The sequence below is a fragment of the Halolamina salifodinae genome (assembly GCF_017874235.1).
Taxonomy (GTDB): Archaea; Halobacteriota; Halobacteria; order Halobacteriales; family Haloferacaceae; genus Halolamina; species Halolamina salifodinae.
In genome coordinates this window covers 55839-112385 of record NZ_JAGGLC010000002.1, presented here as the reverse complement: position 1 = coordinate 112385, position 56547 = coordinate 55839, and the positions used below count along the sequence as shown (strand labels likewise).

The 56547-nt window shown below is 67.6% G+C and carries 53 protein-coding genes and 1 pseudogene (2 of these 54 running past the window's edge); 24 read left to right on the top strand and 30 right to left on the bottom strand.

Annotated features, from left to right (window positions below):
* Both J2753_RS05165 and J2753_RS05160 read right to left on the bottom strand, forming a co-directional pair.
* Positions 1-174, bottom strand: the 5' portion of a protein-coding gene (locus J2753_RS05165) for a tetratricopeptide repeat protein (RefSeq protein WP_209490863.1). The gene continues 3348 nt to the left of window position 1, outside the view; 174 of the gene's 3522 nt are visible here — the first part of the coding sequence; its start codon is at positions 172-174; the stop codon falls past the left edge of the window.
* 42 nt (positions 175-216) lie between these two features.
* Positions 217-1092, bottom strand: coding sequence for an IS5 family transposase (locus tag J2753_RS05160; RefSeq protein WP_209490862.1), 876 nt, complete (start codon positions 1090-1092; stop codon positions 217-219).
* A 188-nt stretch (positions 1093-1280) separates the two neighbouring features.
* Here J2753_RS05160 and J2753_RS05155 point away from each other — a divergent pair, with 188 nt between their 5' ends.
* Genes J2753_RS05155 through J2753_RS05145 form a run of 3 tightly spaced genes read left to right on the top strand, consistent with a single transcriptional unit; the run spans position 1281 to position 5407 of the window.
* Positions 1281-3542 (top strand): hypothetical protein, encoded by a 2262-nt coding sequence (locus J2753_RS05155; RefSeq protein ID WP_209490861.1) that lies wholly within the window; start codon positions 1281-1283, stop codon positions 3540-3542.
* Between the two features lie 6 nt (positions 3543-3548).
* Positions 3549-4688 carry an HNH endonuclease signature motif containing protein gene (locus J2753_RS05150; protein ID WP_209490860.1) on the top strand — a complete coding sequence of 380 codons (1140 nt, stop codon included), beginning with the start codon at positions 3549-3551 and terminating at the stop codon, positions 4686-4688.
* The gene (locus J2753_RS05145) at positions 4685-5407 is read left to right on the top strand and encodes a DnaJ domain-containing protein (protein ID WP_209490859.1); all 723 of its coding nucleotides are present in this window, start codon (positions 4685-4687) and stop codon (positions 5405-5407) included. Before J2753_RS05150 ends, J2753_RS05145 begins: the two co-directional genes overlap by 4 nt.
* Before the next feature lie 67 nt (positions 5408-5474).
* Here the strand turns inward: J2753_RS05145 and J2753_RS05140 are convergent.
* From J2753_RS05140 to J2753_RS05120, 5 genes and pseudogenes are all read right to left on the bottom strand, one after another.
* Positions 5475-5854, bottom strand: a pseudogene (locus tag J2753_RS05140) (VOC family protein).
* 110 nt (positions 5855-5964) lie between these two features.
* Positions 5965-6747 (bottom strand): ABC transporter permease, encoded by a 783-nt coding sequence (locus J2753_RS05135; protein WP_209490857.1) that lies wholly within the window; start codon positions 6745-6747, stop codon positions 5965-5967.
* Positions 6744-7688 (bottom strand): ABC transporter ATP-binding protein, encoded by a 945-nt coding sequence (locus J2753_RS05130; RefSeq protein WP_209490856.1) that lies wholly within the window; start codon positions 7686-7688, stop codon positions 6744-6746. Before J2753_RS05130 ends, J2753_RS05135 begins: the two co-directional genes overlap by 4 nt.
* 99 nt (positions 7689-7787) lie before the next feature.
* Positions 7788-8135 (bottom strand): hypothetical protein, encoded by a 348-nt coding sequence (locus J2753_RS05125; RefSeq protein WP_209490855.1) that lies wholly within the window; start codon positions 8133-8135, stop codon positions 7788-7790.
* A gap of 66 nt (positions 8136-8201) precedes the next feature.
* Entirely contained in the window at positions 8202-9122 is a 921-nt protein-coding gene (locus J2753_RS05120) for a sodium:calcium antiporter (protein WP_209490854.1), read from the bottom strand.
* Positions 9123-9237: 115 nt separating this feature from the next.
* Here J2753_RS05120 and J2753_RS05115 point away from each other — a divergent pair, with 115 nt between their 5' ends.
* From J2753_RS05115 to J2753_RS14725, 3 genes are all read left to right on the top strand, one after another.
* The gene (locus J2753_RS05115) at positions 9238-9825 is read left to right on the top strand and encodes an NAD(P)/FAD-dependent oxidoreductase (protein ID WP_209490853.1); all 588 of its coding nucleotides are present in this window, start codon (positions 9238-9240) and stop codon (positions 9823-9825) included.
* A gap of 264 nt (positions 9826-10089) precedes the next feature.
* The gene (locus J2753_RS05110) at positions 10090-10479 is read left to right on the top strand and encodes a cyanase (protein WP_209490852.1); all 390 of its coding nucleotides are present in this window, start codon (positions 10090-10092) and stop codon (positions 10477-10479) included.
* A gap of 7 nt (positions 10480-10486) precedes the next feature.
* A complete protein-coding gene (locus J2753_RS14725; RefSeq protein WP_209490851.1) occupies positions 10487-10594 on the top strand; it encodes a cyanase in 108 nt (35 codons plus the stop codon).
* Positions 10595-11166: 572 nt separating this feature from the next.
* On the opposite strand, the gene J2753_RS05100 is transcribed toward J2753_RS14725, so the two are convergent.
* Both J2753_RS05100 and J2753_RS05095 read right to left on the bottom strand, forming a co-directional pair.
* Positions 11167-11508 carry a hypothetical protein gene (locus J2753_RS05100; RefSeq protein WP_209490850.1) on the bottom strand — a complete coding sequence of 114 codons (342 nt, stop codon included), beginning with the start codon at positions 11506-11508 and terminating at the stop codon, positions 11167-11169.
* A complete protein-coding gene (locus J2753_RS05095) occupies positions 11505-12380 on the bottom strand; it encodes a type II CAAX endopeptidase family protein (protein WP_245334484.1) in 876 nt (291 codons plus the stop codon). Before J2753_RS05095 ends, J2753_RS05100 begins: the two co-directional genes overlap by 4 nt.
* Positions 12381-12486: 106 nt before the next feature.
* On the opposite strand from J2753_RS05095, the gene J2753_RS14365 reads away from it, so the two are divergent.
* Together J2753_RS14365 and J2753_RS05085 are read left to right on the top strand one after the other, a co-directional pair.
* The gene (locus tag J2753_RS14365; protein WP_321168781.1) at positions 12487-12828 is read left to right on the top strand and encodes an ArsR/SmtB family transcription factor; all 342 of its coding nucleotides are present in this window, start codon (positions 12487-12489) and stop codon (positions 12826-12828) included.
* On the top strand, positions 12828-13130 hold the full coding sequence (locus J2753_RS05085; RefSeq protein ID WP_209490847.1) for a DUF7521 family protein: 303 nt from the start codon (positions 12828-12830) through the stop codon (positions 13128-13130). Before J2753_RS14365 ends, J2753_RS05085 begins: the two co-directional genes overlap by 1 nt.
* A 7-nt stretch (positions 13131-13137) precedes the next feature.
* Here J2753_RS05085 and J2753_RS05080 read toward each other — a convergent pair whose 3' ends face one another.
* Positions 13138-13929 carry an SDR family oxidoreductase gene (locus J2753_RS05080; protein WP_209490846.1) on the bottom strand — a complete coding sequence of 264 codons (792 nt, stop codon included), beginning with the start codon at positions 13927-13929 and terminating at the stop codon, positions 13138-13140.
* A gap of 111 nt (positions 13930-14040) precedes the next feature.
* Here J2753_RS05080 and J2753_RS05075 point away from each other — a divergent pair, with 111 nt between their 5' ends.
* Entirely contained in the window at positions 14041-14742 is a 702-nt protein-coding gene (locus J2753_RS05075; protein ID WP_209490845.1) for a dolichyl-phosphate hexose transferase, read from the top strand.
* A 56-nt stretch (positions 14743-14798) separates the two neighbouring features.
* Here J2753_RS05075 and J2753_RS05070 read toward each other — a convergent pair whose 3' ends face one another.
* From J2753_RS05070 to J2753_RS05040, 7 genes are all read right to left on the bottom strand, one after another.
* Positions 14799-15002: an HVO_0649 family zinc finger protein gene (locus J2753_RS05070; RefSeq protein WP_209490844.1), complete on the bottom strand. Its 204-nt coding sequence runs from the start codon at positions 15000-15002 to the stop codon at positions 14799-14801.
* A gap of 71 nt (positions 15003-15073) precedes the next feature.
* Complete coding sequence (locus J2753_RS05065; protein WP_209490843.1) at positions 15074-17248, bottom strand: DUF7846 domain-containing protein; 2175 nt, start codon at positions 17246-17248, stop codon at positions 15074-15076.
* Positions 17249-18514, bottom strand: a complete 1266-nt coding sequence (locus J2753_RS05060; RefSeq protein ID WP_209490842.1) for an ABC transporter ATP-binding protein — start codon at positions 18512-18514, stop codon at positions 17249-17251. It lies immediately after the preceding gene.
* Positions 18511-20178: an ABC transporter permease gene (locus J2753_RS05055; RefSeq protein WP_209490841.1), complete on the bottom strand. Its 1668-nt coding sequence runs from the start codon at positions 20176-20178 to the stop codon at positions 18511-18513. The genes J2753_RS05060 and J2753_RS05055 overlap by 4 nt, the downstream gene beginning before the upstream one ends.
* Positions 20178-21365 (bottom strand): extracellular solute-binding protein, encoded by a 1188-nt coding sequence (locus J2753_RS05050; protein WP_209490840.1) that lies wholly within the window; start codon positions 21363-21365, stop codon positions 20178-20180. The genes J2753_RS05055 and J2753_RS05050 overlap by 1 nt, the downstream gene beginning before the upstream one ends.
* Positions 21358-22521, bottom strand: a complete 1164-nt coding sequence (locus J2753_RS05045) for an alpha-1 4-glucan-protein synthase (protein WP_209490839.1) — start codon at positions 22519-22521, stop codon at positions 21358-21360. The genes J2753_RS05050 and J2753_RS05045 overlap by 8 nt, the downstream gene beginning before the upstream one ends.
* A gap of 125 nt (positions 22522-22646) precedes the next feature.
* Complete coding sequence (locus J2753_RS05040; protein ID WP_209490838.1) at positions 22647-23804, bottom strand: cobalamin-independent methionine synthase II family protein; 1158 nt, start codon at positions 23802-23804, stop codon at positions 22647-22649.
* A 101-nt stretch (positions 23805-23905) separates the two neighbouring features.
* On the opposite strand from J2753_RS05040, the gene J2753_RS05035 reads away from it, so the two are divergent.
* Positions 23906-25156: an MFS transporter gene (locus J2753_RS05035; protein ID WP_245334483.1), complete on the top strand. Its 1251-nt coding sequence runs from the start codon at positions 23906-23908 to the stop codon at positions 25154-25156.
* A gap of 417 nt (positions 25157-25573) precedes the next feature.
* Here the strand turns inward: J2753_RS05035 and J2753_RS05030 are convergent, their stop codons facing one another.
* Entirely contained in the window at positions 25574-26542 is a 969-nt protein-coding gene (locus tag J2753_RS05030) for a Gfo/Idh/MocA family protein (protein WP_209490837.1), read from the bottom strand.
* A 182-nt stretch (positions 26543-26724) separates the two neighbouring features.
* Between J2753_RS05030 and J2753_RS05025 the strand changes: the two genes are divergently transcribed.
* On the top strand, positions 26725-26940 hold the full coding sequence (locus tag J2753_RS05025) for a hypothetical protein (protein WP_209490836.1): 216 nt from the start codon (positions 26725-26727) through the stop codon (positions 26938-26940).
* On the opposite strand, the gene J2753_RS05020 is transcribed toward J2753_RS05025, so the two are convergent.
* The gene (locus J2753_RS05020) at positions 26937-27326 is read right to left on the bottom strand and encodes a zinc ribbon domain-containing protein (RefSeq protein ID WP_209490835.1); all 390 of its coding nucleotides are present in this window, start codon (positions 27324-27326) and stop codon (positions 26937-26939) included. The genes J2753_RS05025 and J2753_RS05020 overlap by 4 nt on opposite strands.
* Positions 27327-27411: 85 nt before the next feature.
* Between J2753_RS05020 and J2753_RS05015 the strand changes: the two genes are divergently transcribed.
* From J2753_RS05015 to J2753_RS14665, 4 genes are all read left to right on the top strand, one after another.
* Positions 27412-28608, top strand: coding sequence for an MFS transporter (locus tag J2753_RS05015; RefSeq protein WP_245334482.1), 1197 nt, complete (start codon positions 27412-27414; stop codon positions 28606-28608).
* Between the two features lie 165 nt (positions 28609-28773).
* Positions 28774-30228, top strand: a complete 1455-nt coding sequence (locus J2753_RS05010) for an MATE family efflux transporter (protein ID WP_321168780.1) — start codon at positions 28774-28776, stop codon at positions 30226-30228.
* A 42-nt stretch (positions 30229-30270) separates the two neighbouring features.
* Positions 30271-30915, top strand: coding sequence for a cyclase family protein (locus tag J2753_RS05005; RefSeq protein ID WP_209490833.1), 645 nt, complete (start codon positions 30271-30273; stop codon positions 30913-30915).
* A gap of 161 nt (positions 30916-31076) precedes the next feature.
* Positions 31077-31403, top strand: a complete 327-nt coding sequence (locus tag J2753_RS14665) for a helix-turn-helix transcriptional regulator (protein ID WP_345777178.1) — start codon at positions 31077-31079, stop codon at positions 31401-31403.
* A gap of 1 nt (position 31404) precedes the next feature.
* Here the strand turns inward: J2753_RS14665 and J2753_RS04995 are convergent, their stop codons facing one another.
* From J2753_RS04995 to J2753_RS04970, 6 genes are read right to left on the bottom strand one after another with little or no spacing between them, the layout of a single operon-like run.
* Positions 31405-31905, bottom strand: a complete 501-nt coding sequence (locus J2753_RS04995; protein ID WP_209490832.1) for a DUF7529 family protein — start codon at positions 31903-31905, stop codon at positions 31405-31407.
* A 35-nt stretch (positions 31906-31940) separates the two neighbouring features.
* On the bottom strand, positions 31941-32417 hold the full coding sequence (locus tag J2753_RS04990) for a DUF7555 family protein (protein ID WP_209490831.1): 477 nt from the start codon (positions 32415-32417) through the stop codon (positions 31941-31943).
* Positions 32417-33769 carry an ABC transporter ATP-binding protein gene (locus J2753_RS04985; protein ID WP_209490830.1) on the bottom strand — a complete coding sequence of 451 codons (1353 nt, stop codon included), beginning with the start codon at positions 33767-33769 and terminating at the stop codon, positions 32417-32419. Before J2753_RS04985 ends, J2753_RS04990 begins: the two co-directional genes overlap by 1 nt.
* On the bottom strand, positions 33766-34929 hold the full coding sequence (locus J2753_RS04980) for an ABC transporter ATP-binding protein (protein WP_209490829.1): 1164 nt from the start codon (positions 34927-34929) through the stop codon (positions 33766-33768). Before J2753_RS04980 ends, J2753_RS04985 begins: the two co-directional genes overlap by 4 nt.
* Positions 34929-36404 carry an ABC transporter permease gene (locus J2753_RS04975; protein ID WP_321168778.1) on the bottom strand — a complete coding sequence of 492 codons (1476 nt, stop codon included), beginning with the start codon at positions 36402-36404 and terminating at the stop codon, positions 34929-34931. The genes J2753_RS04980 and J2753_RS04975 overlap by 1 nt, the downstream gene beginning before the upstream one ends.
* A complete protein-coding gene (locus tag J2753_RS04970) occupies positions 36401-37417 on the bottom strand; it encodes an ABC transporter permease (protein ID WP_209490828.1) in 1017 nt (338 codons plus the stop codon). Before J2753_RS04970 ends, J2753_RS04975 begins: the two co-directional genes overlap by 4 nt.
* A 140-nt stretch (positions 37418-37557) precedes the next feature.
* Between J2753_RS04970 and J2753_RS04965 the strand changes: the two genes are divergently transcribed.
* The 3 genes from J2753_RS04965 (at position 37558) to J2753_RS04955 (ending at position 40924) form a co-directional block, all read left to right on the top strand.
* A complete protein-coding gene (locus J2753_RS04965; protein WP_209490827.1) occupies positions 37558-39411 on the top strand; it encodes an ABC transporter substrate-binding protein in 1854 nt (617 codons plus the stop codon).
* A gap of 91 nt (positions 39412-39502) precedes the next feature.
* Complete coding sequence (locus J2753_RS04960) at positions 39503-39904, top strand: DUF2267 domain-containing protein (protein WP_245334481.1); 402 nt, start codon at positions 39503-39505, stop codon at positions 39902-39904.
* Positions 39905-39955: 51 nt separating this feature from the next.
* Positions 39956-40924 (top strand): TIGR03557 family F420-dependent LLM class oxidoreductase, encoded by a 969-nt coding sequence (locus J2753_RS04955; RefSeq protein ID WP_209490826.1) that lies wholly within the window; start codon positions 39956-39958, stop codon positions 40922-40924.
* Here the strand turns inward: J2753_RS04955 and J2753_RS04950 are convergent, their stop codons facing one another.
* Together J2753_RS04950 and J2753_RS04945 are read right to left on the bottom strand one after the other, a co-directional pair.
* Positions 40925-41275, bottom strand: a complete 351-nt coding sequence (locus J2753_RS04950) for a hypothetical protein (RefSeq protein WP_209490825.1) — start codon at positions 41273-41275, stop codon at positions 40925-40927. It abuts the gene before it with no gap.
* The gene (locus J2753_RS04945) at positions 41268-42080 is read right to left on the bottom strand and encodes a ParA family protein (protein ID WP_209490824.1); all 813 of its coding nucleotides are present in this window, start codon (positions 42078-42080) and stop codon (positions 41268-41270) included. The genes J2753_RS04950 and J2753_RS04945 overlap by 8 nt, the downstream gene beginning before the upstream one ends.
* 395 nt (positions 42081-42475) lie before the next feature.
* On the opposite strand from J2753_RS04945, the gene J2753_RS04940 reads away from it, so the two are divergent.
* From J2753_RS04940 to J2753_RS04925, 4 genes are all read left to right on the top strand, one after another.
* Positions 42476-43789, top strand: a complete 1314-nt coding sequence (locus tag J2753_RS04940; RefSeq protein WP_209490823.1) for a sodium:calcium antiporter — start codon at positions 42476-42478, stop codon at positions 43787-43789.
* Between the two features lie 60 nt (positions 43790-43849).
* Positions 43850-45925, top strand: coding sequence for a S9 family peptidase (locus tag J2753_RS04935; protein ID WP_209490822.1), 2076 nt, complete (start codon positions 43850-43852; stop codon positions 45923-45925).
* Between the two features lie 105 nt (positions 45926-46030).
* Positions 46031-46678 (top strand): PH domain-containing protein, encoded by a 648-nt coding sequence (locus J2753_RS04930; protein WP_209490821.1) that lies wholly within the window; start codon positions 46031-46033, stop codon positions 46676-46678.
* Positions 46675-48201, top strand: coding sequence for a PH domain-containing protein (locus J2753_RS04925; protein WP_209490820.1), 1527 nt, complete (start codon positions 46675-46677; stop codon positions 48199-48201). Before J2753_RS04930 ends, J2753_RS04925 begins: the two co-directional genes overlap by 4 nt.
* 74 nt (positions 48202-48275) lie before the next feature.
* On the opposite strand, the gene J2753_RS04920 is transcribed toward J2753_RS04925, so the two are convergent.
* Positions 48276-49202, bottom strand: a complete 927-nt coding sequence (locus tag J2753_RS04920) for an alpha/beta hydrolase (RefSeq protein WP_209490819.1) — start codon at positions 49200-49202, stop codon at positions 48276-48278.
* 91 nt (positions 49203-49293) lie between these two features.
* Here J2753_RS04920 and J2753_RS04915 point away from each other — a divergent pair, with 91 nt between their 5' ends.
* Positions 49294-49539: a DUF7120 family protein gene (locus J2753_RS04915; protein ID WP_209490818.1), complete on the top strand. Its 246-nt coding sequence runs from the start codon at positions 49294-49296 to the stop codon at positions 49537-49539.
* 454 nt (positions 49540-49993) lie between these two features.
* Here the strand turns inward: J2753_RS04915 and J2753_RS04910 are convergent, their stop codons facing one another.
* On the bottom strand, positions 49994-52153 hold the full coding sequence (locus J2753_RS04910) for a bacterio-opsin activator domain-containing protein (RefSeq protein ID WP_209490817.1): 2160 nt from the start codon (positions 52151-52153) through the stop codon (positions 49994-49996).
* A gap of 167 nt (positions 52154-52320) precedes the next feature.
* Entirely contained in the window at positions 52321-54726 is a 2406-nt protein-coding gene (locus tag J2753_RS04905) for a GAF domain-containing protein (protein WP_209490816.1), read from the bottom strand.
* 362 nt (positions 54727-55088) lie between these two features.
* Here J2753_RS04905 and katG point away from each other — a divergent pair, with 362 nt between their 5' ends.
* Positions 55089-56547: the 5' portion of a catalase/peroxidase HPI gene (gene katG, locus J2753_RS04900; protein WP_209490815.1), read on the top strand. Its footprint extends 698 nt past the window's final position; only the first 1459 of its 2157 coding nucleotides appear in the window; the start codon lies at positions 55089-55091; the stop codon falls past the right edge of the window.

The window sequence follows — 56547 nt, the reverse complement described above, 5'->3', positions numbered from 1 at the left end:
ATCCACAGGCTTGACCAGCCGAGCCTCCTCCAAGTCCCGAATTGCTCGGTTGACAGTCGCACGGGAGTAACCGAGGACATCCACCATCTCTCGTTTCTCGAGCGGACGCCGAGACAGTTCTGCAATGAAGTCGGCTCGCTTGGTGAGGACGGACAGAGTTGCTGGCTCGTCCATAGAATGTATGACTGAAGGAAACAGAACAGAGTATAAAAATGTTCATATTGGAACAATCGGCTCTGGTGAATCGCCAGATGGCGTTTGATTCCACTGTTTCACGGCTCGATTGATGTTGTAAACCGTACACATCAGAACGATCTCACGAAATTCGCGGTACCACACTCGGGCACTCACCGCGTGGCCGAGCGTTCGCTTGATCGTCGAGAAGACGGTCTCAGACAGTGCTTTTTGGCCATATAGAGACCCATCGATGCGCGCGTTATGCGCGCAGTCGATGGGCCGGAACTCACGGTGCTTGATCAACGGTCTCACACCTTCTTCGCGCAATTTCTCGCGTAATCGCATCCAATCATAGCCTTTGTCGGCGGCGAGGCTGGCAATCTCGCCCGCGTTGCGGCGGGCGAGTTGCCAGCCGATCTGTGTGTCGTGACGTTTCTCAGTCGTACAGTGAACGTCGAGCACAGCTTGCGTTTTTGTATCGACGAGCGCGGTCGTTTTTACCGTTTGAACGCGGTAGTTCGTCCGGCGACAGTAGTGCTTGCTGGCGGTTTCACGGTCGAAAAAGGTCGTGTCCATCGCGGCGTGATCAGCGGTGTCGTGTAGCTGCGCCGAGAGGCGCAGCAGCACTCGCCAGATCTTCATCTGCAACCTATCAAACGCCTTTACTAGCGTCGAGTGATGCGGGAGATCGCCGTCTTCGAGGCCGATATCGGCTAAAATATGCGGCATCTCGCTCAGGAGATCAAGCGCTTCACGATATGGTTTCGCCAAGTAAATCCGGAGACAGTGGAGCGAAACGACGGCGTAGTCGGCGAATCCCCCACCCCCTTCGGGGGCGGCGGCTTCGCCTCGGCCACCAACAGCATTTTTAGCTAACGACACCGCTTTGCTCGTGAAGCGGGAGATTTTCGACATAGGCATCGACGATTTCCCGCTTCACTTCCTTTGATTTGGCGACCTACTCTACCGCCTTACAGCGATTCACCAGAGCCGAACAATTATGTTTCCAAATCGTACAACGGAGGATATCTGAAGCTTCTCAGGGGGTGAGAAGGCAAATCGGTGGATGAGTAAACCAACCCCCCGCCCATACGCCCGGTGGAATGAACGACGACACGTCCCGCCGGCGGTTCATTCAAATCGCCGGGGTGGGTGCAGCAGGCGGACTTGCTGGGTGCAGTGAGAGCTCGGAGAGCGCGAGTGGGGAGTCTCCGGACGGAACCGCTACGGGAACGGCGGTGCCGACGACGACCGGGACCGACACCGCGACCGATTCTGCGACCGACCAAGAGGCGGCTAGTTCGATAACTATCTCCGGAAAGCTGACGACCACCTCCGGGAGTGCCGTCTCTTCGGGACAGGTCGCAGTTCTCACGAAGGGTGGAGAACCAACCACGACGACGCCCGACGAAGACGGGTCGTTCTCCCTGTCAGTCGCTGCCGGTGCTGAACACGTGATTCAGTACCATCAGGGAACTGAGCAATTCCCCGACGACGACGTTCCGGACCTCTACGCGATAGAATCCGTCTCTTCGGAATCAGACGTGGGCCTCGGGACCATCCAACTATCGAAGGGGCACGAACTGGAAGTCGTTGCGGAAGGACCGGATGGAACGACGGTGACAGAGGACGCCGAGGTGTTCCTGACCCACAGGAAAGGCGAGGGCGTGCCGATGTACGAACTACGCAAGAATCCGGTCGAGGTTACGGGGGAAATCACGATTCGTGCGGAGTACGATGGAGCGACGAAGCGAAAGACGGTGAACGTCACGAGTCCCCGGACGGTGACGTTCTCCTTCTCGTCCACCGAATCTTCGAGAAGCGTCTCCGTCAGCGGTTCGCTCGTGAGAGCAGGTGGAGAACCAGTATCTGTCGGGCGGGTTGTTGCGATTGGCGGCAGTACGTCGGGCCAGGCTCCCGTTGCGGATGTGGGGAGCGAAGGTGGCTTCGAACTGGAAGTTGCCGCTGGAACGGAGTACACATTCCAGTACACGCAGGCGAAAGCAGAGTACCCGGACGATGCGATTCCGGATATCTACACATTCGGGGCGTTCTCCCCCTCGTCGGAGACCGATATCGGGACTGTCGAGCTTCCGAAAGCGTACCACGTGACCATCTCGGTCGCCGACGCAAGCGGGGATGGCGTGACAGACGAGGCTGACATCCACATTACCCCGTTGAACGACGGTGCTGGGTTCCCGAACAAGCTCCCGGCGAACCCAATCGAACTGGGCGGTGACGTTGCTGTTCAGGCTTCGTACGAGAACTCGACGACTCGCAAGACGGTCTCCGTCACGAGCGAACGGACTGTCGAACTCGACCTCGGTGGCGAGTCGGGTTCGGCGGCATCGGTCAGTGGGAACCTCCAGGGTACAGACGGGAGCCCCATCACTACCGGCGAAGTGCTCGCACTCGGCGGATCAGATAATCTTCCCAGCAGTTCCATGGGGAGTGACGGAAGCTTCTCCCTGGAGTTGGCGTCGGGCACCGAGTACACGCTGCAGTACGTTCAGGGTGCTGCAGGCTACCCCGACGACGATATCCCCGACCTGTACACCATCGACGCCGTCACGCCAGATGGGGACACTGACCTGGGCGAGATTATCGTCGGAACGGGCTACGAGATCACCATCGTCGCCGAGGGCGCCGACGGGAGCGACATCACCGACGACGCGAATATTCGCGTCAGCCACACGAACAACGGCACGAGTAGCGGGTTCGGTATCCTGAAAAACCCCATCGAACTGACCGGGGACGTGACAATCGTCGCGGAACACGACGACATCCGCACTCGGAAGTCACTCACCGTCGATAGCGCCCAAACCGTGACACTGACGCTCGACACGACCGCGACGGGAACAGAGTCCAGTTCGAACCCGGTGCTCTCCGGTCGAATCTTGGACTCGACGGGGTCGCCAGTCACGAATGGCGAGGTGCTCGCGATAGGTGGCGAGTTCTCGTCCGCGCTCCTCTCCAGCGACGGCACGTTCTCACTGGAGTTGAGTTCCGGCGAGCCCTATACGCTCCAGTTCGTTCAGGGAGGGCGTCCAGACGACGATGTTCCCGACCTGTTTACAATCGGGCGTGAGGAAATCGGGTCGGATACCGACCTCGGAGGCATCCAGTTGGGGAAGGGGTACGACGTTACTGTCCGCGTCGAGGACTCGTCCGGTAACGATGTTACCGACGACGCCACGGTATCCGTGTCCCACATGCGGAACGATGCCGGGAGCGGGTTCGAACTGTTGAACGACACGCTCGAACTTACCGGTGACATCACTCTCAGCGGCGAGTACGAGGGAGAGAGCACCGAAAAGCAACTGACTGTCACCAGCGCTCAGACTGTCGTCCTCAGCTTCGGGTGAGAACGGATGGCTGGCAACTCTACAGCGGACGGACGTGAGCAGGCGAAGCGGTTAGCGCTGCTCGCCGAAACCGATCCAGCGAGTGCAGTGAACCATTTGCCCGACCTTCCGCCGCTCCTGGTCGCCGATGATGCGGAAACAAGGGTAGAGGCGACGCGCGTGCTCGTCCCGCTCAGCGTGCACTTTCCCGAACAGCTACGCAGCATCAGCGACGCGATACTCGCGCGTCTCGACGACGAGCACACGGTTGCGAGGCAAAACATCCTCCTCACGATTGCGAACCTTGCCACGTGGTTCCCGCAGGATTTCGGAGATGGGACAGATCTGATGGTCGAGTTGCTCAACGCTGACGAGTTCGAGGAACGGGTTGCCGCGGGTTCGGCGCTCTCCAAGATAGCGTACTACCGCCCCAATCTGGTTACGCCTCGGGAGGAAGCTCTAGAGACTCTCAAAGCACGAATAGCGGTCGAAAACATCGACCAGGTCGAGATGTCCCACGGCGACGAAGATATCTTCGACGGCGCGATACAGGCGCTTGAAGGGGGCGATATGCCCAGCCGTGTGCTCGAGGACGACCTCGCGTCGACGGGACTGAGGACAAAAATCAGCAAGCCCACTCGTGCCGCGATTACCGGCCTCCTGTGGGTCCCGCTCGCAATAGCGTCGGTGTTCTTCTGGAGCTACCGCGCTCTCAAGTACTTCCGATCGCTCGGGGTGAACAAATACACCTCCGTTGGCAAGCTTATCGAGCTAACCCTACGGACTACCTACGGCCATCTGAAGCACGTAACGCTGCTCTATCCGTTCTCGCGGGCACAACTGTACGTTCGTCGGTCGCCGATTGCGACACCGACCGGTGTGCTTCCCTGGTTCGTTGGAACGACTCCGACGAAGGTAGATCGGACGAAACGAACGCCGCCGTTGCCGGATAACTGGGGTGCCATTGCCCGGTCAGTTCGCCAGCGCGACGGCTACGAGTGCCGCAATTGCGGAGCGCTCGGCGGACCTCGGGGTGGCTCGAGCGAACTGCACGTCGACCACGCAATGCCTCGGAGCAAGGGCGGTGCGGACCACCCGAAGAACCTCCGAACCCTCTGTCGTGGGTGTCACGAGGCGAGACACGGACGAAAATTCTCAAACGAATGACGACCAACTACTACGACCGACTCGGGGTAGCCGAGACGGCGACACAGGAGGAGATTGAGGAGGCGTGGAAACGCGCCGTGATGGAGAAACACCCCGACCAGAACGACGACCCTGACGCCCAACAGCAGTTCATTCGACTGAAAGAGGCGTACGACACGCTCTCGGACCCCGATATGCGCGAGCGATACGACGAAGTTGGTCACGAGGCGTTCATCGGTGGGAGTGGCCACGAGTCATCCTCTGAAACGAAGGAAGCTTATCAGCGCGACCGGTCGTCCGCTAGTGAAGACTCCCGTTCTCGGAGCGATGGCTCCAGCGTCAACTGGCGGGCAAACACTCGCGGACACGAGGCTGCAGAGCACGTGTGGGAGCCGGGGTCCGGTCCGACGGCAGATACTGCCCCTCCACACGACACCTCCGACGAGGAAACGTCAGAGCGTGTTGCCGCGTACGGGCTGTCTTTCGGCGTCCCGGCGCTTCTGGCGTACGTCCTCTTCTTCGGGCTGGAGGGGAGTATCGGGCAGTTTCTGACGGGATTTGGGGTGACAAGCGACCTCTTACTGGTCGTGGTGCTCCCGCTCACGCTTCTCGCCGTGATTTTCGCCGAATGGCTGCTCGACACAGAGCGTCGTCTCTGGGAAAGTATCTCCGAGTTCGCTACCAGATCTGCACGGCGGGCCCGAAGCGGGTGGTCAACGGTGAGAAAAACCCTGCAGTGATGTGTGAGTAGAGTCAGACCTACTGGAACACCGATTGCTTCCTACCTGCCAACTGCACAATATTCCCTTATACAGGGGGTGTACCGTGGAGAAACGACTGATTCCTACAGTACGTCCGTCAGGATCATCAGCGAAAAATTGGTATATTCAATACTGTTCGTTCTCATGGGGTTTCTCACGGGCAGCCTCACCGAGTCAGTGATGTAACTCATCAACTTCCTCGGTCGTATCATAGACGAACGTCAGAATCCCCTCGGTTTCCGTTTCCTCGGCGTCGCAGAAGCCAAAACGGAAGTTCTCGAACGCGAGGATCGTACAGCCCGGCTGTTCCAGCCACGTCTCGGCGCCGACGACCTCGCGGTACCAGTCGACGACCGAGTCGCGGTCAGCAGTTCTGAAGAAGACGATTCCCCCGGTTCCCTCGGGCGGATCTGTGGTTTCTGGCATACTCAGGCTGGGTCCGGCCGGGTGTTAAAGCTCGGGCGATAGCGGGGGCGCGCCCCGCTCGGGAGGCTCGCAACGCCGGCGGCGACGCCATCGAGTCGGGGAGGGTCGGCCTACTCCCGATAGGGTACCGCATAGGCGCCGACGACGAAGAACGCCGTCGCCAGCACGGCGAGGATGGCGAGCTGAGGTAGCGCCGCCGCCGTCGGGTCGGCGCCGCCGGGCGTCGCCCCCTCGTAGGTCAGGGCACGCACGCCGCGGGCGAAGTACGTCAGCGGCGAGAGGTTCGTGATCGGCTGGAACCACGCCGGCAGCAGGTCGGGCGTGACGAACGTCTCCGAGAGGAACAGCAGCGGCAGCGCCACGGAGTTGCTGGCGGCGACGACGCCGTCCTGGGAGTCCGCGAGGCGGCCGAGGATGGCGCCGAGACCGCAGAACAGCGCGACACCGAGCACCACGAACGGCACCAGCAGGAGCAGGTGCGCGCCGACGGCGATCTCGGCGTCGACCAGCGCGACCACGAGGCCGAAGATCAGCAGCGAGGCGGCGCCGATGACGAGGACGTTCACCAGCGTGTGCGCGAGCAGCCACTCCCAGCGCCGCAGCGGCGTGGTGGCGAGCTTTTCGAACCGGCCGCCCTCTCGGTGGCGCGCGAACTCGCTGCCGACACGCGAAAGCGGCGTGAACAGCACGACGACGGCGAGATAGCCCGGGAGGTAGTAGCCCGGCGGTTCCGCGAACAGGCCGCCGCCGGTGGGTTGGGTACCCACGAGCACGCCGAAGATGAGCACGATGATCACCGGGAAGAAGAACGTGAAGAAGACGGCCGTGCGGCGGCGCAGGAACGCCTTCGCGCCGGCCCGGCACTCGCTTGCGATCCGGCCGGGACGGCTCATCGCTCCACCTCCGAGGCCTCGGCCGGTGCCTCCGATGGCGCGGCCGTCCCGGCGCCCCGGAACGACTCACCGGTGAGTTCGAGGTAGACGTCCTCCAGCGTCGGTTCGGTCCAAGTGAACGACTCGTAGGCGATACCGGCGGCCGCCAGCGCGTCGACGGCGTCGTCGATGTCGGCGGCGTCGATGTCGTGGAGGGTGAGCCGGCCCGCCGAGGCGTCGACCTCGAAGCCGGCATCGGTTAGTAGCTTGGCGCTAGCCTCCGTCCGGACCACGAGCCGTGAGTCGCCGCCGTGCTTGGCGATCAGGGCGCCCGGGGTTCCGGTGGCGACGACCTCGCCGTCGGCCAGCAGCGCCACCTCGTCGGCGAGGCGTTCGACCTCGTCCATCGAGTGGCTGGTGAGAAACACCGTCACCCCCGCGGCCGCGAGGTCCTCGATCAGCATCCAGAGGTCCCGGCGGCCCACGGGGTCGATCCCGGTGGTCGGTTCGTCGAGAAAGAGCACGTCGGGGTCGTTGACCAGCGTGATCCCCACGCAGGCCCGGCGCTGCTGGCCGCCGGATAGCTCCTCGTACCACGTGTCCGCCGCGTTGTCGAGGCCCACCTCCGAGATGACCGCCTCGGGGTCCCGAGCCCCGTCGTAGAGGTCGGCGTAGTAGCCCAGTAGCTCTCGGACGGTCAGGCGCTCTGGCGGGGAAAACGACTGCGGGAGGAGGCCGATCCGGGAGCGCTCGACCGATTCCGGCGGCGTGCCGAGCAGCGACACCTCGCCATCGTACTCGGTCGTGCCGGTGAGCGCGCGAACGAGCGACGTCTTGCCGGCGCCGTTCGGGCCGATGAGGCCGAAGACGGTCCCGGCCGGCACCGACAGCGAGACGCCGTCGACGGCGATGAGGTCGCCGTAGCGTTTGGTCACGTCGTCAGCGACGACTGCCGCGTCCATACGCGGAGTCGGCGACGAATCGGGGTAAAGCGTTCGCTCTGGGCGAAGAGAGTCGGAGAGTCAGGAGTCAGGGAATCGGACGGTGAGCAAGTCAGAACGTCAGGCCGGCACCGCGCTGGCGCCCGTCGAAACGGAGAGGCTGTACGGCGCCGGGGTGGGGTAGTCGGCCATCGGACTCATCGCGGCCGCCGCCTCCAGCGATTCGGCGAGCCACGACCGGGTCAGCGTCAGGGTGCCCTGCCGCCAGCGACGGAGCAGTAGCGCGGCCGAGAGGCCGCCGCGACCCCAGACGTACACGCCGCTGACGGCCGCTGCGGGGACGTTCCCCACGCCGAACGCCGAAAGCAGTTCGACGGCGCCGATCCACGACGGCACCAAGGTGACGACCGAGATGACCAACAGCAGGTCACCGGTCACAGATGCGCCCGAACGATAGCCACCGAGCATTCACTCGAGACGAGGGTAGAGTTCCCCATAAATGTTTTGTGGCGAATATCGGCACTGAGAACGCACTCAGCCCAGAAACAGCGTCGGCACGTACAGCGCGAGACAGGCGGCGCCCGCCCAACGACCCACCTCCTCGCGGCGGTAGAACACCACGACGACAGTGGCCGAGACCAGCAGCATGTAGCCGATCGAGAGGAGTGTGGCGTCGACGTTCTCGACGGCCAGCGGCGCGACGGCGGCGCCGACGCCCAGCGAGAACAGCGGGTCGGTGATGTTCGAGCCGAACAGCGTCCCGACGGCGATCCCGCCCTCCTCGCGCCGGACAGCGAGCGCAGCGACGACGATTTCGGGGGTGGTCGTCCCCAGACCGGTGAGCAGCCCCAGCAGATACGTCGGCGCGCCCAGCGCGTCGGCGACGCCGCGGGCGCCAGTCACGAGCAGATGGCCGCCGACGATCACCAGCACGAGGCCGGCGACCGCCCAGAGCACCGGGTGCGAGAGCGTCTCGTCGGTCGACACTCGTGAGCCGACGACATCGGTGTCGTCGGTGAGTTCGTAGCGCGCCGCGATGAAGCCGAGGTAGGCCAGCGCCATCAGAACGCCCTGAAGACGGCCCACGCGGCCCGAGGAGACGACCAGCAGCATCGTCGCCATCGCGACCACCATCCCGACGCCGTAGGTCAGCACCTCACTCCGCGCGGCCGGGAGCGGCGCGAGGATCGCGACGAGGCCGATCCCGAGCGTGATCTGAGAGGTGGCTGAGCCGACGATGTGGCCGATCACCAGCGGCCCCTGCCCGTAGGCGGCACCGTAGGCCGAGGTGGCGACTTCCGGCAGCGAACTGCCGACGGCGACGAGGGTGACGCCGACGAAGAAGGCCGAGACGCCGCGATCCCGGGCGATCATCGACGCCCCCTTCACGGTCCGGTCACTGCCGGCGACGAGGGTGACCAGGCCGGCGAGGAGGCTGAGCGCATGGAGTAACACGTCAGACGGTCGGCCCAATGCCGCCCGGAAGGAAGGGAGTAGCGGTCGACGGCGTGTTACTCAATCGCGTTCCGCCGTGCAAAGAATTACGGGAGAAGCGGTCGAACGTTCATTCATGGCAGACGTACTCGTCGTCGGCGGCGGTCCCGCCGGCCTGAGCGCAGCACTGTTCGCCGAGAAGAACGGTCTCGAGACCACGGTGTTCGACACCGACGGAACGTGGATGCACAAGGCTCACCTGTTCAACTACCCCGGGGTCGGCTCCCGGGACGGGAGCGTGTTCCTCGACACCCTCCGAAACCAGGTCGACAACTTCGGCGTCGAGCGAAAGCAGGGCGAGGAAGTGACCGACGTGGCCGAGAGCGGCGACGGCTTCACCGTCACGACGGAGGCAGGCGAGTACGAGGCGCCCTACGTCGTGCTCGCGACGGGGGCGAACCGCGACCTCGCCGAGGATCTGGGCTGTGAACTCACCGACGAGGGCGTCGTCGACGCCGACGTGACGATGGAGACCAGCGTCGAGGACGCCTACGCGACGGGTGCGATGGTCCGCGCCGAGGAGTGGCAGGCCGTCATCTCCGCGGGCGACGGCGCCTCGGCCGCGCTCAACATCCTGAGCAAGGAGAAGGGCGAGCACTACCACGACTTCGACGTGCCGGCCGACGCCGAGGAGGCGTTCGGCGCGATGGCCGACTCGGAGTAAGTCGCCCCTTTTGCCGGTATCGCTGTTCGAACGCCGGTTCGGTCGGGAGACCAGCGGCGGCTCTCGCTCAGTTGCAGTCGGTCTGCCGGAACTGCGAGAGACAGTCGAAGGCAGCGCCACAGTCTGCACACTCCCACTGGTCGGTGACGCTGTGCTCGCCGATGGCTTTCAGCCAGTCGCTCATGGTCGACAGCGAGGGTCGCTCGGCTGTTGAACGTTCCCCCTGCCACCACGCTTTCCTCGCCGGCGGCCGCACGCGCAGCCATGCTCGAACGCGAGGAAGCCACCGAGCGACTGCGAACGGCGAAAGCTGACGCGGACGTGTCGTTCACTGAATTGGCTGACGCGGTCGGCCGGGACGAAGTCTGGACCGCGTCGCTGCTGCTGGGCGACGTGAGCGGCACCGAGGAGGAGGCCCGCGCGCTCTGTGACGCACTGGGCGTCGAGGAGTCGGAAGTCGTCGACGCGCTCAAGCGCGCGCCGTACAAAGGCGAGGACGACCCGACCATCCCCTCGGACCCGATGCTCTACCGCCTCTACGAGATCCCGCAGGTGTACGGCGACGCCATCAAAGCCTGCGTCCACGAGGAGTTCGGCGACGTCGACAGGAGCGAAGCTCCTGTCTGCCAACCGGAGCGCGGAGCGCTCCGGTGACGGCATCATGTCGGCCATCGACTTCGAGTGCCACGTCGACAGGGTCGAACACGAGGCGGGCGACCGGGTGCGGATCACCTACGAGGGGAAGTTCCTGCCGTACAGGAAGTGGTAGCGCCGGCTCCTAGGTCCAGGCGTCGACGCTGTTGAACCCTGCGAGATTCGTCGGAGAGACGGACTACTCCTCAGAGGGGGTGGCGAGGAGCATCTCGACGCGGACCCTCGCCCCCTCGGCAGCGACACCGTCAACGGCGTCGGCGACGCGGTCGCGATCCTCGGGAGTGAGAAAGGGAATCGAGATGACTCCTCCGCCAACGCTCGCGGCCGGAGATATATGCGTCCCGGGGCCGTACAGGGCGGTATGGGCGACGACGCGTGCTACCGGGACTACTGTCCGGCGTGTGACCTGCAGGTGACGGTCGTCGACGAGGAGTGCCCTGAGTGCGGGGTATCCCTCCCTGCGGAGTAGTTCCCGTTCCGGTCCCCGCTCGGCCCGGCGTATCGGAGGGGTTTTGTAGCGACAGCCGGGAGTAGTAGATAGACGGCACGGTCAGCAGTCCCTTTCGCCCCGCGTGCTCTGCACGTCGGGGTAGACTGCCAGACCTACCCCGTCTGCTCAACACACTGAGCGGCAGCTATACGCGTTCTCCGAGTCGTCGTCCCGTCACGAGCCAAGAGGCTCCGGTGTCACAGATTGGTCGCGAGCAGCCACGCCTGCCCGATCGCCAGCGCCGCGAGCAGGAGGTGGGCCAACACCTCGAACAGCCGAACGTCGACGCCAGCCGCCTCGTCGAGAACGAGACGCGTGGTCCGGAGCGCGACGTACAGCACGACCGTAACCGCGGGGATGGCGACCAGACCGAGTACGCGCGGCGCGCGCCTGACCGTGACCTGCCCGTCGAGCCCCACGTGCCAGCCGACGATCATCCGCTCGGGGAGCGCGGGCGCGACGACGGCGCCAGCAGCAACAGTCGCGACGACCAGCGCGAACGAGGTGAGTTCGGGGAGCGTACGACGTGCGGACCTCACGCTTCCCCCACCGTTTCCGGGCCGGCCGTGGAGCGTTGTTTAGGTCGGTCAGCCGTCCACGTCGACGCCTGCACGTCGCCGACAGAGAGCGACTCAGGGCCGTATCGGGCCACCAGCGCGAGCGCCACCAGCCCGAAGCCGCCGACCAGGAGGACCGTGAACGGGACGGGCAGCGCCGACGGGCCGACGACGACCTGCAGCGGGACGTTCACGCTCGCGTTGAGCGCCCCGTGCATCAGGACGGCTGCAGGCACACAGCCCCGAGAGCTGTTGTAGAGCCACGTGAACGTAACGGAGGCGACGACGACGAACGCCGCGTACCCCGCGGGCGACATCTCGTACACGCCGAAGGCGAACATCGGTGCGTGCCACAGCGCCCAGACGGCGCCGACGACGACGCTCGCCGACAGCGCACCGTACCGGGCCTGTAGGTGCGGGAGCGCGAACCCGCGCCAGCCGAACTCCTCCTGTCCGCCGCCGAGCAGCGTGGCGAACACCACGTTGATCGCGAACCCGCCGAGTGCGGGGGCGACCGCCGACTCGTCGACGCCGCCGGTTAGCGCGACCATCACGGCGCCGAGCGCGAGACTGACGCCGATGGGGACCGCCAGCGCGGCGGCGTACCACCGCGGCGAGCGGCGCCAGTCGAGGGTCGACGCGAGCCAGCCCCGGACGGACTCGCCGCGCAGGCGCGTGACGACGGCGGCAGCCACCAGCGGCCCGAACGCACCGGGGATGGCGGCGAGTTTGAGCATCGGGCCCTCGACGGCCGTGAGAACTGGGAACCACACTCCCCAGGAGAGGGCAAACGTGAGTGCGAAGTACGTTGCAGCCGGGTGGCGGTCGGCTGCGTCGAATGCGGGAGCAGTCATCTGTACGCCCGGCTTCGCCGGGGCATACGATAGAACGGGAGCCAGTGCTTCAGACCCTGAAGCGTTCGATAGCTCTTTAGGTACTTTTGCCAACAACTGGCCCACAGTGAGTGAGGAGGAGATCGAGGCCGTCGCGGGGCTGCTGGAGGACGAGACAGCCCGGGCTATCCTCACTCGGACGAGCCGAGAACCCATGTCCGCAAGCGAACTCAAACAGCAGTGTGACGCGTCGGGGCCGACCATCTACCGCCGACTCGAACGGCTCCGAGAGCGCGATCTGATCGAGGAACAGACTCGCCCGGATCCTGACGGCGGGCACCACACGCAGGTGTACGCGCCGAACCTCCGGCGCGTGACCGTCGAACTCGACGACGGCGAACTCCACCTCGAAATCGACCGCCGGGAGGACATGTCCGACCGGTTCACCCGCCTGATCGAGGATATCTGATGCTGGGACCACTCCAAGTCGGCGGGACGACTGCCGCGCTGCTGCAGGCTTACGAGATGGTCGGCGCGGCGCTCGGCCTGTTCATCGCGTTCCTCGCGTACCGCGGCTACCGGCGTAACGACAGCCGACCGATGCTGTATCTGGCCATCGGCTTCGGGATCATCCTCGGCCTCCCGATACCGCTGGTAGCGATATCGTTGCTGTTCCCGTCGATTCCGGGGGCCGTCAGTCAGGCGTTCGTCCAGACCCTCGAAATCGTCGGGCTGGTCTGCATCATCTACGCGCTCCGGATGGAGCCGTAACCACGCCTTAGAGGTTGCTCGCGCCCGCGCCGCCCTCGATGGGGAGCGCGACGCCGTTGATGTAGGAGGACTTCGGCGAGGAGAGGAACGCCACGGCGTCGCCGAGTTCCATCGGGTCGCCGATGCGCTCGAGCGGGATGCCCGCGCCCCAGTCGGCGAGGCCCTCCTCGTAGTCCTCGTAGTCGCCGCGGTCGACGGCCTGCTCGACGAGTTCCTCGATCCGGGAGGTCTCGTGGGGGCCCGGCAGCACCGCGTTCGAGCGGATCTCCGGACCCAGTTCCTTCGAGAGGGTCTTCTCGAGGCCGATGACGGCCATCCGGACGGAGTTCGAGAGCACCAGCGAGTCGATAGCCTCCTTCACGGATCGGGAGGTGACGAACGTCATCGTCCCCTGATCGGACTCCTTGAGGTGGGGCGCGGCCTCTCGCACCGTTCGGACCGCGCTCATCACCAGCAGGTCGAACGCTTGGTACCAGTCCTCGTCAGTGGTTTCCTCGAAGGGTCCGCTGGGCGGGCCGCCGGCGCTCGTCACGAGCGTGTCGATGCCGCCGAACTCTTCGACGGTTCGCTCGACGAGATGCTCGATGTCCGCCTTCTCGGTCAGGTCGCCCTGTACGCCGACGACCTCGCCGTCGCCGACCGCGTCGACCTCCTCGACGGCCTCGGCGAGTCGCTCCCCGTCCCGGCCGTTGAGCACGACGTTCGCGCCCTCGCGGGCCAGCGCCGTCGCCGACGCCTTCCCGAGGCCGCTGCTCGATGCGGTCACCAGTGCGCTCGTGTCTGCGAGTCCGAGATCCATACCGCTGAGGTGGGAGGGAGGGCCCTTAAACCCGACTCGCTCCGGAAACGTCCGGGGGGTTCTGCGTCGTTTTTCGGCAAGCCTAAACCATCGTGGCCCCACCCCCGATCCATGAGCGACTACGGGCTTGCGGACGTGAGCGTCGTGATGGGGAGCTACAACGAGGCCGAGGCCATTGGGCCGGTGCTTTCGGACATCGACGACGCCACAGATGGGAAAGCAGAGGTCGTCGTCGTCGACGGCTCCAGCGACGACACGGCCGACATCGCCCGCGAGCACGGCGCGACCGTCATCGAACAGGAGCCACAGGGGTACGGCTACGCGGTCTGTAAGGCGCTACTCTCCGCGAGCAACCCCGTGCGGATCACGACCGACTGCGACGGTACCTACCCGATGGAGCGCATCCCGGACTTCCTCGATCTGATCAACGAGGGCTACGACGTGGTCAGTGGCGACCGGCTCTACCACGGCGCCGAGACGATGCCGACGATGAACCGCTACGGGAACCTCGCCTTTGCCGCGTTGTCGAGCGCGCTCGCAGGCGACCATCTCCACGACGTGACCACGGGGATGCGCGCCTACCGCGGGGACGTGATCGAGGACATCACCTGGACCGAGAACACCGGGCTCTCCGCGGAGCTGCTGATCAGGCCCGGGATGCGGGGCTACAACGTGCGTGAGGAGCCCATCGCCTACGACGAGCGACTGGGGGAGACCAAACTCGACCCGTTCTCGGGCGGCGCCGAGATCGCGGGCTCGATCCTTCGCGTCTGTGCGGAGGAGCGAAAACGGCAGTTACGGAGCCTGTTCTAGCAGTCGATCACGACCCACCGACTCGCCGGAAAATCACCTCGTCTGGACGTCGACGCTCACGCCACAGTGAGATCGACCGTGTGCTCCATGACGGCGCCACAGCACGGGCACTCGTGGGAGTATTCGACGACCCGGCCGTCGGTCTCGCCGGCCCAGTCGGCCTCGTCATCGACGAACCCACACGCGGTACAGACGCACTCTTCGTCGTTGTAGTACGCCTTCAGCCGCTCCAGCGCGGATGATTTGCTGCTTGTTGCCATACCACACGATTTGCGCTACGTGCGCAAAACTGTTCCCCCGATATCGGCGCCTCAGCCGCGTTACCGGCCACTCACTCCGCAGACCCACTCACGAGCGTCGTGTTGGCGAACGTCCCGGGCGGCGACGGCCCCAGCCCCGCGGGCACACAGCGGTCCGGGACGGGACAGCGCTCCCGGGTCGGCGAGAGCGCGCGCACCCCGTCCGGACCAGTCTCGACCGGGAACACGAGTTCGTAGCTGAACCCCGAACTCGGCCCGGTGGAGACGAAGACCGTGACCGTGAGTTCGTCGCGGTCGGCGACGGCGAAGCTTCCGGCACCTGAGAGGCCGGACCCGGAGAGCCGTGCCTCCCCGTCGGCGACGACGAGCGAGAGAGTCAGCGCGCGCTCGCTCGCGTTCGCGGTGGCGTACGTCTGGCCGGCGTCGCCGCCGGCGCGGATCGACACCGATTCCGCGTTCCCGGGGACGCCGACTGAGGCGTCGAGGCGGACCGACTCGCCCGAGACGCGCTGGACCGGCCGGAGTTCCGCAGTGACGGCCTCGCCGTCGACGGGGTTCCACGCGCCCCGGTAGACGTAGCGCCGGAGCGAGTGGTTGGGGTGGGCCGCCGCCACGTCGAGTTCGCGGTTGTCCGCCAGCGCATACAGCGACGCGCCGTCGAAGTCCGGATCGTTCCGGACTGCTTGGAACGGATGGTTCAGCCACGGACCGTACACCGTCGGAAGGAAGGTGACCGTCGGCTCAGCGGTCCGGTCGCCGCCGATCACGGCGTTGCCGGCCGAGAGCCCGCCCTGGGCCTCGAACGGCGCGTAGGCGGCTTCGAGTTCGTCGCTGACCGCCGCGTTGCGCTGGATCGGCCCCGCTGCCGTGTCGGCCGCGACGGCGCCGCCGATCCCGGCCGTGATCACGAGCAGCACAACAGCGATCCGGCCGGCCGGGAGATCGTCCGAGAGCCGGGAGTCGAGAAGCGCGTTGAGTCGGTCCGCGCCCCAGACTGCCGCGACGGCGCCGAATATCGCCGTGGGGATCAGCAGGTCGTAGTGGTAGTACGGCCCGAGGTGGTAGATCAGGCCGTCATTGGCCACGTCCAGCGCGCCGAGGATGTTGTAGTTCCCCCAGAACGCCACGTTGCCGGCGGGAATCGTGAGGAGCATCCCCCCGAGCGCAACACGCCGCCACGACTGGGGAGTCGGGCCGCGACGACGCGCGACGCCGACGGAAGCCGCCACGCCGGCAACTGCGAGCGCGGTGCCCACGACGCCCATCGCCACCCAGTCGGAGAACAGCGTCGCGAGCACGCGGCTGTTGGCTTCGAGCGCCAACTCGACGGTGTACTGGGTCTCGTGAGCCAGTAGCTGTCGGTGCCCGAAGCCGATCCCATCCTCGGGTGCGAACGCCTGATACGGGAAGACGAGCGGGTCGCCCGTGACGACCGCGTTGTAGCCCAGCGCGACGGCGACGCCGAGGACGCCGAGGCCGGCGGTCGCCAGCCGTCGGGCGAACAGCGCGCGCGCCGCCTCGTCGACCTGCGTGAACGGCGCCCGCCACGCCCCCGAGCGAGCGAGGCTGACGCAGGCGTGGCCGATGAACGGCGCCGCGAACAGCACCGCGGTGTAGGGCCGGGCGAGGAATGCGACGCCGACGGCGGCGCCCGCGACGGTCGCGAGCCGCCGGCTCCCGGTTCGCTCGGCACGGAGGTAGGCGTACGCGAACGTCACCTCGAACGCCGCCGTCACCGCGTAGGGGAGGTACGTGCCCGAATGCAGCAGGAACAGCGGCGACGCGAGCACCAGCGCGCCCGCGAGCACACCGACGCGGGCGTCGAACAGCTCCCGGCCGACCGCGGCCGTGCCGGCGACGACCGTCGCCGAGACGCCGGCCAGCGCGAGTGGGTACGCACCGAGCGTCCGGCCCAGTGCGAACACCGCGGCCGTGACGGGCGCATACTTCGAGTAGAGCCCCTGTGGGCCGTCGACGAAGAACCACGGGCGGTAGGAGCCTTCTACTGGGGGTCGGAGGAACAGCCGTCCGGCGCGCAGCAGTTCGGCCTGCTGGAGGTAGACGCCCTCGTCGTGGTTGAGCGAGTGATACGGGAACAGTCTGGTGGCGACGACGACGGAAACGACGGCGGCGATTGCGCCGAGTACGAGAATCGCGAGCCAGCCCCGGTCGAGTCGGTCGCGGGCGGCGTCAACAACCCGGCTGAGCGCCCGCCGAACACCGTCGTCGGGCGAGCGCTCGGACATCTACGCCGCGGGGTACCAGGCGAGGGTGTGGTCGGCGACGAGGCGGACGCGTACGCGCTCGCCCACGTCGACCTCGACGGCGTGGTTGTGGAGACAGCGAACCACGGGGCCGTCGTCGAGTCGGACGTGGTAGACGAAGGAGGGGCCGGTGTACTGCCGCCGGATCACTTCGCCATCGGCAGCGGGCGGCGTCGACGTCGCAGACTGGTCGGCGGCGGGCGCCGCGATTCCGCCGTCGGCGGTGGGGCGGGCCTCCGCAGCACCGACCGTGCCAGCCTCGCCGTCGAGTGGCGCCAGTCGGAGGTCGTCCGGGCGCACCAGCACGTCCACCTCGGCGCTGACGTACTCGTCGGTCACGCCCTCCAGCAGGTCGCGGCCGTAGGAGCCGATAGTCGTGTCCACGGTGTCCTCGGTGATCCGGCCGGGGACGAAACTCGCCTGCCCGAGGAAGGAGGCGACGAAGCGGGATTTCGGGTGCTCGAACAGCGACGCGGGACTGCCGACCTGCTCGACGCGACCCTCGGACATCACCGCCACGCGGTCGGAGATGGAGAGCGCCTCCTCCTGATCGTGGGTGACCGAGACGGCGGTGACCCCGGCCTCGTTGAGGATCCGGGTCACCTCCTCGCGCATCTCGACTCGCAGCGCCACGTCGAGGTTCGAGAACGGCTCGTCAAGGAGTAGTACGTCGGGTTCGGGGGCGAGCGAGCGCGCGAGCGCGACGCGCTGGCGCTGCCCGCCCGAGAGGTCCGTCGGCGAGCGGTCGCCGTAGCCGTCGAGGCCGACGAGGTCGAGCAGGTCCGCGACCCGTCGGTCGGCAGCCTCACTATCGGGGTCGTCGAGGCCGAACGCGACGTTCTCGGCGACCGAGAGGTGGGGGAACAGCGCGAACTCCTGGAACACCATCCCCACATCGCGCTCCTCCGGCGGGACCACACTCCCCTCGCCGGCGACGACGTCGCCGCCGACCGAGACGGTCCCCTCAGTCGGCGTTTCGAGACCCGCAATCATCCGGAGGGTAGTGGTCTTCCCGCAGCCAGAGGGCCCGAGCAGCGTGAGCAGTTCGCCCTCTCGAACCGTGAGGTCGACGCCGTCGACGGCCGTCTCGCCCGCGAATCGCTTGACGACGTTCGAGAGTTCGAGCACCGCCGGCGGCGTGTCGGCCTCGGTGGCCGGCGCGTGGGCGTCGGTGACAACCGAGTTCGCCGTCTCGGCCGCCGCTCGCTCCGCGCGGTCGTCGGTCGTGGGGGTGGCGTTGTCGCTCATGTGTCGCGGCGTTGAACGAGGAGGGGGATCATCGAGAGCCCGGAGAGCACCACCAGCACCAGCGCCGGCAGCGCCGCCCGGCCGTAGTACCCCCCTTCCTGAACTCGCCAGATGTACGTCACCAGTGTTGTAAACCCTGTCGGGTGGAGGATGAGTGTGGTGTCCAGTTCCTTCATCGTCGTGAGGAAGACCAGCGCGGCGCCCGCGAGCACACCCGGCGCGATCAGCGGCAGCGTCACGCGCCGGAACACCGCTTTCGGCTGGGCGCCGAGCACCCGCGCAGCGCCGATGAGCGCGGGATCGACGCCCAGCACCGACGAGCGCGTGGCGCCGACGGCCTGCGGGAGAAAGCGAACGACGTAGGCAAACACCAGCAGCGGGAGCGACTGGTACACCGCGCGGGAGACCGTCGGCCCGAAGAACGCGGCGAGCTGATTGCTGCTGAAAAACACCAGCGCGAGCGCGAGCACGACGCCCGGCATCGCGTAGCCCAGATACGTCGCGCGCTCGGTCAGGCGCGCCAGCGGCGCGTTCGAGCGCCCCGAGTAGTACGCGACCGGGAGCGCGATCACCATCGTCGCCGCCGCGGCCAGTGCAGCCGCGTAGACGGAGTTCAGCGCGAAGCCGAGTTCGAACGCCCGACCACCGACCTCGTAGGCGAGCGCCTCGGCACGGACGAACCACATCGTCAGAATCCCCACCGGGAGCGCGAGTGTGAACAGCGACACCACCGCCGGGAACAGCACGGCGAGCCAGCGCAGCCGACCGAGCGAGATCATCGCCGTCGAAGCCGCCGGCGCGCCGTAGCCCGCGTCGGCGTCGTCGCCGATCCGGGACTCTAGCGCGACCACCACCGCGGTCACGGTGAGTAGCTGTAAGGAGAGCAGCGTCGCGTTCGCCCGGCCGTCGCCGAAGCTGTTGAGTTCGACGTAGATCATCCGCGTGAACACGTCGTACTGCATGATCGACGGCGTGCCGAAGTCCGAGAGCGCGTACAGCGCGACCAGTAGCGCGCCCGCGGTGACCGCCGGGAGGATCTGGGGCAGGATCACCCGGCGGAACGCCGCGAGGTAGCCGACGTTGAGGGTCCGGGCGGCCTCCAACTGCGTCTCGTCGAAGGAGAGCAGCGCCGCGCGGGTGGTGAGGAACACGTAGGGGTAGACGAACAGCGTCAGGACCAGCGCGGTGCCGCCGAGCCCGTACACGTTCGGAATCGAGACGCCCAGCGGCGCCAGCGCGTCGGCGAGCGCGCCGTCGGGGCCGAACGCCGAGACGTACGCGAACGCGCCGATGTAGCTCGGAACCACCAGCGGGAGCGCGACGGCGACGGTCCAGAACCGCCGGAACGGGAGGTCGGTCTGGACGGTGAGTACCGCGAGCGGGACCCCGAGTGCGACCGAGGCCGCCGTGACGACGCCGACAAGCACGAGACTGTTGGCGAACACCTCCGTCGACCCACGGAGCAGCGACAGCGCCTCGTCGAGGGGGACCTCGCTGGCCCGGAGCAGGAGCCAGAGCAGCGGCGACAGCACCGCGGCCGCGACGGCCGCCGACAGCAGCACCAACGGCGTCGAGACGCCGTCGTCGTCGAGGCCGAGTAGCCGGCCCAGTAGCTCGCGGAGTCGCGATCCGAGGTTTCCCGGAGCGTCGCCGACCGCGCCCATCAGAGCACGCCCACCTCCCGCATGAGGTCCACCGTCGGCCCGATTTCGGAGAGCCGCGCGAGGTCGAACTCCGGCGGTTCGAGTTCGTCGATGGGGGGGAGGCCACCGACCGGCGGCACGCCCGGAATCATCGGGTAGGCGTACGCCCGCGTGGCGAAGAACTCCTGCGCCTCAGCCGAGAGCAGGTGGCGCACGAAGTTCTGGGCCAGTTCCTGCTGGGGGCTGGGTTCGAGCACGGCAGCGCCGGCGACGTTGATCAGCGCGCCCGCATCGCCGCTGGTGAAGGCGAGGTCAATCGGCGCCTCGGGGCGAGCCTCCTGCACTCGGAGCGCGTAGTAGTGGTTGGCGAAGCCAGCCTGCAGTTCGCCGTCGGCGACGGCGTTGGAGACGAAGAACTCGTTGTCGTACTCCGTGACGCCGGCGTCGACCATCGACTGGAGCCACTGGCGGGTCGCCTCCTCGCCCTCGGTGATCCGCATGGCCGTGACGAACGCTTGAAACGCGCCGTAGGTCGGCGCCCAGCCCATCTGACCGGCGACATCGGAGTCCGGGAGCGACATCACGTCGTCGGGAACGTCCGACTCATCGAGCGCCTCGGTGTTGTACGGGATGGCGCGAGCGCGGCCAGCGGTGCCCACCCAGTCGCCGTCGGGGTGGAACTGCTCGGGAACGGGGTCGGTCACCTCGTCCGGGAGCGTCGAGGTCAGCCCCTCGGCGGCGACGGCCGCGAGCGAGCCAGCGTCGACGGACCAGAACACGTCCGCCGGGGTGGAGGAGCCCTCGGTGATGATGGTGTTTGCCCCCTCGCTGGTGCCGTAGGGCCGCGGCGTCGCCGTGAAGTCGGGGTAGATGTTCTCCAGTTTGGTGAGCAGATCGCGGTAGAGCCCACCCTCCCCGCCGCCGAGGTAGACGGTGAGTTCGCCCGAGAGCGCCGGAAGCTCCGAGATCCGGGTGCCGCCGATCTCGCTGCGTCCCTCTGCCAGCGCGCCGGAGCCGCGGAACTCCGAGAACTCCGCGGAGCCGCTGGTGTCGGCGCCCTCGGTCGGCGTATCAGTCACGCCCGGCGTTCCGTCCGTTTCGGTCCCCGTGGTGTCGTCGCCGCCCGAACAGCCAGCGATGCCGACGAGGCCGGCGCCCGCAAGGGTGCCCAGCAGTCGGCGGCGTCGCTTCGAGAACTCCTCAGTCATCGGCGGGCACCTCCACGGGCTCCGCGGCGGGTTCCTCCAGCGCGTCGAGGCAGTCGAGCCAGTCGCGCATGTGGGCGCCGCAGTAGTTCAGGAACTCGCCGTTGTTCCACGACTCGAACTCGCCCTCAGCGAGCGCGTCAGCCATGGCGGCGAACGCGTCGTGGTAGCTCTCGGCGCCCGCGGCGGCGTCGTCGATGACCTCCCAGACGTGCTCGTTGAGTTCGAGGCCAGCGACCTCGTTCTGGAGGTCGTCGAACGTCGAGCGCGGCGCTTTGTTGTGCTCACAGAGCGGGCCGCCGTTGTACACCTGCTTGCCCAGCACGTCACAGGCGCGCTTGAGAAACAGGCCCGACCAGATGTCGTCGAACCGGCCCACATCCCAACGGTTGTCGTCCATCGGGAGCTGGTAGAACGCCGGGATCACCTCCCGGCGGAAGGCAAGGTTCATCGAGCAGACGGTGAGATACTGGCCCTCGGCGGCGACGAAGTCCTCGCCGAAGTCGTCGGCGCTTGTGCGGCTCTGGGCCTGCCCCTGCAGGTCGCCGTCCATCAGGATGCGCACGGCGTCGAGGTCCGGGACGTTCGTCCAGAGGCCCTGCGAGGCGACGACATCGTCGACCTCGGTGGTCTTGCGCTCGATGTCCTCGTCCATCGCCGCGTAGGGGTAGCCACGGGGGTAGAGGTTCGCGTCGGCGTCATCGAGGACGTTGACCCACGACTCGTCGGAGGCGCGGGACTCGATTTCGCCCTCGTAGGCGAGGTTCTCGAGGTGGGTGCCGAAGAAGTCCTCCCCCTCGTGGGGGAGGGTGTCGTCGTCGATGAACACGCCGTAGTCGAATCGCTCGTTGGCCCACATGTACAGCAGGCCGAAGGAAGTCTGGGCGTGGCTGGCCGCGGGGATCAGGTGGGCGTACTCGCTGACCCCCTGCTCGGCGAACCACGCCTCGCGTGCGGTGCCGTCGAAGACGGCGCCGTCAACGCCCAGGTCGTCGAGCATCGCCGCCATCTCGTCGGTGTCACAGAACGCCTCCGTGACCAGCACGACGAACAGGCGGTCGGTGTCGAACCCGTGTTCACGGGCGTTGGCGACGTACTCGCGCATACATTCGTACTCCCTGATAGTGGGGACGACCACGCAGATGTCCTGCTGGCTCATAGACTCAGCGTTGTTTAGGATCACCTAAAGCGTGTCGATGTTTTGGCCAGCCAAAACACAGTCGGGCCGACAGTAGTCGCTGGTGGACGTGGGAAAAACCGCAAGAAATCGCGGTCGTCGGGGCCTCAGTCGAGTCGTTCGGACGCGATCTCGGCACCCTCGACGAGCGCCTCGAGTTTGGGCCACGCGATGTCGGGGTGGACCATGCCGAGGCCGGCCTGCGTGCCGAACCCGCAGTCCGGTGCGGCGACGATTTTGGTGTCGTCCGGGACGGTGTTCGCGACGCGCTCGATGCGGTCGGCGATGGTTTCCGGGTGGTCGATGATGTTCGTCTTCACGTCGACGACGCCGGGGATGAGCGTCCAGCCGTCGGGCAGCGGGTGCTCGGCGAACGCGCGGTACTCGTGCTGGTGACGTGGGTTCGCCTGCTCGACGCTGAGCCCGGAGATGTCGGCCTCGTAGAGCGTCGGCAGCATGTCGGCGAGGTCGGTGTCGAGGTGGTGGGGGCCTTCGTAGCTCCCCCAACAGGTGTGCAGGCGGACCTGCTCCTCGGGGATGCCCGAGAGCGCCTCGTTGAGCGCGTCGACGTGCATCTCGACGATGCCGCGGAACTCCTCGACGGAGTTGTCCGCGAACAGGTGGGAATGCCCCGTCGCCAGCAGGTCGGGCGCGTCGATCTGAATGGTCGCGCCCGTGTCAGCGTATAGCTGGTACTCCTCGGCCATCGCGTCGGCGATGGCGGAGACGTACTCCTCGTGGTCGCCGTAGTGCTCGTCGACGTGCGTCGCCGCGACGACGCTGGGTGAGGCGGTGGTGAAGAACGTGTCCTCGATGTCGACATCCGTACCCTCGAGGGCGTCGTGGAACTGCTCGATCTCCCGTTCGGCCTCGTCGTAGCCGTCGTAGCGGATCTCGCCCGTCACCGCTGGCTGGCTGGCGAGGTCGATCACGTCAGTCTCGAACGTGTCCTCGGCGACCGCGGGGTACTCCTCGAGGTCGGCCCAGAGCGCCTGCTCGCGCTGGCCGCCGATGTTGGTGAGTCGCTCGCCGACGTAGTAGTTGAACGAGACGCGGGGCTGCTCGCCGTTGTTGATCTCGTCGATCCCCGTCGCCAACTGGCGGTCGACGATGTCGTCGGTCGCCTCGCTGCTCACGCGCTCCCACTCGTCTGGGTCCACATCGCCGCCCGACTGCCGGGTGCGGAGGAGGTCGAGCAGTTCCGGCGGCCGCGGGAGGCTGCCGATATGTGTCGTCTCGATCCGGGAGGTGTCGTCTATCGCCATACTCGGTAATACTCTGCCGATAAGATATAACTGGTGGTTTTCTCACCCGTCGCCGGAGCGGAATCCGTCCTTTGAAACCGATAGGGGTTGGGAGGGTGGGTATGGACGGAAACGACCGGCGTATCGTCGGGCTGACAGGGACGGCCCATGCGCTGCTGCACACCTACGAGCTGTCGGTGCCGATCCTCGTCGTCATCTGGCTGACCGAGTTCGCCACGAACCCCGCGGAGCTCGGGATCGTCGTCTCGGTGGGAATGGCGCTGCTCGGCCTCGGCGCGCTCCCCGGCGGCGTGCTCGCGGACCGCTACGGCTCGCGGAAGCTGATCGCGCTCTGTCTGGTCGGGATGGGGGGATCGTTCCTCGTGCTCTCGGTAGCGCCCGCGGCCGCCACCGGCGCGCTGGGGACGCTCCCGATACTCTCGGTCAGTCCCGCAGTGATCGCGATTGCGGTCGCGCTGGTGCTCTGGGGCGCCGCAGCGAGCGTCTACCACCCGGCGGGGCTGACGCTGATCAGTACCGGCGTCTCCGAGCAGGGGCGCGGCTTCGCGCTCCACGGGATGGCCGGCAACATCGGCATCGCCGCCGGCCCGCTGGCGACGACGATCATGTTGGCGTTCATCGACTGGGAGACGGTGACGGCGATTCTGGCGATTCCGGCGTTCATCGCCGCCGTCGCCGCGCTGTGGATCGACGTCGACGAGCGCGAACCCGACGAGGACGACGACGAGGAGACGCCCGACTCCATCAGAGAATTCCTCGCCGTCTCCAAGACGGTCGTGCACAGCGCGTTCGCGTTCGTCTTCCTCGTGGTCGCACTCAACGGCCTCTACTACCGCGGCGTGCTGACGTTCCTACCTGATCTGCTGGCGGGCCTGGAGACGTTCCAGCCCCTCGAGATCGCCGGCAAGCAACAGGAGCCCGCGAACTACGTCTACTCGGGCCTGCTGGCGGTCGGCATCCTCGGCCAGTACGCCGGCGGCCGCCTCACGGACATGATGTCGCCGGCCCGCGGGATCGCCTACGCGTTCGGCGGCCTCTCGGTGCTCGCGCTGGTCTTCCTCCCGCTGGCGTCGATGGGCGCCGCGCCGCTGCTCGCGGTGAGTGCGGTGCTCGGCTTCGCGCTGTTCATCGTCCAGCCGATGTATCAGGCCGCCGTCGCCGAGTACACCCCCGAGGCCGCCCGTGGCCTCTCCTATGGCTACACCTATCTGGGGAACTTCGGCATCGGTGCGCTCGGCGCCGGGATGGCCGGAACGATCCTGACGTACTCCAACCAGACGGTGCTGTTCCTCGTGTTCGCGGTCATCGCCGCCTGTGCGAGCGGGATCGGCCTGCTGCTGATGCGGCGGTAGGAGGTCTTTTGGAGTGGTTTTGGTTGGGGAGGTTCTGGGTAGACAGCGGTCGCTACGGTGTCTTGACCGGTAGCTACTGGGACAGCGACCGCGACAGCATCTCGTTCGTTGGCAACTGGAGACCGCAGCGCCGATTCCCCACCACTCCCCCGCGCTCGCGGCCTCCGCGAGCGCAAGGCGTCCACCACACCGCTGTCGCGGTGGCGCGCGAGGCGCCCGCACCTCCGTGTGCGGCGCGAGCGTGCGAGGTCCTCGTGAGCTTGCTCCCTCGGAGGACGAGCGACTGTACAGGAGCGAGTCGGCTGGGGAGGCTGTGGCCGCAGGCCGTTGCTGTGCGGTCACAAGTGGCCCAGGGAACTCCGCGGAAACAGTCCCAAAATCAACCCTCACCCTACTGTAGGATCCCCGACGGTCTCCTCACTCCTCGCCGACAACCACGCGCTCGCCCTCGGACGCGAAAATCGCGTCGACGACCTGCTGCACGTCGTTAGTCTCGGCGAAGCTCACCAGATCGCCGTCCTCGCCCTCCAACTCGGCGACGAACGCCTCCACCAGCGAGAGCGTCGTGTCGCCCGGTTCGTCGACGACCACGCGCTGCTCCTCGCCCCCGGCGTTCTCGGCGAGACGGTACCAGTCGAGCAGTTCGAGCGATCCCTCGGTACCGACGACGGTCATGGAGTTCTCCTCGTCAACATCACAGTCGGTCAACAGGTCAATAATGCCTGGGATCCCCTCGACGCCGAAGTAGCCCGTGATGGACTCCTCGTAGCGCCCGGGCGCGGAGTAGTCGATGTCGGCGTCGACCCACTCGATGGAGCCGAACGCCTCCTGCACGCCGAACAGGTAGTGGGTTCCCACCTCCCGGAGGGGGCCACCCTGCTCGCGGCCTGCCAGCCACTCCACGTCCTGCCACTCGCGGGGCCACTGCGGGAAGCGGAACGTGAGTTCGATCCGCTGGACCTCGCCGATCTCGCCGGCCTCGACGCGGTCGATTAGCTCCCGGACCCCGGGCGTGTAGCGGAAGGGAAGATTGACCGCCGTCGGCTGGTCGGTGGCCTCCTCCAGCGCGACCAGTTCGGCGCCGACAGTGGCGTCCGCCGCGATGGGCTTCTCACAGATCACCGCCTTCCCGGCGTCGACGGCGGCCTCGACGACTTCGCGGTGGACTTTCGGCGGCACGCCGACGTAGACGATGTCGACCGCCTCCTCGGCGACCATCGCCTCGTAGTCGGTGTAAGCCGCACAGTCGTACTCCGCGGCGAACGATTCGACCTTCTCCTCCACGAGGTCGCAGGCAGCCCAGACGGTCGTGTCGCCGTGCGCGACGAACGCGTCCGCGAGTCGGTTCCCGATCACGCCACAGCCGACGATGGCGACGTTGTACACACCGGCACCTGTGTCCGAGCGGGTTTGTAGCTTCAGTTTTCGGCGAGGGCGAGGCTGGGAAACGCCGTGCCGTCGGCGCGGCGGCAAACAGCCTCGAACGCGAGCGGCATCGCCGCGAGCCGCGGGGTCGTCTGCCGCCGCGCTCCGCTGGGGTTATAGCCCGGCACGGCGAGAGCCGAGGTGTGCAGACGAGCGACGACGTCGGGGTGCTGGATCGGCTCCCCGAGCGCTACGTCCACGCCTACCTCGTACTGGCGTTTTTCGTCCTCCCGGCAGTGGCCGTCGTGCTGAGCGGCGGCGGCGTCTCGCGCCCGCCCGGCCCGGTCGCGACCGCGCTGCTGTGGGGGATCGTGCTCCATCACGGCCTGTTCGTCGTCGGCTCCGTTCTCCTCGATTAGTCGCCGCCGATGGGCGGCGAGCGGCCGTCCGCGACGACGTAGGCGTCATAGACGGCGTACAGCCAGATAACCGGAAGGAGTACGATCCCGACAATGCTGATTGTCAAAACCATACCCGCAATAAGCAGAATCGCCCCCTTCTGCGGCTCACGGTTGTAGAACTGCCCCAGCCCCGGCAGCATCGCGGAGTAGACCGCCGCAACGAAGGGGTTCTCCCCGTTGGTCAGCACCTCGACCAAGTCGTCCATCGAGGACGTGGGCGACTGCTGGCGGACGCCACACTCCGGGCAGATCTCCGCCTTCTCGCTGATCACCGCGCCGCAGTCCCGGCAGAACACCTCGCCCGCGCCGGGCGTCGACGCCGTGTCGTCGTCTGTCTCGCTCATGCCGGAAGGTGGGTCGCCAGCAGTCGTAGCTCTTGTGGCTCGCCGAACCGGGCGCTTTTCCCGTCGGCGCTACCGTGTTCGGGCGATGCCTTCCGCCGCCGTCGCACGCTACTACGCTTACAAGGCTACGAAGGCCGTCGAACTCTACCGGCCGATCATGTACCTCTACTTCGCGAGCGCCGGCCTCTCCTTTTTCCAGATCACGGTGCTCGAGGCCGCCTACAACGCGACGACGGTGCTCGGGGAAGTCCCGACGGGCTATCTCGGCGACCGACTGGGCCGACGGAACGGGCTGATTCTCGGCACGGTCCTCATCACCCTGACCCTGCTAGGACTTGGGGTTGCAGGCGGCCTATCGGACCCGTTCCCGGCCTTTCTCGTGCTGTACATCTGCTGGTCGCTCGGCTACACGTTCCGTTCGGGCACGGAGGACGCCTGGCTCTACGACTCGCTAGTCGGCAAGGGGCGCTCGTTCTCGGATCTCCGGGGGCGTGGCGAGTCGTTCGCGCTCGCCTCGGGCGTCGTCGCCGCCGTCGCAGGTGGCTATCTGGCCGCCATCGAACTGGCCTATCCGTTCTACGCCGCTGCTGCGGTGACGGGGCTGGGCGCCGCCATCCTGCTCACCGTCGAGGACGACGGCGGCGACGACCCGGCCGACCGGACGACGCTCTCGGCCAGCCTCGACGCCGTGCGCGCCGCCTTCGCGGACCCGCGGCTCCGGGCCTTCCTCGTGCTCTACTACGTGCTGTTCTCGGCGGCGACGTATCTCGCCTTCATCTTCCTCCAGCCCCGGATCGAGACGGTCGCCGCGGGCTACCAACTCGGCGACGTGGAGACGCTGCTGGGTTGGTACTACGCGGGGATCAGCCTCGCGGCCGCCGCCTTCACCTACCGCGCGGAGTGGATCCGGGAGACCGTGGGGCTTCGGCTCTGGTTCGTCGCCGTCCCGGTCGGTGTCGGCCTGCTGCTCGTCGGCCAGTGGGTGCTGCCGGTCTCGGCGTTCGTCGCGTTCGTGCTCGTGCGCGGGCTCTCGGAGGCGACGCGCGTGTTCGCGAGCCAGTACGTCAACGACCGCATCGACGACGTCGGCCGGGCGACGACGCTCAGCGCGATGTCGATGGTGAGCGGGCTGGCGGTGATCCCGTTCCAACTCGGCAGCGGCCTGCTTTCCGACGCCGTCTCGCCGGGCGCCGCGCTGGCCGCCGCTGGGGGCGTGCTGGTAGTCGGTGCAGTGCTGGCCCACGTCGTCGCGTCGCCAGTCGATGCCGAAGTGACGGGCTGAGAACGCGCTCGATGGGCCGGCTCGGATCACTCCAGCGTCGCCGAGGAGCACACAGTCAGGTCGGGTGGGGTGGTTCATTCACTGGCCGCGTAGCCCCATCCCGAAGCCGGCGAACCCGGCGGGATGGGCAAACCATTTCGCGGTCGGGGGAGAACGCCCGGACGAGTGTCCCGCACTGGAGACGTCCTCCGACTTCCGATCCTCTACATCGGGCTCGCGCTGGCCCGATTCGGTCTGATCGACCGCCAGCGCGCCGTCGAGACGGCCGACCTGGCGTGGCCCCGGATCGTCACCGGGGTCGCCCGGATGTCGAAAAACGCCGCCGACGTGGCGATGGTGGGTGCCGTCCTCGGTGCCGACGCCATCGCCGGGGTCGGCGTCGCCGGCCCGTTCTGGGGGCTCGCGTTCGCCATCGGCGGCGGCGTCGCCGGCGGCACCATCGCGCTGGTCTCCCAACGCTACGGCGCCAACGCCTACGAGGAGTTGGGACTGGCCGTGCGCTCGAGCGTGCTGCTGGTGGTCGTCATCTCGCTGCCGGTGACCGCCGCCTTCTGGTTTTTCCCCCGAGGGCTGGTGACGCTGATCAACAGCAACCCCGCCCAGATCGAGTTCGGCGCGACGTACCTCAAGGTGGTCGGCCTGGGGATCCCCTTCGCCGGCCTGAACCTCGTCGGGAGCCGCGTGCTCGTCGGCGCCGACGACGCCTACACCGCGATGCAGGTCCGGGCCGGCGGCGCGTTCGTCAACATCGCACTCAACGCCATCTTCATCTTCGCGCTCGGCTGGGGCGTCGCCGGCGCCGCGATGGGCACCGTGCTCTCGAACGTGTTCGCGGTGACGGCGTTCGCGATCGGGATCTCCCGGGGCAGCGCACCCGCGTTCGGCGACTTCCCCGTCGAGGTCGACCCGTGGGGTACCTACGCCGACCCCTCGACGCTCAAGGATCTGGTGCGGATCGGCACCCCCGTCGGCGCCCGGAACCTCGTCTGGACCGTGGCGGAGTTCCCGATGCTGGCCATCCTCGGCACGTACCGCGACGGCACGCTGGCGGCGTTCGTCGTCGCCCGGCGCATCTGGGGCATCATGAACACGCCCGGCTGGGGGTTCGGCCTCGCCTCGTCCAGTCTCACCGGGCAGGCACTCGGGAAGGGCAAGGAGGCGCTCGCGGAGGCGTACGGCCGGGACATCATCCGCTTCTCGGTCGCCACCTACGCCGTTTCGGCGCTGATCGCCGCGGTATTCGCTGAGCCACTAGTGGGACTGTTCATCAACCCCGACTCCCCGCCGGCGACCGAACCCATCGCGGTGAACCTCATCTACGCGGCCTGCGCGGCGATGCTGTTCCGCGGCATCTCCGGGTCCTCTATCGGCCCGCTGGACGCCAGCGGCGACACCCGCGTCCCCTTCCTGAGTCAGCTACTCGGGATGTTCGGCGGCTCCATCCCGCTTGCGTACGTCGGCTCCGTGACGGCGCTGGGGATCTGGGCCATCTACCTCGCGTTTATGGCCGAGACGCTGATCCCCGCCGCGATCAACTACTGGCGCTTCAACAGCGGGAAGTGGAAGGAGATCAGCCGCGAGATCCGCCCGGAGGAGTCGGGGGCGTCGCCGGTGGACTGAGCCGGCGTCACCCATTTCCGCTCGGCTCCTGACTGCACTCCCGTGCTGGACCTTACCCACCCCATCGAGTCCGGGATGCCGACCTACCCCGACGACCCCGACGTGGCCGTCTGTGCCGCCGACACGTACGCCGACGACGGCTGTCGGGTCACCGAACTCACCCTCGGGAGCCACGCCGGCACGCACGTCGACGCCCCCTCCCACACCGAGGCCGAGGGCGCGACGCTCGGCGACTATCCGATCTCGGCGTTCGTCCGCGACGCCGTCGTCGTCGACTGTACGGATCTCGGCGCGCGCGAGCCAATACCCGCCACGCGCGTGCCGGAGACGGACGCCGACTGCGTGCTGTTCCGGACTGGCTGGGACCGCCACTGGGGGAGCGAGCGCTACCGCGACCATCCCTACGTCTCGGTCGAAGCAGCGGAGCGCTGTATCGAATCGGGCTACGCGGTCGGGATAGACGGCTTCAGCCCTGATCCGACACCGCCAGCGGAGGGCGACGGCGACGCGCCCGCGGATCGCAACGCGTTCGCCGCGCACCACGCGCTGCTCGGCGCGGGGCTGCTCGTGTTCGAGAACCTCACGAACCTTCACGCGGTCCCGGAGCGGTTCGAACTCCGCGCACTCCCGCTTTCGCTGGACGGCGACGGCGCGCCGGTCCGGGCAGTCGGCATCGACGACGACTGAGCGCCCGGTAACACTCGTGTCACCCGGTTACCTGGGGGTCAAGAATCGCTTAAGGGTCGCGCACGCATACGCGACATTGTGCAAACGAACCACCCGCGTCAAGCGAGCCCGGCGACGGACGGCCACCCCTCCACGATCACCCGCGACACGGGGGGCCGGCCGTGAGCGAGGCCGCCTCCGAGGCGGAGATGGCGGATCTCCCGCCGAGCGCGAAGCTGGTGCATCTGGTGCTCCAGGAGAACGACCGGATGACCCAGAGCCAGGTCACCGAGGAGACCCAGCTTGCGGGCCGGACCGTGCGTGACGCGCTCGGCCGCCTCGAGTCGGCCGGACTCGTCACCGAAGAGATCTGCCTGAAGGACGCCCGCAAGCGCGTCTACACCGCGAAGGGAACCGAGCCGTCGGAGTCCGAGCCCGCCGACTCCGAGCCCGCCGACTCCGAGCCGACCGAGGCCGACGCCACCGAGTGCACGGCCACCTGCGACTGAGCTACTGCCGCCCGGCGACCGTCTGCATCCCCTCGGGGAACAGCTTCGCGACGTTCTCGTGTTCCACGGAGCCGAGCGTCTCGCCGTTCAGCCGCCGGAGATGGGTTCTAACGACGCCCTCGCGGCTGCCCTGTCGGTAGAGCGCCGCGGCGTCGGTGGTTCGGTACGTTCCCGCGATCAGCAGTGCCGTCTCGGTGTCGGGGTCGAGCAGTTCGACGACGAAGAAGAACTCCTCGCCGACCTGTCGGCGGTAGGCGTCGTACTGCGGGAACTCGGCCCGCGCACACGCCGCCTCGACGTCGTCGGCGACGCTCTCGGGGACGACGTGGACGAACCCCGAGTAGCCCTGCTCGGCGTCCTCCGGCACCGGCGCGGTGTCGACGGCGGGGACGACGACGGCGTCCCAGCCGTCCTCGCGGCGCTGTTCGGCGATCCGGCGCGCGTCGTCGACGGCCGCCGCGGTTCCCTCCTTCCGGGCGTCGTGGTCGGCGTCCTCGCTCATAGCCGATTCAGGGGGCAGCGCGGGGAAAAGCCTGACTACCAGAACAGCAGCGCCTCCAGCAGGACGGAGGCGAGCAGCATCACGATCCCCGCGACCAACAGCTTCGCGGCCGGCGAGAGTCGCGACTCGGCGGGGAGCCCCATCGACGACAGCGGCGGCACGCGCTGGACCGTCGCCTGAAAGCGCGTCTCCTCGCGGCTCCCGACGACCGCCGCGTCGTCGCCGGGGCGGGTGATCCGGTAGCCGTCCTCCTGGAACTCCACGCTCCAGCGCTTCGCCGGCCGGAGTTGGAAGGCGGCGTAGGCCAGTACCGCGGCACCGACGAGAAACAGCGCGAACTCCACGCCGAACCAGCCACCCCCGAGCGCGAACGAGAGAGCCGTGGCGGCGGCGCCGACGACGAGCGTGACGGCAACGCCGTACACCAGCGCATCGACGGCCTGCCGGAGACGGAAGCGGATTTGGCTCTCGCCCTCGCTCGGCCCGCCCGGCGGCTGCCAGTCGTCGGCCATCAGTCCTCGCCGCCGACCGAGGGGCCGACCGCCGACGGCTCCTCGTACTCCGCAGCGTGGCGGTGACAGCGGCTCTCGCGCCCTTCTGTGCCGACAGCGTGGTCCTCAGGCGACTCGTGGTCACAGACGCTGCCGAGCTCCCCTTTGAGGTGCTCCAGCGCGGCGTCCTCGTCGCCCTCGCGGGCGAGGTCAGCGGCTTGGTCGACCGGCTCCTTGACCGACACCGGGATGTCCCGGTCGGTGAACAGCTCCCCGACCACCTCGTCGACGGTCGCAAAGCGCGTTTCGAGGCCGATCAGTTCACGGGCGCGTTCCGAGAGCGAGCGCTCGGTTCGGCTCCGGGCCCGCAGCGTCTCGCGGAACACCTCCACGGCCTCCCACGTCGATTCATCCACTTCGTCGGACCCGTCCGGCCGGATCTTGACCGGGCAGCGCGTCGAGAACGCACAGCCCTCGGGTGGGTCTCGGGGGCTCGGCGGCGTCCCGCGCAGTGTCATGCGGTCGATTTCGGCGGTCGGATCAGGCTCGGGGACCGCCGACAGCAGCGCCCGAGTGTAGGGGTTCGCGGGGTCCTCGAACAGCTCATCGGTCGGGCCGAGTTCCATCACGTTGCCGAGATACATCACGGCCACGCGGTCGCAGATGTGCCGGACGACGCTGAGGTCGTGGGCGATGAACAGGTAGGTGAGGCCGAGTTCGTCCTGCAGATCCATCAGGAGGTTCAGGATCTGGGCCTGCACCGAGACGTCCAGCGCCGACACTGGCTCGTCGAGCACCACGAACTCCGGTTCGAGTGCCAGCGCGCGGGCGATCCCGATCCGCTGGCGCTGCCCGCCAGAGAACTGGTGGGGGTAGCGGTAGTAGTGCTCCTCCTGCAGCCCCACTTTCTCCAGCAGGTCCCGCACGCGGGCGCGGCGCTCGGCGGGGGTACCCCAGTCGTGGACATCCAGTGGCTCCCGAATGATCTCGCCGATGGTCATCCGGTCGTTGAGGCTGGACTCGGGGTCCTGGAACACGACCTGCGCGTTCCGGCGCCACGCCTTGAGGTCCTCGCCGGAGAGTTCGGTCACGTCGTCGCTGCCGACGCGGACCTCGCCACCCGTGGCGGCTTCGAGGCGGACCAGCGTGCGCCCCAGCGTGGTCTTCCCACAGCCAGACTCGCCGACGACGCCGATGGTCTCGCCTTTCTTCACGTCGAAGCTGACGCCGTCGACGGCTTTCACGGGCTGGCCGCCGATGAGGTCGCCCGACTCGTAGTACGTCCGGAGGTCACGCACCGACAGCAGCGTCTCGCCGGGCGCACAGTCGAGGCCCGCGAGGCCGGTGTCGCCGCGTTCTGGCTGTTGGCTCATCGGGAATCACCTCCAGTGCTGCCGGCGGATTCAGGACTGTCCTCGTCTCCTGCGGCGGCGTGTCGGTCGACCGCTGCCTTCCGAGGCTCGTCTTCCGGGTAGAGCAGGCAGGCGGCCGTGTGGTCCTCGGCGCCCTCCTCGACGGGCACTGGGACGGGATGGACCTCCTCACAGGCGTCGAACGCCTCCGGGCAGCGCGGCGCGAACCGGCAGTCCGTCGCCGCCTTGTTCGGCGTCGGTACCTCGCCCGCGATGGTCTCCAGTCGCTCGGCACCCTGCTGGGTGCTCGGGATCGACCGGAGCAGCCCGCGAGTGTAGGGGTGGCGCGGGTTCTCGTACAGTTCCACGACGGGCGCCTGTTCGACGATTTCGCCGGCGTACATCACGGCGACGCGGTCGGCGACTTCGGCGATGACGCCCATGTCGTGGGTGATAAAGAGGATGCTCAGCCCGTGTTCCGCCTGCAGGTCGGAAAGCAGTTCGAGGATCTGGGCCTGAATCGTCACGTCGAGTGCGGTGGTCGGCTCGTCACAGACCAGCACGTCGGGGTCGCAGGCCAGCGCCATCGCGATGACGGCGCGCTGGCGCATCCCGCCGGAGAACTCGTGGGGGTACTCCGAGACGCGGCGTGCGGCGTCCGGAATCCCGACGTCCTCCAGCAGTTCGATGGCTTTCTCGGTGGCGTCGATGCCCGAGAGCCCGCGGTGCAGCGACAGCGCCTCCTCGATCTGATTGCCGACGGTATAGACGGGGTTGAGCGTCGAGAGCGGGTCCTGAAACACCATCGCGATGCCGCTGCCGCGGACGCTCTCGTAGCCCTTCTCGGTCAGGTCGGTGAGTTCGCGGCCGTCGAACCGGACCGAACTCCCCGGCAGGAGTTCGCCGGGGTCGTCGACCAGCCCCATGATCGAGCGGGCGGTGACGGACTTCCCGGAGCCGGACTCGCCGACGAGGCCGAGCGTCTCGCCCTCCTCGATGCCGAAGGAGACGCCGTCGACCGCCCGGATCGTTTCGCGCTCGGTGTGGAACACGGTCCGGAGGTTCTCGACTTCGAGCAGGCGGTCGTCCGCGCTCTCGGCGGCGTCGACGTCGTCAGACTGCGTCTGACGGGCAGACGAGCGTCGCTCGTCGACGCCGGTCGCGTTCGCGTCGGCGGCCATCAGGCACCACCCCCTGCGGCGGCGCTCTCGTCCTGTTGGCCGGTGCCAACGTCGCTCTGCGGGTCGATGGCGTCGCGGATGCCGTCACCCAGCGCGTTGAAGCCGGTGACGACGATAACGACCATGATCCCCGGGATCAGCGAGATGTGCCACGACTGCGTGGGGACGTAGGGCTGTCCCGCGCTGACCGCGCGCCCCCACTCGGGCGTCGGGGCGTTGATCCCCAGTCCGAGGAAGGAGAGCCCGGCGACGCCGATGATCACGCCGCCCAGCGTGAGCGAGGCGTAGATCAGCAGGTAGCCCACGACGTAGGGCAGCATGTGCTTCCGCATCGTGACCGACGGTCGCTGACCGAAGCTCTTGGCGGCGTCGATCCACTCGCGTTCGGACACCTGCAACGCGGGGCCACGTACCGCCCGCCAGAGCCCCGGCCAGCCGGTGAACCCGAACAGCAGCGCGAGCACAACACCCCCGCTGTAGAGGTTCGCGAGCCACGTCCCTGAGAGCACGAACGAGGCGAGCATGATGAACAGCAGTTGGGGCAGCGACTGGATCGAGTCGCTGGCGATCACCACCCCCAGATCGACCAGCCCCTTGTAGTAGGCCGTCGCGAGCGCGAACGTTACCGCGATGCCGCCCGCGATAAGCAGGCTGAGGACGCCGATGAACAGCGACACCCGCGCCCCCGCCGCCATGAACGTGAAGAGGTCCTTCCCGCTGGGCAGCGTGCCGAACGGGTGGAAGCGGCCGAACTGGTCGTACGAGAGCGGGCCGACGTTGTCGCCGCCCTGCCCGCGGGACTGCGAGTCGCGGTTGGCGTCGCCGACGTAGATCTCCTGTACCGACCCGGCCTCCTCGTCGAAGTACTCGACGGTGTGGAGGTACGGGTCGGAGATGTTGGCCTCGACGGTGGTCGGGCCGAGCGCCGGCGCGAACAGTGCAAGCACGACGAACGCGAAGATGATCGCCAGCCCCAGCAGGCCCCACGAGTGGTTGCGAAAGCGGTTGACCATGTCGTCGACGGGCGCCCAGTCGGCGTAGCGGTAGTTGTCGCGGTAGACCAGATACACCCACCAGCCGACCGCCATCCACGCGAAGCCGTAGGCGTAGACGAGCAGCACGCGGAGCAGCCACGCGACGGCCGGGGAGAGCCCCAGCGTCGTCCCGACCCACTCGCCCGAGGGCAGCTGGTAGCCGGAGTTGTCGATCACCGAGCGCGAGAGCAGCGTCGGGAGGTTCGCGAGCGCGTCGCCGACGCCCGCGAGTGCGCCTGCGAGCCCCTGCAAGAACCCGGGGAGCGCCGAGCCGACGGCGCTCCACGGGAGGCTCATCACGAGGCTGGCGACGGCGCCGAACTCGACGGCAAACAGCGGCACGACGACCGCGAGCAGTTTCAGCGCGGGCCCGGGTTCGTCCTGAATCCGTTCGAGTAGCGTCTGCTCGTCCTCGTCGACGGGGTAGTCGACGGCGCTCACGCGCCCTCACCCCCGTAGCCGACGCGGGGATCGATCAGCGTGTACAGCAGGTCCTGCAGGATGTTGATCCCGACCGAGAGCAGGATGAAGAAGAACATCAGCGAGCCCACCAGCGGGAGGTCGGCGTTGATCGTCGCCGAGTAGAACAGGTAGCCCAGCCCGTTGATGCTGAACACCGTCTCGACGAGCACGCTGCCGCCGAGCAGGAGGAACGCCTCACCCGTGATGATCGGCACCAGCGGGATCAGCGCGTTCCGGAACACGTGTTTCGAGATGATGGTCCGACGCGGGACGCCCTTCGCACGGGCCGTCTCCACGTAGTTCTCGTTGACCGTCTCCAGTACGGCGGTCCGGCCGATCCGCATCTCGTTGCCCATCGACGCCGATCCGAGCACCAGCGCGGCCGGGAGGATCGCCTTGAACGCCGCGAGGAAGTTCGACGGCACCCAGAGCCGTTGGAGCTCCGGTGGCGTGACGATCTGGGTCTGGACCAGCCACGACTCCCAGTCGAAGCCGAACAGCTGATCGGACTGGGTCAGCACCGAGACGAGAATCACCGCGAGCCAGAAGTTCGGCATCGCCCGCCAGACGATGCCGCCGAAGGAAGCGAGGTAGTCGCTGAGCGTGTTGGGGTTGAGGCCGGCGTAGAAGCCGAGCGGGAGGCCGATGAACAGCGGCAGCATCACCGCCCAGAACCCTAGCCAGATGGTGCGCGGGGCGTAGACCCCGATCAGTTCCCAGACCGGCCGCCCCCGATTCACTACCCACGAGTAGCCGAGCTGTAGGGTGAACAGATCCCGCAGATACTCGACGTACTGCAGCCAGAGCGGTTGGTCCAGCCCCAGACTCTGCCGAACAGACTCGTAGGCCTCCGTATCTCCCGCCCCCGCGATCACGGCGGCGGCCGGGTCCATCGGCCCCATCCGCAGCACCAGAAACGTGATGGTGGTGCCGAAAAAGACGATGGGGATCATCAGGAGGACCCTGCGCGCGAAGTAACTCCAGCGACTCATCCGTGCCCGGACCAATTAGTCCCCCGTTAATACGTCTTCCCCCAGCCGTCCGAAACCGGAGTCCTCGACGTGTTTCTCCTCCGTAACGAGGGGGCTGGAACCACCACAAAACCTAACCGTGCGCTCTAACAGGGAACGGTATGTCTGATGCAGACGGCGTGCAGCGACGGCGGTTCCTGAAAGCGACCGGCGGCCTCGCGACGGCCGGCGTGCTCGCTGGCTGTAGTAGCGGCGGCGACTCGACGCCGCCGGAGGAACTCGGGAGCGACACCCCAACGGAGTCCCAAGAGACCGACGGGACCGAGACGTCCTCGAACGGCGATCAGTCGACGCTCCGACTCATCAACGAGTCGGCGAACACGCTCGACCCGATTGCGACGGTGCTGACCACCGAGTCCGAGAAGGTGGCCCAGATGTTCGACGGCCTCGTGGGCAAGCCCCACGGCACCGCCGACATCACGAACCTGATCGCCGAGAGCGTCGACGTCTCCGACGACGGGACGGTGTACACGTTCACGATGCGTGAGGACGTCGTCGCCCACAACGGCGACCAGATCGACGCCAACGCCGTCGTCTACTCGTGGGAGCGCCTCGCGGCCTCGGACAACTCCACCTCGGACTACGTGCTGCTCGACGACCTCGGCGTCACCCACGAGACCGACGACGAGGGGAACTACGTTCCGGGCAGCCTCGGCGTCGAGGCCACCGGCGACTACACCGTCGAAGTGACGCTTTCCTCGCCGTACTACGCGGCGCTCGACATCATGTCGGACGTCTCCTTCGTCGTCCTCCCCGAGGGCATCGTCGGCGACATCGAGGGCTACGAGGGGAAGGTCGCCTACGACCAGTTCACGTCCGAACCAGTCGGGACGGGCCCCTTCGAGTTCGAGAACTGGAGCCCCGACAACGAGGCGTCGGTGACGGTGTACGACGACTACTACGGCGAGGCGCCGAGCATCGACCGCGTTCACTGGCAGGTGATGGCCGACCCGAACGCGAAGTTCAACCACGCGATGAACCGGAACGTCGACGTGTTCCCGATCCCGAACGCGCAGTACGACTCCGGGAAGGTCACCGTCGAGGAGACCGACGACATCGGGCGCCAGATCGGGACGTACGGCCCGCTCCAGAACGACGAGACCGCGGACTACCTCCGCATCGCCGGGCTCTCGACGGCGTTCATGCTGTTCAACACGAACAACGTGATCGAGCCGGCCCGCAAGGCAGTGGCCTACGTGATGAACCACGAGGAACTCTCCGAGGGTGCCTACAAGGGCCGACTCACGCCGGGCTACCACATGACGCCGCGCTCGCTGTGGCCCGGCGGTCCCGAAGCCGCCAAGGAGCACGCTCGCGAGAACTACCCCTACGGCTACGGGGAGTCCGACCTCGAGTCGGCCCGACAGCTCATGGAGGACGCCGGCTACAGCCAGAGCGACCCCTATCAGTTCGAGATCATCAACACGCCGGGGGCGACCAACGATCAGATCTCGGGGCGGCTCCGTGACCAGCTTTCGGCCGCCCACATCGAACTCACAATCAACACGGCAGAGTTCTCGACGCTGCTCGACCGGGAGTTCGCCGGCAACCGCGACTCCGGGCTGGGCTCCTGGGGGATGGCGTGGGCCGACCCGATGAACGTGCTCGCGCTGCTGTACCCCGAGAACACCCGGACGACCAACCACGAGGGCGTCAGCGGGGCGCCGCTGGTCGGCCTCAACTGGACCGGTACCGACGCCTCCCAGCGCGCCCGTGAGGCGTGGCAGACGATGCAGAACAACAAGCGCGACACCGAGGAGGACCGCCAGATCCGTGCGGGCGCGATCCGCAAACTCGAGGAGGCTAACTGGGAGGACTGTGCGCTGATCAACTACGGCTACCCGTCGATGGAGCGGTTCAGCTACGACTGGGTCGACATGCCGATGTACGGCCAGCTCGGCGCGCTCTCGAAGTACACCAACGTCGAGATCGACACCGAAGCCCAGCCGAACTGATCGGCCAGTAGCGTTACAAGTTCTCGGAGCATCGTTTCGCGGTGGAGCGACAGAACGCACCGAGTGCCAACCACCGACAAGAGACTCTACTATGGACTACAGCGAATTCATCGGCGAAGTGCAACACCGCATCGACGAGGCAGATATGGGGGCGGCCGTCCGGAACACCCGGGCGGTCCTGACGACACTCGGCGAACGGCTGCAGGCCGACGAGGCCAAGGACCTCGCCGGCCCCCTCCCCCGCGAGATCGGCTACTACCTCCGCGACGCCGAGTCGGGCCAGCGCTTCGACTACCAGGAGTTCATCGCGCGTGTGGCCGAGACGGCCGAGGTCGACGAGGGCGAGGCGAACGTCCGCACACAGGCCATCGTGGCGCTCGTCGCCGACGTGGTGCCGGCCGGCGAGGTCGACGACGTCGCCGACGGCCTCCCCGCGGACTACGAGGACCTGTTCGAGTTCGTCGGCGCGCCCGACGACCAGACCCCCTGGTAGAGACCACGACCACGCCGCCGTTTTTTGCCGCAGGCGCCCGAGTGAGGAGCCATGGATATCGGCGTGTTCGCCGCCCACGAGCAGTACAGCCCGACGACGCTTCTCGACCACGCGGAACAGGCCGAAGCCGCCGGCTTCGACAGCGTCTGGACCAGCGACCACTTCCATCCGTGGTGGCACACCGACGCCCACTGCGGCGCCGCGTGGCCGTGGCTCGGCGCCGCACTCGAACGTACCGACGAGGTGCGCATGGGCACCGGCGTCACCCCGGCCATCGGCCGCTACCACCCCGGCCTGATCGCCCAGACGTTCGCGACGCTGGCGTCGATGGCGCCCGGGCGGGTCCACCTCACGCTCGCGACCGGCGAGGCGATGAACGAGCGCCCGCTGGGCTACGACTGGCCCGACTACCCCGAGCGGAACCGCCGGATGCGGGACGCCTGCGAGATCATCAGCCGCCTCTGGGACGGCGAGCGGGTGAGCTACGACGGCCACTACTGGTCGACCGACGACGCGAAACTGTACACGCTGCCCGACGAGCGACCGCCGCTGTTCGTCGCCGCCAACGGGCCAAAGAGCGCCCGCGTCGCCGGGGAGTACGCCGACGGCCTGCTCACGCTAGTCGATCCCGAGACCTACCGGGAGGAACTGGCGCCGGCTATCGAGGCCGGCGCCGAAGAAGCGGGTCGAGACCCTAGCGACATCAAGCGGATCAGACAGATGGGCGTCGCCTACGCCGACGACCCCGAGGCCGCCGTCGACGGGGTGGAGTTCTGGACCGGGTCGATGGCGGTCGACTTCTCGGAGGACGTGTACGACCCCCGCGAGGTGGAGCGTCGGGGGCGAAAGATTCCCCGCGAGGACTGGGCAGATTGGGGACTGGTCACCGACGACCCAACGGACGTGCGCGAAGCGGTCGAGCGCCACCGCGGCGCCGGCTTCGACGAGATTGAGTTCCTCTCGACCAGTCCGGATCAGGCGCAGTTCATCGAGGACGTGAGCGACGAACTCGGCCTGTAGCTACTCGGTGTCGCGTTCGTCGAGGATCTGTTCGACGACTTCGTCGGCGTGCTCGGCGAGCACCTGCACCGCGGCGTCGTGGAACTCCCGGCCGGTCACGTCGCGGATGCCGTGCTCGCGGCGCAGGAGCATCTCGACTTCGAACTCGGCGTCTTCCAGCGTTTCGAGCGTCTCTGGCCGGACGTAGATGCTCTTGGCCGTGGTCGCGTCGAACTCGAAGGCGGGGCCGCCCCCACCCTCTTCCTCGCCCTCGTCGTCGCCGTCCTCGCTCCCCGATTCCTCGGGGGCGGCGGCGTCGAGTTCCTCCTTCTCGGCGTCCGAGAGGCCGGCGAAGCGGTTGTCGTCAGGCATGGTCCTCTACGATCTCGGCGAGTTGGTCGAATCTGTCGAGCATGTCGTTCTCTGGGTCGTACTCCCGGAGCGTCTGCCCGTCGCGCCACGCGCGGCTGAACGCGATGCGGTGGCGGATCCCCGGCCCGGGAGAGTCGGGGTTGTCGAACGCCGCGGAGCGACAGAAGTCGGGGAGGCTGTCGACGAACGGCGAGTCCTCCAGATCCTCGATGATGCGGCGCTCCTCGTTGTTGCCCGAGAGGTCGTTCGGGACGATGGCCAGCAGTTCGAGGTCAACCTCGTTGCGGATGGGGAGGATCTGCTGGTCCCACATGCGCTCGAAGCCGCTGACACTGGGTTCGCTCATGAGTAGTGGGACGATCACGTGGCCGGTGCCGATCAGCGCCGCGTCCGAGAGCGGGCCCAGACTCGGCGGCGAGTCGACGACGACGTAGTCGTACTCCGCCTCGAGCAGCGGGTCGATGATCCGGCGGCGCACCCACAGCATCCCGAACGTGGAGTTGCGGATGCGGTCCTCGATCTCGTCGAGGTCGACGTGGGCCGGCAGCACGTCGAACCCCTCGCGGGCGACGACCACTTCCGTGGCATCGACCGGATCGTCGTCGGTCAGCACGTCGCCGACGTGGGGCGAGTCCCGTTCGTATTCGTTTTTGAGTCCCACGCCTTCGGTCGCGTTGCCCTGCTGGTCCAGATCCACGAGCAGTACGTCGTGGCCGCGGCCCGCGAGCGCGTCCGCGAGGTTGATCGCGACGGTGGTCTTGCCCACGCCGCCCTTCTGGAGCGAGACGCTGACGGCGCGGCCCATCAGGCCCCCACCCCGCGGCGACTGGCCGGTACGGGCGACTCACGCCCGCCCGCGCGGCCGACCGCTGCGTCCGGTTGCATACGTCCGAAGATCCGCCGCAGCGCACTTAAGAGTTCTCACGAACTGTGCGCCGCCGATACATTCCGGACTATTCATGATTTTTAGAAATTGTGAACAGTCCCACCATGCTACGTCCGAACGCCGCCGAACCGTCCGTTAGCCCCTCTATCTTCCGTTCACGGCCGCCTCGGGGGCTCTCAAACAAGTATCTGTGTCGATGCGGGGATCAGCGTGGATGGCCGGGAGCGGGCCGCTATGGCCACTGAACGCCGGCGGCGGCGGTATCCTGTGGTTTTTACGGTGGCCGCTGTTCGCTCAGAGCAGACCGAACGGACATGAACACGAGAAAACTGGCCGTACTCGTCGCCGCAGCGCTACTGACTATCCCGTGGCTGGGGAGTTGGCTTGGCGGGGCCGCCCACGGCTTCTCTCCCGGGCTGACCGTCGTCGTCGCCGGCGTGGGGATCCTCGGCGCCTCGTTCCTGCTGACCTGGGGAGCCGAGACTGCCGAGAAGGACGTCCCCCGCGCGTTCGCCATCGCCGTGCTCGCGGTGCTCGCTGTCGCACCGGAGTACGCCGTCGACGCCCTCTACGCCTGGCAGGCCGGCGTGCAGGCCGGCACCCCTGCCGGCGCCGAGGCCGGCAACCTCGCAGTCGCGAACATGACCGGCGCCAACCGCATCCTGATCGGGATCGGGTGGGCTGGCGTTGCCCTCTTCACCGTGTTCCGCTCGGGCGCCAGCGAGGACCCCGCGGTAAAGGACCGCGCGGGCTACCTCAAGGACGCCGTCTCGCTCGACCGGGACATCAGCCTCGAGGTCGCGTTCCTGCTCGCCGCGACCGCGTGGGCGTTCCTCGTCCCGCTGGGCGGCGGGATCGACATCTTCGACATGCTGTTCCTGGTCGGTCTCTACGTCCTCTACATCGGCGTCGTCCTCAGGGGTGAGCCAGAGGAGGAGGTCGAACACGTCGGCGTACCGGCGATGCTTGGGGAGATCCCCAACCCCTATCGCGCGCTGACCGTGATCGCGCTCTTTGCGTTCTCCGGCGTCATCATCTTCACCGCCGTCGAGCCGTTCGCTCACAGCCTCGAACTGATGGGCGAGGCCGTCGGCGTCCCCTCCTTCTTCATGATCCAGTGGATCGCCCCACTGGCCTCCGAATCGCCCGAACTCATCGTCGTCGTCGTGCTGGTCCGGAAGGCCCGCTCGACGGCCGGCTTCAACGCGCTGGTCTCCTCGAAGCTGAACCAGTGGACGCTGCTGATCGGGACGCTCGTGATCGTCCACTCCATCGCGCTGGGCCAGTACGGCGCCCTCGAGTTCGACGCCAAGCAGGCCGCCGAGATCTGGATCACGGCCGCCCAGTCGCTGTTCGCCATCGCGTTGATCATCAACTTCGAGATCGACGTGCGCGAGGCGGTCGGCCTGCTGCTCCTGTTCCTCTCGCAGGTGATCGTGGAGTTCCTCGCGCTGCGTGAGATCATCCACATCCCGATCTCCGAGATCGACCTGCTGCACCTGTTCACGCTGGCGTACGTGCTGCTCGCGCTGTTCCTGTTTGTCTCCCGCCGGGGCGCGCTGATCCGCCTCGTGGGCGACACGCGCCGGATCGTCGGCCGCGCGATCCGGGGCGAGGGCGACAGCTAGGAAGGCTGTCAGAACGGCCGCGGTCCGTACGCTTTTGTGGGACGGACCCACACCGTCGTCGTGGACGAACTCTCACCAGAGCGGTTCTACGACTTCTCGATCGCGACGGGCGCCGCCGTCTCCCCGGACGGCGAGCGCGTGGCGTTCCTCGTCAGTGAGTTCGACAGCGAGGAGGACGACCGCCACACGTCGCTGTTCGTCGCCCCGACCGACGGCTCCGCCGACCCGTACCGACTCACCCGCGCCTCCAGCGCGTCCTCCCCCAAGTGGTCGCCCGACGGCGACCGGCTGGCGTTCGTCGCCGCCCGGGACACCGACGCCGGCCTCGCCGTCGAGAACGGCGCCGAGGAGGACGCCGATGACGAGGACGCCGCCGACGAGGAAGAAGCGGAGAGCGAACCGGTCGGCGACGGCCCGAAACCGCAGGTCTGGTCGTTCGACATGGCCCGCGGCGGCGACGCCCGGCAGGTCACCGACCGCGACTACGGCGTCAACGAGTTCGACTGGGGGCCCGACGGCGAGCGCCTCGTCGTCGCCGCCCGCGACCCGACCGAGGAGGACGAGGAGTACCTCCGCCAGCGCCAGGACGACGGACCCATCGAGATCGACCGCCTCCAGCACAAATCCGACGGCGCCGGCTGGCTGGACGAGGTAAGCACCTACCTGTTCGTCGTCGACGTCGACAGCCGCGAGACCGTTCGGCTGGATCAGGCCTACGACGACGACCAGAAGGGCGACCGCTACGGCCTCCAGCCCTCGTGGTCGCCGGACGGCGACCGGATCGCCTTCGTCGCTCAGCACGAGGAGGACCCCGACGACACCCACGTCCGGAACGTCTACACCATCCGCCCCGACGGCACCGGCTACGAGCAGGTGACCGACGCCGGCCTCCGGATCGGCGGCCCCGAATGGTCGCCCGACGGCAGCCGACTCGCCCTCAGTGGCGGCGACCCGTACAACTGGTACAAACCCAGCGAAGCGTACGTCCTCGACCTCGATACCGGCGAGCTGGAGTCGATCTCCGCATCGCTCGACCGAACTATCGCGTTCGGTGGCGAGCCCCAATGGCTCGACGGCGACACCCTCGTTGGCCTGTTCGGTGACGAGGGTAACACCCGGTTGGTCCGGCTGAACGCCCATGGTGACGACCCCGAGCGCGTGTTCGTCGCACAGGGTCGCAGTCGCTCGGTTTCGGGGCTCTCCGTTTCGGACGACGGCGACACGCTCGCGTTCCGGATGGCCGACCCGACCGAGGGCGCCGACATCTACGCGATGGGCCGCGAGGGTCTGGATGCGGAGAAGGGTGCCGAAGCCGACGAGGCGGGGCTGGCGCAGGTCAGCGCCGTCAACGCGGACCTCGTCGACGAGCCTCACGACTGTGTGCGGGTCTCGTGGGAGAACTCCGACGGCGTCACGATCCACGGCCTCGCGTACCTCCCGCCGGAGTTCGACCCCGAGGACCCGGAACCCCATCCCGTGGTCTCCTCGGTCCACGGCGGGCCGATGGCGTACGACTCGCCTACCTTCGGTTTCGATCAGCTGTTCTGGGTGAGCCAGGGCTACATCGTCCTGCGGACCAACTACCGCGGCTCGACCTCCTACGGCCAAGAGTTCGCTGAGCGCCTGCGAGGCACCCGCGGCGACAAGGAGGTCGACGACGTGGTCACCGGCGCCGAACATCTCGTCTCCGAGGGCTGGGCCGACGAGGATCGGCTCTACCTCACCGGTTTCTCCTACGGCGGGATCACAACCGCCGCGGCGGTCACGAAGTCCGACCTGTTCGCCGGCGCCGCCGCCGAACACGGGATCTACGACTTCTACGCCACGTTCGGCACCGACGACAACCACCTCTGGCACGAGGACGAGTTCGGCCTCCCGTGGGAGAACGTCGACACCTACCGGGAGATCTCCTCGATCACCGACGTGGGCAACGTCGACACGCCGCTGCTGATCACCGCCGGCGAGAAGGACTGGCGCTGCCCGCCGACGCAGGCCGAACAGCTGTTCGTCTCGGTCCGCAAGCAGGGCGTCGACTCCCGGCTGGTGATCTACCCGAACGAGCACCACAACATCGGCGACCCGGACCGCGCGATCCACCGGCTCGAGGAGCTCTCGACCTGGTTCGACGACCACTGATCGCCGCAGCCGATTTTCGCGTCCCCGTCGGCCAGCGAGGCTGCGAAACTGTCCATACCCCGACGCCGGCGGTACGATTAAGCCGCCGTCGGCCATTATTTGGGTATGAGCGACCCTCCCGACGAGCCGCCAGCCGCGGAGCCGACGCCGACCGCTGATGATTCGGCGCCCGACGATGCGGCTGCCAGTGCTGACGGCGACCCGAGCGACCAGCCCTCCGTCGCGGCCGCCGCGGGGATCGACGAGGCAGTTCTCGACACCCCGCGGGAGTTGGCGTCGACGGTTCGGCTCCAGTGGATCCTCCGCTCGACCATCGGGGCGGCAGTCATCGGCGCGCTCGCCACCGCTATCGCCTACGGCGTCGGGGTAGCGACGTCGTTCCTCGACGGGAGCATCCGGACCGCAGCCACGGTCGGCGGCGCCGTGTTCGTATTGTTCGTCCTCATCGGCGTCGTCCGGGCCGTGCTGCTGTATCGGTCGTGGATGTACGTCGTTCGCGCGGACTCGCTGTTTCTCAGCCGCGGCGTCCTGACCCGGGTGCAGACGGCCGTCCCGTACGTCCGCGTCCAGCATATCGACACGCGGCGGAGCCCGCTCGAACGGCTGCTCGGCCTGTCGACGCTGGTCGTCTACACCGCCGGGTCCCGCGGCGCCGACGTGACGGTCCCGGGGCTGACCCCCGACCGCGCCGCGACACTGCAGCGCCGCCTCGAACGGCTCACTACCGAGTCCGAGGGGGCAGACGCAGTATGACTGATGCCGAGTCGACCGCCGCCGAGACGCCGCTCACGGACCGGCCGTTCCGCCTCCACCCGCTGTCGGTGCCGTACCGCGTCGTCGAACAGGGGCTGGGGGTCGTCGTCTTCGTGCTGTTCGTCGGCGCGCCCGCGTTCGGCGCGGTCGAGGGGGTTCTCGGCGCCGCCGGTGCCGTCGCACTCGCGGGGCTGATCGCCGCCGTGGTCGTCGGCTACGGCGTCGCCTACTACCGTCGCTTCGAGTACGAACTCACCGCGGACACGTTCGATATCCGTTCGGGCGTGTTCGCCCGGCGCGACCGCGAGATCCCGCTCCACCGGATCCAGAACGTCGACATCAGCCAGAACATCGTTCAGCGCGTGCTCGACATCGCCGCGGTCCGTCTCGAAACCGCGGGCGCGAGCGGCGCCGAGGCCCACCTCAAGTTCGTGGGCAAAGATCGGGCCGGCGCGCTCCAGCGGGAGATCAGCCGACTGAGCCGCGCGGAGGACGGCGAGCCAGCCGCCGACGCGGCGACCGAGACGCTGTTCGAGATCAGCGACCGCGAACTGGGCGTGCTCGCGCTGGTCTCCGCGGACATCCAGCTCGTCTCGATCCTGTTCGTCGTCGGCTCGGTGGTCCTCCCCGCGCTGGGGTCGTTGACCGAGAGCGAGTGGTTCTTCGCGCTCGATCAGGGGCTCGGCGGGCTGTTCGGCCCGCTGGCCACGCTCGCGGGCATCGTCGCCCTGGGACTCGCCTACGGCGCGATCAATGCGACCCTCTACTACGGCTTCACCCTCTCACGGGCCCCGGGGGAGTTGCGCTACAAGCGCGGCCTCATCCAGCGATACAGCGGGACGATCCCTCTCTCGAAGGTGCAGTCACTCACCGTCACCGAGAACGTTCTCGCGCGGGCGCTGGGCTACGCCTCGCTGGAGATCGAGACCGCGGGACAGAGCGGCGGCGAGGGGAGTCAGGGCGGCTCACAGTCGGCGGTCCCGGTCGCCGAGCGCGACCGGGTGATCGAACTCGCGAACTCCATCGAGCAGGTCGGGGACGTGCAGTTCGAGCGGCCGCCGAAACGGGCGCGCCAGCGCTACGCGGTGCGCTACGCTGGCGCGTTGGGAGTTCTCGCCGGGCTCGTCTTCCTCCTCCAGACCGCTATCGGGGGCTCGCTGTACTGGTGGGCGCCGCTGGTGGCGCTCCCCCTCGTGCCCCTCGCGGCCCACATCCAGTGGAAGCACCGCGGCTACTACGTCGGCGAGGACCACGTCGTGACCCGGAACGGGTTCTGGGTCCAGCGGCTCAAAGTCGTCCCCTACTACCGGGTTCAGACCGTGCTGAGTTCGGAGACGGTGTTCCAGCGGCGTCGTCGCCTCGGAACGGTGACTATCGACACTGCGGGCGCCCGCAGCCTCGTCGGCGACGACGCGAAAGCGGTGGACGTCGACGCCGAAACCACCGAACGGCTCCGGGAACAGGTGGCCGACTCGCTGTACGAGTCGCTCTGGCGGGAGGCGAACAGCGGGAACCGCCCCTGAATCAATATCGCTGTATGCGGTTTATCTGTTCGATAGCGGGCACCGATACTGTCGGATGCAGAACCAGATCGCGCTCACTCCCGCAGCGCTGACCCGAGATCCTTGCCAACGTCGGCGGCCACGGCCTCGGCGGCGTCGATCTGCATCGTCGCGAACCCGTGGACCTGTGCTGGGTAGTTCTTGTAGCGCACGTCAACGCCGTCGCCGACGAGTCGCTCGGCGTACTCCTTCGCCCCGTCCCGGAGCGGATCGAACCCCGCCGTGATCACGGTCGCCGGGGGGAGTCCCGAGAGGTCGGCCGCCTGTGCGGGGTCGGCGTAGGGGTTGCGTTCGTGGATCGAACTCTCGAGGTAGCAGTTCCGGAAGAAGCGAAGATCCGCCTCGGCGAGCACGATGCCCGCGTTCTCCTGTACGGACCCCTGTTCCTCGTCGACGCCGATGGCGGGGTAGATGAGCGCTTGATGGGCGATTTCGGGCCCGTCGCGCTCAGCGGCCAGCAGGGAGACGACGGCCGCGAGCGTCCCGCCCGCGCTGTCGCCCGCGACCGCAAGCCCGGGCACGCCACCCAACTGCTCGGGATTGGCCCCAGCCCACTCGGTCGCCGCGTAGCAGTCCTCGACGGCCGCGGGGAACGGGTGTTCGGGCGCCAATCGGTAGGCCACCGAGAGCACGACACAACCGCTCTCCCGGGCAAGTCGTCGACAGAGCGCGTCGTGTGTCTCGAGGCCGCCGAGGACGTAGCCGCCGCCATGGAAGAAGACGACCGTCGGTACGTCGCCGTCAGTCGTGGGGATGTACCGGCGCATCGCGACATCGCCGCCGGGCCCGGGAAGGGTGAGATCGGTTACGTCCGCCACCTCGGGGCGGTCCCGGATGCCGTACTTGCTGGCGAGGCGAGCAACCGTCCGGACGGCCTTGAGGGCGTAGCGGTTGTGCGGGATGGAGAATCGACGGCGCTCGAGCGCCGCCGCCGCTCGCGGATCGATGGCGTCAGCCTGCATAGGGGAGCGTACCGTCGGCGGGGTGAAAAAGCAGACCTGTCCCCCCCGTGCGGAGCGGAAAATTCACACCCCTCCAGCATCGAAGGGTGATATGGCACAGATAGAGGTCGACCTACCCGACCGTATCACCGGCGAACTGAACCGACTCGTCGAGTCCGGGGAGTTCCTGAACCGCGAGCGCGCCGTCGAGGACCTGCTCCAGCGCGGCGTCTCGGCGTACGATATCGAGGAGGAACCCAGCGAGGAACTCGAGAGCGACCTGTTCACCCAGACCGTCGAAGACCAACAGGACCCCGCGATGCAGGAGGGCAGCAGCGAGGACGAACCGACGTTCTAAGCGACGCGTTTTCTCGAAAGATCCCACGGCCGGCGTCCACGGCGCCGGCCTGACGGGTCCACCCCGACCCACCACTCCACGAGCCGATCGGTTCCCCGACCGGCCCACGCCAGTTCTGTCACGACTGCAGTACCCGAGTCACACTGACCCGTGGTATGCATTTACTAGATACGTCTGGGGACACCTTACGTTACGGCCTAACTGGTTTGGGTATAACTCCCGTTCGCGGGTAGAGAACTGGTAAACGGCGGGGCACGCCCGATGTGGGGCGGGCGTGGTTCACGACCGACCGTTGGGATGTGGGGTGGGGGGGATGCCGGAATGCGTCGGCGTAACGGTCGACGTGTCCCTCCGTTCTACTGCATGCGATGTAACGGGGTGTTCCCCCATCGTGCTGTCGGCTATATTTACCGAGCCGTCTTCTGGGGGTGGGCTATCAGTATAGGGTCGAAAGCTACTCGCCGTCGTCGGCTGTCGCATCGGCGGCGCCGTCGCCGAACAGTGACGCACAGAGCCGTCGCTGGGCCTCCCGCAGGTGGTGGCTGAACGTGGGCTGGGAGATGCCCATCGCCTCGGCGATCTCCGTCCCCGTGTGTTTCCGCGGGCGGTCGAAGTAGCCGCTGAAGAAGGCCGTCCGGATCGCCTCGAGCTGGCGGTCCGTCAGCGTCTCGGTGACCGAGGCGCGCTGCTGGGCGACCGAGCGGTCGGTGCGCTGGACGCTGCGCTGGGCGGTCAGGCTCGTGCCCGGGAAACGGTCGGTGAACAGGTCGACGAACTCCCGAACCGGCGCGTCGGCGCCGAGTTCCGCCACCACCGTCGCCTCGCCGCCGCCGGCGCTGAGCTCCAGGGGCCGGGCACCGTGTTCGAGCATCGTCGCCTCGGGGCTCTCTTCGCTCACCCCGGCCCGGAACAGACAGACTGGCTCGCTGTCGACTTTGTAGGACGAGACCAGCGTGAACTCCCGGACTGGAAGCGTCTCGGCGCCCTCGAGCACCGCCTCCGCGGGGACGCCGCGGGTCGTGAGGAAGCGCCGGACGCCGCCGTCCGACTCGAACACGAAGTTCTCCGCGACCAGTGAGGCGTCGAGATCCCGAGCCAGCCGAACGAACGGGATGTCGGTCTCCGAGACGTCGAACTCGAGTCGGGTGACCTCCGCCCCCGTCAGGGCCTTCTTGCTCTCGGCGGCGTTGATGGCGTAGGCGATGGTGTCCGCGAGTTCGGCGAGCACCGCCCGCTCCAGATCGCCGAACACGCCGGTCTGCTCGGCGTAGACGCTGAGCGTGCCGTACACCGCGTCTTCGTACTCGAGCGGGAACGACGCCGTCGCGTGGTAGCCCCGATCCAGCGCCGCGCGCTGCCAGGGCTCGAACTCGCCGTCGCCGAGCACGTCGTTGACGATCTGGGGGCTTCGGTCGCGGACGGCCGAATCGCTCGGGGAGGCCGGGCCTGCGAGCGCCCCGATCCCGTCGGCCTCGACGCCGCTATCGGCGCCGGCCCGCTCGCGGATGACGACCTCGTCCGTCCGGTCGATCTCGCCGATCCATGCCAGCCCATACGGGCCCGCCCCGGCCAACTCCTCGCAGGCGACGGTCTCGATCTCTTCTCGCGTCGACGCCCGCACGAGCGCCCGGGAGATGCTGCGAATGATGTCGTTGATCCTGTTCAGCCGCTCGAGCGTGCGGTTCTGCTCCTCGAGGAGCTGTTCGCGCTCCTCGCGCTCGCGCTCGCGCTCGACCCGGTCGAGCGCGGATTCGACGTTGCCCGCGACGGACCCGACGAAGTCGAAGTCGGCCGCGCTGATCCCGTTCTGCGTCGGCGTCCCCACGAGGAGCACGCCATGGCTGCCCATCGGGAACAGCGCCAACTCCGATACCCCCTCGGGCACCGATTCGTTGGCGATGGTCACGGGGTCGCCGCCCTCGGCGAACGCCCGCCAGCCGGGGGCGTCGGGGGCCGACAGCAGCGCGCCGATATCCAGCGCGTCCGCGGCGCTCGTCGTCGCAGCGGGCCGGAGTTCGCCGACATCGGCGTCGTACAGCGCGACGGCCATCACCGGCAGGCCGAGGCGGTCCGCCGCGGCGTCGACGACACGCTCGCCGACCGCAGCCGGCGTCTCCGCGTCCATCAGCTCCCGGGTGAAGCTGTTGAGCGCCTCTAACTGGCGGTGGCGGCGGGTTCGCTCGAGTTCCTGTCGGTTCCGCTCGATGGCGTGGTGGATCGACCGGACGAGCAGTTCGCTGCTCACCTCGTCCTTCACGAGGTAGTCCTGGGCGCCGTGTTTGATCGCCTCGATGCCGACGCGCTCGTCCTGGAGGCCCGTGAGCACGATGACGGGCACCCGGCCGGCGATGTCGATAACCGAGGTGAGCGTCTCCATTCCGGTGCTGTCGGGGAGCCCCAGATCCAGCAACACCACGTCGACGGCGACGCGATTCAGGCGGGAGATCCCCGCCTGTAGTGACTGTTCGCTGTGGATGCGCAGCGATCCGGCCGTCGACGCGCCGAGATCCACCCGCTCGAGCAGCGTCTCCGCGTCGTGGAGCATCTCCTCGATCAGGCGGGCGTCGCCAGGGTTGTCCTCGACCAGCAGCACCTCGAGTTCGCTCTCGGACACCGTCAGCGGCCCCCAGCATGTCGCGCTCGCCGATACGGGCGACCACATCCATCGGCGACCCAGCCCCGGCTCCCGGACCCCCACATCTCGCCGGAGTCAGTCGGTTCCCCCATACTTGTCGGAGGTTGGATGTCCTCCCCCTAAACTTCTGTCCCCGCGCGGTCGGGTCACGGCCGCTCGGACTCCTCGAACAGCATCTCGAACACCGCCTGCTCGGCCGCGCGGAGATGCTGGGAGAACGTCGGCGGCGCGATGTCGAGCAGTTCGGCCACCTCCTCGCCGGCGGCCTCCCGGGGCCACTCGAAGTAGCCGGCGTGGTAGGCTGTCCGTAGCGTCTCCAGCCGTCGCTCGGTGAGTTCCTCGACGTCGACTGCCGGCCCCGACCGGGCGTCCGACTCCGTCGCCTGGACCTCCTGCTTGGAGACTAGCGTCGTCTGCGGGTAGCGCTCGCGCACGGAATCGAGCACCTCGCGGGCGTCGGCGTCGGTCGGCAGTTGGATCCGGGACCGGAGGTCGCCGTCGCGGATGACCGCCTCCACGAACCGCCCCCCGACGGCGCTGACCGCCGAGAGGAGGTGGGGACCGACGATGAGCACCTCGAAGGAGCGCCCGGCGTCGGTCTCCCGGGTCGCAAGTAGTTCCTCCCAGTTCGAGTCCGCCGCGATCAGCTGTTTCACCAGGTCGATGCCGCCCTCGTCGGTCGTGCCGAACACGACGAACTCGTCGTTTTCCCGAGGGACAGCCGCGTCGATGTGGACGGCGTCGCCGGCCCCCAGATCGGCGTCGAACGACTCGAACACGTCGGTCACGCGGAACTCAAGATCGATCACCGAGTCCGCCAGCAGCACCTGTTTGCGGTCGATTGCCGCGATGGCGTGGCCGACGATCTTCCCGAGCAGGCCGATCACGTCCCGTTCCGCGCCCGTGAACGCGTTCACCCGACCGGTGTAGACGTTCAACACGCCGTAGATGGTCCCCTCGTGTTCGATGGGCACCGCCGCCGACGAGCGGAAGCCGTAGTCGTGGGCGCTGTCCTGCCACGGCCGGTAGTCGGGGTCGCTGACGACGTCGTGGACGGTCTGGACCTCGCCGGTGCGGAACGCCCGCCCGGTCGGCCCCTCGCTCTCCTGCTCCTCCGGGTCGACCGAGATCGAGACCGCGTCGGCGTACCCCTCTACGCCGGCTTCAGCGCGGGGTTCGACGGACTGGTCCCCGGGGTTTGCTTCGCCGATCCAGGCGAACAGGTAGGAGTCGGTCTCGGCGATAGCCTCGCAGGTCCGACGTTCGATCGCCGCGCGCGTGGGCTGGGAGATGGCCTCGTCGGTGACCGCCTGCACGACCTGATTGAGTTCGTCGAGCGCGGTCAGCCGACCGACGTAGCGCTGTCGCTCGAGTTCGTTGCCGATCCAGGCGGCCAGATGCTCGACGAACGCGACCTGCCAGTCGGTAAACGGCTGGTCGCGGGGGCCGTCGCCGTAGAAGCAGAACGTCCCCACGGTCTCGCCATCGACGTGAATCGGGGCGCCGAGATAACACCCGACGCCGAGGTCGACGTTGCCGGCGCGATCCGCGAGCGCTGGTGCCTGCTCGGCGATGTCGTCGAGTACCAGCGTCTCGCCGGTCTCGATCACGTGCTCGCAGTTGGTCGAGGAGAGCGGAACCACGTCGCCCGACTCCAGTCCCGCGTCCGCGGGCGCGAGCACGCTGTCGAACAGATAGTCGCTGCCCGCGGCCTGCGAGAGCGTCGCGAACGACGTGTCCACGGCGTCCCGACAGATCTCGAGCAGTCGGTCGGTCTTCTCGTCGAGGTCGGCCTCGGTGTCGGCGATCACGTCGTTTGCCTCCCGGAGCGCGCGTTCCCGGCGGTTTCGGTCGGTCACGTCCCGGATGACACCGGTGAAGCGTTGGCCGTCGTCCTCGTGGGCCGCAAACGAGATACTCAGGTCGATCCGTTCGCCGTCCTTGCGCACGCCCGGCAGTTCGGTTCCGCGCCAGTCCATCGTGCGCTCGCCGGTCTCGAGATAGCGTTCTACCGCGTCGCGGTGGCGTTCGGCGTACCCCTCGGGCATCAGCGTCGAGAGTGGTTCGCCGATCAGTTCCGCGGGCGTGTAGCCGAACACCGCTTCGATAGCCCGGTTGGCCCGCCGGATCGTGCTGTCGCCGTCGATAGTCACCACCGCGTCGGTGATCGTCTCTGCGACAGTGCGCTGGAGACGTTCGCCGCGCTGTTCGTCGGGCGGGACTTCGCGGGCACAGACGGTGACCCCCGTTTCCGAGGGGTAGAGTCGCATCGAGAAGCGCTTCTCCAGCGACGGGACCGGCTGTTCGACCCGGAGCGAGCGACCTCGGCCCATCGCTTCCGCACAGCGGTCCTGGAACGCCGACCCCGCCAACTCGGGGACGATGAGCCAGATCGAGCGGCCGACTACGTCCCTGTCCTCGAGGCCGAACAGCTCCCGGGCACGGTCGTCGACGTAGGTGAACTGCCAGTCGGTATCGAGCGAGAACGTCGCGTCGGTGATCCGGACCCGGGCGACGGTCTCGGCATCTCCCTGGGTCCCGCCGTCTTCCATGCGCACGAATCAGCGTGTTTGTTACTAAAGCATTTATCAAGTCAACAGTTCACTAATGGGTTCGTTTCATAAGCAGCGGTCAGGGCCGGTCCGGGGTCGGACCCCCGACTGGACGGCACGCGAGAGTTACGGCGGCTTCTTTCCACCGGTAGATCTGTGATCCTCAGAATAGTTCATAGAGCGCCTGTTGACGCCGGTTGACACGCGAATGGACCCACATCGAGAAAAGTAAATTCCGTTCCAATATCTAATGTTTCAGTATTGGCGAGTATCGTTTGCCCAGAAGCTACTATGGTTTCTTTTATGGAAAACCATTGCCCAGTTGGACAAGCTTAATACACGGACGGGGCATCTACATCACGATGGCAAAGAGTATTCAGGAGTGGTGGCCAGAGCTACTGGATCTGGGCATCCTCGACGACAACGTCCGGAACGTCGGCCCCTACGAGGAGGCGTTCGACTACGCGGAGGAGTTCCAGAAACACGACCTCGAGGAGGTCAAATCGGACATCGAGGACGTGATGACCGACTCGCAGGACTGGTGGCCGGCAGACTACGGGCACTACGGGCCGCTGTTCATCCGGATGGCCTGGCACAGCGCCGGGACCTACCGAACCGCCGACGGTCGCGCCGGCGCGGCCGGTGGGCTCCAGCGCCTGCCGCCGGAGAGTAGCTGGCCGGACAACGTCAACCTCGACAAGGCACGTCGTCTGCTCCAGCCGGTCAAGCAGAAGTACGGCCCCACGCTCTCGTGGGGCGACCTGATCGTCCTCGCCGGCAACGTCGCCCTGGAGTCGATGGGCTTCGAGACGTTCGGCTTCGCGGGCGGCCGCGAGGACGAGTTCAAGTCCAACGAGGCCGTCACCTGGGGCCCCGAGGAGGACTGGGAGACAACCTCGCCCGAGCGCTTCGAGGACGGCAAAGTTGGGAACCTCAAGGACCCGCTCGCCAACACCGTGATGGGCCTGATCTACGTGAACCCCGAAGGCCCGTACGGCGAGCCTGACGTCGAGGGCTCGGCCGCGAACATCCGCGAGGAGTTCAGCCGCATGGCGATGAACGACGAGGAGACCGTCGCCCTCATCGCCGGCGGCCACACGTTCGGGAAGGTCCACGGCGCCGACGACCCCGACGAGAACGTCGGCCCGGAGCCCGAGGACGCCCCCATCGACCTGCAGGGCCTCGGCTGGGAGAACGAGTTCGGCGAGGGGAAAGGCCCCGACGCGATCACCAGCGGGATCGAGGGCCCCTGGAACGACTCGCCGATCCAGTGGGACATGGCCTACATCGACAACCTCCTGAACCACGACTGGACCTCGGTCAAGGGTCCCGGCGGCGCGTGGCAGTGGGAGCCCGTCGGCGACATCGAGGAGGCGCCGGAACCCCACGGCGACGATACCGAGGAGCCGATGATGCTCACCACGGACGTCGCCCTGAAGCACGACGACGACTTCCGTGCAGTGCTCGAGCGCTTCCAGGAGAACCCCGACGAGTTCCAGGAAGCGTTCGCGAAGGCGTGGTACAAGCTGATCCACCGCGACATGGGCCCGCCCGAGCGACTCCTCGGCCCGGAAGTGCCCGAGGAGACGTTCGTCTGGCAGGATCCGCTCCCGGACGCCGACTACGAGTTCATCGGCGACGCCGAGGCCGAGGAGCTCACGGACGCGGTCCTCGATACGGATCTGACCGTCTCGCAGCTCGCCAAGACCGCGTGGGCGTCGGCGTCGACGTACCGCGACAGCGACAAGCGCGGCGGCGCCAACGGCGCCCGCATCCGTCTCGAGCCCCAGCGTAGCTGGGAGGTCAACGAGCCCGAGGGTC

Coding starts and splice junctions, on each gene's coding strand:
- J2753_RS05160 (WP_209490862.1), bottom strand. CDS start 1,092: ATGTCGAAAATCTCCCGCTTCACGAGCAAAGCGGTGTCGTTAGCTAAA.
- J2753_RS05155 (WP_209490861.1), top strand. CDS start 1,281: ATGAACGACGACACGTCCCGCCGGCGGTTCATTCAAATCGCCGGGGTG.
- J2753_RS05150 (WP_209490860.1), top strand. CDS start 3,549: ATGGCTGGCAACTCTACAGCGGACGGACGTGAGCAGGCGAAGCGGTTA.
- J2753_RS05145 (WP_209490859.1), top strand. CDS start 4,685: ATGACGACCAACTACTACGACCGACTCGGGGTAGCCGAGACGGCGACA.
- J2753_RS05135 (WP_209490857.1), bottom strand. CDS start 6,747: ATGAGCCGTCCCGGCCGGATCGCAAGCGAGTGCCGGGCCGGCGCGAAG.
- J2753_RS05130 (WP_209490856.1), bottom strand. CDS start 7,688: ATGGACGCGGCAGTCGTCGCTGACGACGTGACCAAACGCTACGGCGAC.
- J2753_RS05125 (WP_209490855.1), bottom strand. CDS start 8,135: ATGCTCGGTGGCTATCGTTCGGGCGCATCTGTGACCGGTGACCTGCTG.
- J2753_RS05115 (WP_209490853.1), top strand. CDS start 9,238: ATGGCAGACGTACTCGTCGTCGGCGGCGGTCCCGCCGGCCTGAGCGCA.
- J2753_RS05110 (WP_209490852.1), top strand. CDS start 10,090: ATGCTCGAACGCGAGGAAGCCACCGAGCGACTGCGAACGGCGAAAGCT.
- J2753_RS14725 (WP_209490851.1), top strand. CDS start 10,487: ATGTCGGCCATCGACTTCGAGTGCCACGTCGACAGGGTCGAACACGAG.
- J2753_RS05095 (WP_245334484.1), bottom strand. CDS start 12,380: ATGACTGCTCCCGCATTCGACGCAGCCGACCGCCACCCGGCTGCAACG.
- J2753_RS05085 (WP_209490847.1), top strand. CDS start 12,828: ATGCTGGGACCACTCCAAGTCGGCGGGACGACTGCCGCGCTGCTGCAG.
- J2753_RS05080 (WP_209490846.1), bottom strand. CDS start 13,929: ATGGATCTCGGACTCGCAGACACGAGCGCACTGGTGACCGCATCGAGC.
- J2753_RS05075 (WP_209490845.1), top strand. CDS start 14,041: ATGAGCGACTACGGGCTTGCGGACGTGAGCGTCGTGATGGGGAGCTAC.
- J2753_RS05070 (WP_209490844.1), bottom strand. CDS start 15,002: ATGGCAACAAGCAGCAAATCATCCGCGCTGGAGCGGCTGAAGGCGTAC.
- J2753_RS05065 (WP_209490843.1), bottom strand. CDS start 17,248: ATGTCCGAGCGCTCGCCCGACGACGGTGTTCGGCGGGCGCTCAGCCGG.
- J2753_RS05060 (WP_209490842.1), bottom strand. CDS start 18,514: ATGAGCGACAACGCCACCCCCACGACCGACGACCGCGCGGAGCGAGCG.
- J2753_RS05055 (WP_209490841.1), bottom strand. CDS start 20,178: ATGGGCGCGGTCGGCGACGCTCCGGGAAACCTCGGATCGCGACTCCGC.
- J2753_RS05050 (WP_209490840.1), bottom strand. CDS start 21,365: ATGACTGAGGAGTTCTCGAAGCGACGCCGCCGACTGCTGGGCACCCTT.
- J2753_RS05045 (WP_209490839.1), bottom strand. CDS start 22,521: ATGAGCCAGCAGGACATCTGCGTGGTCGTCCCCACTATCAGGGAGTAC.
- J2753_RS05040 (WP_209490838.1), bottom strand. CDS start 23,804: ATGGCGATAGACGACACCTCCCGGATCGAGACGACACATATCGGCAGC.
- J2753_RS05035 (WP_245334483.1), top strand. CDS start 23,906: ATGGACGGAAACGACCGGCGTATCGTCGGGCTGACAGGGACGGCCCAT.
- J2753_RS05020 (WP_209490835.1), bottom strand. CDS start 27,326: ATGAGCGAGACAGACGACGACACGGCGTCGACGCCCGGCGCGGGCGAG.
- J2753_RS05015 (WP_245334482.1), top strand. CDS start 27,412: ATGCCTTCCGCCGCCGTCGCACGCTACTACGCTTACAAGGCTACGAAG.
- J2753_RS04995 (WP_209490832.1), bottom strand. CDS start 31,905: ATGAGCGAGGACGCCGACCACGACGCCCGGAAGGAGGGAACCGCGGCG.
- J2753_RS04990 (WP_209490831.1), bottom strand. CDS start 32,417: ATGGCCGACGACTGGCAGCCGCCGGGCGGGCCGAGCGAGGGCGAGAGC.
- J2753_RS04985 (WP_209490830.1), bottom strand. CDS start 33,769: ATGAGCCAACAGCCAGAACGCGGCGACACCGGCCTCGCGGGCCTCGAC.
- J2753_RS04980 (WP_209490829.1), bottom strand. CDS start 34,929: ATGGCCGCCGACGCGAACGCGACCGGCGTCGACGAGCGACGCTCGTCT.
- J2753_RS04970 (WP_209490828.1), bottom strand. CDS start 37,417: ATGAGTCGCTGGAGTTACTTCGCGCGCAGGGTCCTCCTGATGATCCCC.
- J2753_RS04965 (WP_209490827.1), top strand. CDS start 37,558: ATGTCTGATGCAGACGGCGTGCAGCGACGGCGGTTCCTGAAAGCGACC.
- J2753_RS04960 (WP_245334481.1), top strand. CDS start 39,503: ATGGACTACAGCGAATTCATCGGCGAAGTGCAACACCGCATCGACGAG.
- J2753_RS04955 (WP_209490826.1), top strand. CDS start 39,956: ATGGATATCGGCGTGTTCGCCGCCCACGAGCAGTACAGCCCGACGACG.
- J2753_RS04950 (WP_209490825.1), bottom strand. CDS start 41,275: ATGCCTGACGACAACCGCTTCGCCGGCCTCTCGGACGCCGAGAAGGAG.
- J2753_RS04945 (WP_209490824.1), bottom strand. CDS start 42,080: ATGGGCCGCGCCGTCAGCGTCTCGCTCCAGAAGGGCGGCGTGGGCAAG.
- J2753_RS04940 (WP_209490823.1), top strand. CDS start 42,476: ATGAACACGAGAAAACTGGCCGTACTCGTCGCCGCAGCGCTACTGACT.
- J2753_RS04930 (WP_209490821.1), top strand. CDS start 46,031: ATGAGCGACCCTCCCGACGAGCCGCCAGCCGCGGAGCCGACGCCGACC.
- J2753_RS04925 (WP_209490820.1), top strand. CDS start 46,675: ATGACTGATGCCGAGTCGACCGCCGCCGAGACGCCGCTCACGGACCGG.
- J2753_RS04920 (WP_209490819.1), bottom strand. CDS start 49,202: ATGCAGGCTGACGCCATCGATCCGCGAGCGGCGGCGGCGCTCGAGCGC.
- J2753_RS04915 (WP_209490818.1), top strand. CDS start 49,294: ATGGCACAGATAGAGGTCGACCTACCCGACCGTATCACCGGCGAACTG.
- J2753_RS04905 (WP_209490816.1), bottom strand. CDS start 54,726: ATGGAAGACGGCGGGACCCAGGGAGATGCCGAGACCGTCGCCCGGGTC.